Below are 56,083 nucleotides of genomic sequence, written 5' to 3'. Positions count from 1 at the left end.
TCTACTTGAGGCAACGAATCAACCTTCCCGGAGGTATTGACATGAGGCAACAGGTACCCCAGTTCCGGCGTACCCTCAAGTCATGACGCATCCATACCTGCCGCACCTTGATTCCTTCGGCTCCGTTGAGCTGCATTATGCCGAGTTGAACGACTTCGAGAACAACTGCTATGTCATCGTTGACACCACGACCGGTTCTGCGCTCATTGTTGATGCTGCCGATGCCGCGCCCTATGTGCTGCGGCTGCTCGACACCGCGAATGAAGCCGCGCTCGCCGCTAGCCGACCCGAGGTTCAGCCGGTCGGCATCCTCACCACCCACAAGCATCCCGACCACTGGCAGGCACTTGCCGAGGTCAAGGAGTCGCTCGGGGTGCCCACGATTGCGGGCGCCGCGGATGCGCCCGAGATTCCGGTGGCCACCGATACCTTGGTGGCGCACGGGGACACGATTTCGGTCGGCGAATTGCGCCTCGACGTGATCGGGCTACGCGGACACACCGACGGTTCGGTGGCGCTCGCAATTACGGTGCCCGGCCAGGCACCGCGCCTCATTACCGGCGACTCGCTGTTTCCCGGAGGTATCGGCAATACCTGGGACGATTCGGAGCGCTACGAACAGCTGCTCACCGACTGCGTCGAGCGACTCTTTCGCCGCTATCCGGATGAGACCGTGTTCTATCCGGGGCACGGCTTGCCTTCGACGCTGGGCAAGGAGCGCGGGTTCCTCAACCGCTGGCGACTGCTGGGCGGGCTGGCGGCCGAGAACCCGGCGAAGGATGCGTACTCGCCGAGCTAGCACGTTCCGCGGGTTCCGGCCGGGTCACACAGCTCTGTCAGGCCCGCTCAGGCCCACTTCTTGAGCGCGCGATTCTCGAAGAAGGCGAACAGGGTGTCGCAGAGCTTGCCAATCACCGCGAGCAGGATGATCGCGAGAATCATGCGATCCACTCGCCCGTTGTTCTGGGAATCGACGAGCAAGAATCCGAGGCCTTGCGAGGACGCGAGCAGCTCGGCGGCGACCACGAAGAGCCACGACTGTGCCAGTGCCATCCGCAGCCCCGAAAGAATCGAAGGCAGGGAAGCCGGGATCCGCACCGAGAGCAGCAGCGATACCCCCTGGAGCCCGAAGGCTTTGCCGGCTTCGATCAGGTGCGGGTCGACGTGGCGGAGTGCCGAAGCCACCGTGGTGTAGACGGGGAAGAACGCGCCAATCGCGACGAGGGTGACCTTCGCATCCTCACCAATACCGATCCAGAGTGCGAGCAGCGGCACCCAAGCGAGCCCCGTCACGGCACGGAAGGCGCCGACGGTCGGGGCGAACAGCAGGTGCGACACGCGCGAGAGCCCGATGACCGAGCCGACGATGACGCCCAGCAGTGAGCCGATGAGGAAGCCAAGCAGTACGCGCTGCAGTGAAATCCCAATGTGCCCGAAGAGCTGTCCGCGGTCAATGAGATCGACCGCGGCGTCATACACGCGGATCGGTGCGGGAAGCTGCACCGGAGTGAAGAGTCCCACGCTCGTGGACCACTGCCAGAGCGCGAAAAGAATCACCGGTACGATCGCGCCGATTGCCCAGCCGAAGGTGCGGCGGCGACGCTTGGTTGTTGCGTCTGTCGCGGGTGCGTCCACCTTGGGGTCGGCTGCCGACGGTTCTTCCGTGACGACCGCGACCTGTGGCTTTGGGTCGAGGGTGGAGACCATGCTTCTCTCGTTTCTTTGTGCGCGTTTCTTTGTGCGCGTGGTGTGTGGTTCGGCGTTTCGCGGCGGGCTGCTACTGCCCTCGGCGTTTCGCGGCCGGCTGCTATTCGGCTGGTTCCGTCTCCGACGTGCCGGACGCCGCGTTCTGCGCGAACTGCGGGTCAAAAATCGTCTCGAGCGCGTCGTTGAAGTCTTCTTCACTCGCGACATCGCCGCCCTCGACCATGAAGCCACCAATGGTCTCGAGTGTCGGAGCGAGCTCCTCAAGTTCCGGCACCGGGTTGACACTGAAGTCGAAGCGGCTCAGCGCAAGCTCTGCGACCTCGGCTTCCAGGCCCGCTTCGTCCATGTAAATCTGCAGCGCGTCTTCGGGGTTGGCAGCAACCCATTCACGGGCCTGCTCATAGGCGTCAATCACGAGTTGCACCGTGTCCGGGTGCTGCTCAATGAACGACTCATTCGCATTGAGGAAAATCGGGCTGACCAGCGCAGCGTCGGTGTAGAGAATTCGCTGGCCGGCAATCTCGCCATCCGCCATGATCGGATCAAGCCCCGACCACGCATCCACGGTGCCGTTCTCGAGCGCCGCGCGACCATCCGGGTGCTGCAAGTTCTCGAGTGTCACATCGTCGGCGCTGAGGCCGTGCTGTTCGAGTGCCTGCAGTGCGAAAAAGTACGGGTCCGTGCCGCGGGTTACCGCAATCGTGCTGCCCGCAAGGTCTTCGACCGATTCGTACTCCGAATCACCGGCAACGACGAATCCGAAGCCCTCGGATGCGTGGGTGATGAGGATCGTCTTGATCTGCGCACCGTTCGCGCGAGCCTGCACCGCGGGGCCGCCGCCCGTGGTGGCGATGTCGGCGGTCTCGGCGCGCAGTGCTTCATTGGCCTTATTCGATCCGGCCGAGAAGATCCAATTCACATCCACGCCCTCCAGCTCGTCTTCGAGCCAGCCCTGGTCCTTGATCACCAGGCTCAGGATGTTGTAGGTCGCGTAGTCGATATTCAGCTCGGTGAGCTCTTCCTCCGCGGCTGCCGAGGAGCATCCCGCGAGCGCAGATGCGGCGATGGATGCGGTGGCGAGCGTTGCGAGCACGCGCTTCAATTTCTGGTGCATGGCTGGTTTTCCTTGACTGTAATGGTGGCTGAGAGCTTGTGAGTGGCGGCGTGCGGTGAGCGGTGCCTGTGGTGGTCGTGCGGTGCTGCCGGCGCTGGCGGCGCTGCCGGTGCGTGCCGACGGTGTGTGCCGCGGCCTACGCTTCGGAGGACAGCTGTACGCCGAGCTTGTCGAGAAGTCGGTGACGCAGTGCGCCGAACTCCTCGGAAGTGGTGCTGCGGGGGCGCGCTTCTTCGGGTTGAACCACGTCGATAACCGTGGCGCCGGGAACCCGCCCACCGGACTGCTCCTGAGCGCCGAGCACGATGACGGTGTCGGCGAGCTTAAGTGCCTCATCAACGTCATGTGTCACGAAGAGGACCGTGGTGGGCGAAGCCGCGTGCACGTCGAGCAGCAGGTCGTGCATTCGCAACCGTGTGAGTGCATCCAGGGCGCCGAAGGGTTCGTCGAGCAGCAGCACTTCCGGATCGCGAGCCAGCGCTCGAGCGAGGGAGGTGCGCTGCGCCATCCCTCCTGAGATTTCGCGCGGTCGGTGGTCGGTGAATTTCTCTAGCCCAACGAGCTCGATGAGTTCGCGCACCCGTGCCGCTCCCGCATCCTTGTCGATGCCTTTGGGAAGGCCAAGGGCGACGTTCTCGAACACCGAGCGCCAGGGAAGCAAGCGAGCTTCCTGGAAGGCGACACCGCAGCGGCGATCGTATGACTGCACCGGAGTGCCGTCGATCGTGGCGTCGCCTGTGGTGGGACCGTCGCCGAGGCCCGCAGCGAGGCGAAGTAGCGTGGATTTCCCGGATCCACTCGCACCGATGATGGCAACAATGTGACGTGGCGGGACCGAAATATTAATGTCGCGAAGCACGAGGTGCTCACCATCGTTCGATGGGAAGGACTTCGTAACATTCCGGAACTCCACCGTGCCCGCACTTGCGGAGACCTTCTGTGCCGCCGGGATTCGGGGGCTCGTTTTTGTTGCCATGCTCGCTCACTTCGCCGCACTGCCTAGCGCCGAATTTCGGCAATCTCGCGCGGTTTCGCCCAGCGTAATCCGCGTGCAATATCGGATTCGACTCAGACGTAATAAAGCGATCGATCCTGAAATGCTTCGTCATATACCGACAAATCGACCCCCGTGAGTTCGTCACGGGGGTCGATTTGTGTTAGGTCGGCGAGAGGGTGACTCTCAGAGCGGGGGATCAGCCCGGGCTCAGTTGACGAGTTGCTTGTCCTCGTCGCTGCCCATACCTGGGACGGAGTCGCCGCCAGCATTTTCAAGGACGCGCTGCTGGATGCGCTCACCGATGGTCTGGTCAACGTTCTTCCAGTACTGGAATGCGTTCGAGAGCACCGGCTCGATCACGCCGTCGAGGGCACCGGCAACGGTTTCCACGAACTGGTCGCGCTGTGCGTCGTTGAAGACCTCGCGCACGAGTGTGCCGGGCTGACCGAAGTCGTCGTCTTCCGCGTGCAGAGCGTAGGCGCTGCGGACGAGCTCGCCATCCGAAGTCCAGGTGTTCTCGACCGGGCCGGTCTCGTCAGCGTGCGGACGACCGAAGGAGTTCGGTGCGTACACCGGGGCGTTGCCCGAGTGGTCGAAGCGCATGTTGCCGTCGAAGGTGTAGCTGTTGGTCTTGTTGATCGGACGGTTCACCGGCAGCTGCGCGAAGTTCGTGCCGATGCGGGCGCGCTGTGCATCCGCGTATCCGTACATACGACCCATGAGCATCTTGTCGGGTGAGATACCGGTACCCGGTACGTAGTTCGACGGAGCGAAGGCTGCCTGCTCGATCTCAGCGAAGAAGTTGGTGGGGTTCTCGTTGAGGGTGAGCTTGCCAACTTCGTGCAGTGGGTAGTCCTTGTGCGACCAGGTCTTGGTGAGGTCGAAGGGGTTGAAGCGGTAGTTCTTCGCGTCGTCGTAGGGCATGACCTGCACCTTGAGCGTCCACGAGGGGTGGTTGCCCGCTTCGATGTTGTCGAAGAGGTCGCGGCGGTGGAATTCCGCATCCGACCCGGCGAGTTCCTCTGCCTTTTCATTCGACAGCGTGTGAACGCCCTGGTCGGACATCCAGTGGTACTTCACCCAAACGATCTCGCCGTCCTTGTTGATCCACGAGTACGTGTGCGAGGAGTAGCCGTTCATCTCGCGCCAGCTGCGGGGAAGGCCGCGCTCACCCATGAGATAGGTGACCTGGTGTGCGGTCTCGGGGTTCTGCGTCCAGAAGTCCCACTGCATGGTGCCGCTGCGCAGACCCGAGTCAGGCAGGCGCTTCTGCGAGCGGATGAAGTGGGGGAACTTCATCGGGTCGCGAAGGAAGAACACGGGGGTGTTGTTACCGACGATGTCGAGGTTGCCCTCTTCTGTGTAGAACTTGAGCGAGAAACCGCGCACGTCACGCCAGGTGTCGGGCGAGCCCTGCTCACCGGCAACGGTCGAGAAGCGTGCGAGCGAACGGGTCTTGTTGCCCTTTTGGAAGATGTGCGCGTGAGTCCACTGCGACACATCTTCGGTGGCCTCGAAGACACCGAAGGCACCGGCACCCTTGGCGTGCGGGTTGCGCTCGGGCACACGCTCACGGTTGAACGCCGAAAGCGTCTCAACCAGCTGCACGTCGTGCAGAACGATCGGACCGTTGGTGCCCACGGAAAGCGAGTTGCGGTCGCTCTCTGCGGGTGCGCCGTTCTGGCGCGTCGACGGCAGCGTCGGGTCAATGTTGGATTCGAACTGGGTCACAGTCACTCCTCGATATTGGATTGGCGGAATGTGGGTTGCGATTCAAGTATTTAGTTGGCGGCAGCAGCGCATTCGGTACGGTCTAGCTCGCTGCGGCGGCGCATTCGGTGCAGAGCCCGCGATACGTCACCTCAGCCAGACGCACGGTGACGCCATCCGCATGAGGGAACATGCAGGGTGCTTCACCAACGGCGCAGTCAATGTCGACGATTTTTGCGCACTCATCACAGATCAGGTGATGGTGGTTGTCGTCGGTGCGGGTCTCATACCTGGCCGGAGAGCCGGGTGGATCAAGCCTGCGAACCAGACCGCTCGCGAGGAAGTCATCCAAACTCACATACACGGCCTGCTTCGTGAGACTCGGCACAACGGCAGCGGTGTGCGTATAGATCTCGTCGACGGAAGCGTGCGGATGCGCATCAAGCACATCCAGCAGCGCGAGACGACGTGAAGTCACACGCAAACCTGCCGCGCGAAGGCGGTGAGTCCAGGTGTGGGATTCGGTCGTCGTCATGCATCCCAGTGTAGCGCTCTTTTGACCAATTCAAAAGATTAATTTGATTGATTCAAAAGATTAGGGTCCCCTAACTTCGCCCCGCTGCGCTGCGTCGCGCCCGCCCAATCTGCGCGGGAGGTCTAGGTGAGCGTCGCTCTGCGCGGCAGGCGGGTTCTGCGCGGCAGGCGGGTTCTGCGCGGCAGGCGGGATCTGCGCGGGTGGTGGGAGGGCGCGAGCACTCGATGCGGGAAGTGGGAGGATGGGAGGCATGGCACGGAAGCGGCGAGACACGAACTTCACGGCGACGCTCGCATCCGGGCGCAAGGCGGAAGCGCACAAGGACGGCGACTACATCACCCTCTTTGTGGATGGCACCCCGCAGTCCAGCATCAACCTCAGCGACCCGAGTGAACTGAGCTTTGGCTACGTGCGCCACATGGGGCACGTGCTCGATCTCGCATTCCCACCAAGTCAACCGCTCACGGCACTGCACCTCGGCGCCGGAGCACTCACAATCCCCCGCTTTCTCGAACACACGCGCCCCGGGTCGCGACAGCAAGTCATCGAACTCGAGCAGGATCTCGTTGATTTTGTGCGTGAGATTGCGCCGCTGCCGAGCCACGCATCCATCCGTATCCGCTATGGCGACGCGCGAGCACAACTACTCAAACTCCCGCGCGGATTACACGGCTCGGTCGACGCATTGATCGTGGATGTGTTTTCTGGCGCGCAGACTCCCGCGCACGTCACGAGTCTCGAGTTTTTTCAGGAGATCAAATCGTTCCTCGCGCCGGAAGCCATCTTGCTCGTCAATATTTCAGACGGCTACGACCTTTCCTTCGCCCGCGGCGAGGTCGCGACCATCCGAGAGGCGATTGGGCCGACGCAGCTCATTGCCGACCCGGCGGTATTCAAGGGACGACGATTCGGCAATATTGTCGCGGTCGCGTCTCTCGAACATCGCGAGTTCCCGGGCCTCGCGAGGCTCGCCGCAAGTGGGTTTCCGCCGGCGACAGTGCACAGCGGCAGTCAGACTCACAGTTGGTTGCGCGGTGCGGCGCCGGTCCGGGATGCGGAGGCCAGTGCGTCTCCCGCGCCCGGCGGCAGCGTTTTCGGCGTGCGTTCGTAAGCCGAGCGTCCAGTCGTGGGCTGAACGTGCAGTCGTTTACCCAGCGTCCGACCCTAAAGCCAGCGTCCTGTCGTAGGCCCGGAGTATCCTGAACCCGGAAAAGGCACCGCCGCCTGAGGAGGCATCCGTGAGCACATCATCCAACCCAAGCCCACTTCCGAAACGACTCCACCTCAAGCCCGACGCAACCGTGGCGTTTTGGCCAGAGGTCAACGATCTCCCGTCGGCAGTCCAGGATTTCGCATCCGACCACACCACAGTCGCAACCATCGACGAAGCCGACTTCGTTGCGGTGAACGCACCCGATCACGCCACCGCAACGAAGTTCCTCGATAGCCAACTCACAAACCTCGCCGAAACTCCGGCGGTGTGGCTGATCTACCCGAAGGGCAATCGCACCGATATCAATCGCGACTCGCTGTGGACGCTCCTTGCCGAATACGGTTGGCGAGCCGTGTCGAATATTTCGATCGACGATACAAACTCGTCGATCCGCATCCGACCGCTGAAGCCCGGCGAAGAACCGCGAACGCTCGAGAAATAGGCCCCGTGCTGAAATAACCGCAAAAATCCGGCACCCCGGCGGTGCCTACCTACTTCCCAAACTCAAACCGCTAACCTCGTTGGCGTGTCTGACTCCCCGATTATCCTTGGCTACGATCCCGAGACGCTGCGCGAACGCATCGACGCGGATGCTGCTGCCTCGCGCCTCGAGGAAATCGAACGATTCCGTTCCCTCGCCGCGTTGAACGAGCAGGTCGCGTTACTGCGGATGCTCGGAAGGCTCGATGAGGCATTTGAGAAAGCGCAGGCGGCGCTGCGCCAATCGCGCTTCACCGGCTCCCGTGAGGACTCCCTCGCGGCACGCGTTCGCCGCGCGCAAGTAGAGCAGTATCAGGGCAAACTCGATACTGCGCTCAATGAGCTGACGAGCTGCGTTGAGGAAGCGGTCGCCCACGAGTGGGGTGAGCTCGCCGGATTCTCGCTGCAGCATCGCGGCAAAGTGCTCGCGGAACTCGATCGTCTCGATGAGGCGCTGGAAGACTTTGAGCGCGCCTTGAAATATCGCGAATCGGACGGGATCCCGGCGGACGCCACCAACTCGACGAAGTTCGCGATTCGTGCGGTGCGGGCGAAGCTCGAAGGCACTTCCACCGAGGAAATTGACGAGCCGATCACCACGATCGACAACTGACTTGGCCGACCTCGGGGACGTACGTCAGTGGGCAAACGAGCTCATTGCGCAATATTTGGATGACTCATGGTCGTTCGTGTTCGACCGCGCAAAAACCCGCGCCGGCAAATGCAATTTTGACCGTCGCGAAATCTCCGTCTCGCGCTACCTCGCCGAGAAACACACCGATGAGCAGGTTCGGCAGACGCTGCTGCACGAAATTGCTCACGCCAAGGTAGGCGCCCACGAAGGGCACGGATTGGTGTGGCAGCTCTACGCGGCCGAAATCGGCTACGTCGGCGGCCGCACCCACCAGGCCGAAATCGCCGACGAGTTCGCGAAATGGGTCGGGGTGTGCCCCAACGGGCACGAAATCTATCGCTTCCGGAAGCCGAAGGAACGCGACGTCTCCTGCGCAAAGTGCTCGAAGCGATTCGACCGCCGCTACCTGGTGACTTGGAGTCCGCGCACACCAGATTCGAACGCAAAGACGGCATAGTCGCTGCAGTCGACCTCGTTTCTGGAGCCCGCGCACAGCGCCATAGCCACAAGGAGAAGCACCGTGACGGAATCGCTGCACAATCCCGAGAGCATCCACTTCGGGTCCGATAACTACGCGGGCGCGCACCCTCACGTCATTGACGCGATCGCCACCGCGAACGGCGGCCATGTCCCCGGCTACGGCGACGACCCCTACACCGCGCGGCTCGGCGAAGTCGCTCGGGAGCTCTTCGGCGCACGGGCGGAAATCTATCCGGTGTTCAACGGCACCGGAGCGAACCTCGTCGCGCTCCAGGCGATGACCCCACGCTGGGGCACCGTATTAACCGCCGCCAGCGCCCACATCAACACCGATGAACAGGCCGCCCCCGAGCGCATCGCGGGGATCAAACTCCTCACCGCGGCCGAACCAGACGGCCGGCTCACCCCGGCCGATATCGCACGGGCTGCGAGCGCCACCTCGCCACAGGATCCACACCGGGCCTATCCCACCGTGCTGTCCTTTTCGAACTCCACCGAGCTCGGCACGGTCTATTCCCGCGACCAGACTCGGGAACTCGTCACCGCCGCACGCAAGGCGGGGATGCGCATCCACCTCGACGGCTCGCGGCTCGCGAATGCGGCCGCAGCCTCGGGCGCGACACTCGCCGAAATGAGCGAGGGCGTCGATGTGGTTTCACTCGGCGGCACCAAGATTGGTGGGATGATCGCCGAAGCGATTGTGGTTCGCGAACCGGATGCGGTGGGCGGGATCGAGATTATCCGCAAGTTTTCGATGCAGCTCGCATCCAAGCAGCGTTTCGTTGCCGCGCAGCTGCTCGCACTGTTTGAAGGTGACCTGTGGCTGGAAAACGCCAGCCACGCGAATGCCCAGGCCCGGTCGCTCGCCGCGAAACTCCGCGAGGCTGAGGGCTGTGAAGTGCCACTCCCGGTCGAGGCGAACGCCGTTTTCGCGAAGCTCCAACCGGGTGTTGCCAATGCCGTCCGTGCCCGCGGCATTAGTTTTTATGATTGGCCCGCGCTACCCGGCGTAGTACGGCTGATGACCGCGTGGGATACCCCCGACACCGCAATTGATCGACTCATTCAAGCAATTCGCACGGCCACGCAGCAGATGGCAGGCTCCGACCAGCGTTGACCAGTTAGCATTTGGGAAACGTTCGTCCTCCGGTCGAAAGCGCGGCATGGTCGCCACCAGCACACCGTTCGTCCGGCAGGATCAATAGAGGCACGCTCAGGACGCACACGAAGGGCCAATAGTGACGATTCCGCACATCACCACCCAGCACATCCGTAAGCACGTGACGTATCGGAACGCGATCGATTCGCTCAAGGATGCGCTCCTCAACGGCGTCGAACCGGCTGAGGATTTCGCTCGGGAAATTTTGCCCCTAGCCGACGAAAAACAGTTACTGTTCATGCCCTCGCAGACCTCTCGCTGGGTGGGTGCCAAGCTCATTTCCGTGAACCCGGGGAACTTCGGCCGCAATAAAGACCGCGTCCAAGGCCTGTATTTGCTCATGGATGCAGAAACCACCACCCCGCGCGCCATCATCGACGGCGCCGAGCTCACTTCAATCCGCGGCGCTTCGGTCTCGATGGTGGTCGCCGACCAGCTGCTGCCCCGGGACCCGGTGCGGATGCTCATGTACGGCTACGGTTCGCAGGCGCGCTCGCACACGCTGGCGATCAAATCGATCCGCCCCACGATGGAGCGCATGGTGGTCACCGGCCGCAATCCGGAGAAGGCCGAGATGTTCGCGGCGAATGCATCCGAGCACGGATGGTTCGCGCGCACCGGACTTTCCATCGACCCGAACAGCATCATCAAGGACAGCGAAGTCATCGTCTGCGCGACCGGAGCATCCGACCCGCTCTTCGATTCCGATGAGGTGAAGCCGGGCACGCTCGTTATCGCCGTGGGTTCGCACAATCACGACCAGCGAGAGTTGGATGCGAAGCTCATCGCCCGCTCGAACGTCATCGTCGAGGATGTCGAGACCGCGATGCGCGAGGCTGGCGACATTGTGCTCGCGGCGAAGGAAGGTGCCATCGACGCGGACTCGCTGATTCCGATGCGTGACTTCGTGCGCGGCGAGCGGAAGATCGATCCGTCAAAGCCGACCGTGTTGAAGACGGTGGGTATGTCCTGGCAGGACCTCGTCGTTGCGGGCGAGATCTACGAACGCGTCCCGAAGACCGAACTGCGCTAACCCCGCTGCCGCGCGGATAGAATTCGCGCAACGAGACTTGAGGGGTGCACGATTGGCGATCCGGTATTGGCTGATGGTGCATCCCCTCGATCGTGCACGGGAGTTGATCGAGGGTGGCTACGCGCAGGTTGCCTGGGGCGGCCCGGAGCCGCTTGATCGGATGCGGGTCGCCGATGGTGTGATTCTCTACTGTCCGCGGGAGTCGAATCCAGACGGTGAGCCCTTGCGCGCGGCCGTGCAGGCGGGCCGGGTCACCTCCGAGGCGCCCTATCAGCCCGGGACTGCGGGCAGGTCGCCCTGGCGCGTGAACGTCGAGTGGCTCCCGGATGCGCGCTTCGCGTTTATCCGCCCGCTTCGCGATCTGCTTGAACTCACCCGGGATTCAAAATTCTGGGGCGAGAAGCTACGCCCGGGCTGGGTCGAGATTAGTCGCCGCGATTTCGAGATTTTTGAGGACGCGGTGCGTCGCCCCTCGCCGAACCCGAGCGCGTTCATGCTTCGGGCACTTCGCGATGGGGATGCGGCTGGCGGGGCGGGGTTGGCGGGAGACGATCCGGATGGGCTGGATCGAGATCGTCCGCGGTTGATTCGCTAGCGGCGACTCACGACGCGCCGGGGTTCACCAGGCGCAGGTGCTTACCAAGCGCCGAGGTACCCCAACGCGGTCCGCAGAATCTTCCCGCGACCACCCTCGAGTTCCTCAAGCAGGTCCGGGTCTTTTGCTTCCTCCGGGGTGACCCAGGTGACCTCGAGCGCATCCTGTCGCGGCGCGCACTCCCCCGTGACCGGCACAATGTACTCGAGCGCCACTGCGTGCTGCCGTTCGTCGTAGAGATCGGTCATGGGCAGCGGCGAAAACTCGCCGATCGTAAACGGCGAAAGGTCAATTGGCACCTGTGGGAAGGCCATCGAGCCGAGATCCTTCTCAAGGTGGCGCATGAGCGCACCGCGAACCGTTTCGCCATAGTGCACGCGACCCGAAACGAAGCTGCGGGTAATCATCCCGTCGTTGGTCGCTCGCAACAGCAGGCCGATGTGTTCAACTCGGCCAGCTTCATCCACACGAACCGGGATTGCTTCGACATAGATAATTGGTATTCGTCGTCGAATCAATTCCAGATCGTCTTCACTCATCCAGCCGGAGGATTCGGGGTCTGGTGTGCGTACGTCCATACTGCCAATTGTGCACCATTGAAGTTGCACGCGGCATGCGCGAGCGGTGGCGGCTGGCTTGCCGGCTCGGGCTTCCTACTCGGGCTTTGCTCCTATGGGGTGCCCCGGCTTTGCGCTAGTCCTCTCGAATGAGCGACAGTGCCCGATCCCGGACCTCCACCATCAGCGCATCCGACGCCGCCTCGACATTGAGCCGCAAGAGCGGCTCGGTATTCGAGGGGCGGATATTCGCCCACCACCACTGTTCGCCACCGGCGGCGAAGGTGAGACCATCCAACTCGTCAATCGAGGCGCCCACCCCTGCCGGGCCGAGGTCCGTGACCAGGCGTTCATAGGCGGCAGGAACATCCGCAACGGTGGAGTTGATCTCACCCGAGGCGAAATACGGTGTGTGACGAGCGGCAAGCGTCGAGACTGGCTCCGCGGACGCCCCGACGGTTGCGAGCACGTGCATGGCCGCGAGCATCCCGTTATCGGCACCCCAAAAATCGCGGAAGTAGTAGTGCGCCGAGTGCTCCCCGCCAAATACCGCGCCGCTGCGCGCCATTTCAGCCTTAATGAGCGAGTGGCCCACACGGGTGCGAAGCGGGGTGGCGCCGGTGGCGCGGATGGTTTCGGCGACGTGACGGCTCGTGAGCAGATTGTGAATCACGTGGATGTTCTGCTCACCTTCCTGCCCGGCTCGCGCAATCTCGCGGGCCGCGACAATCGCGCACACGGCGGAGGGCGAGACCGGCTGCCCCTGCTCGTCGACCACGAAGCAGCGGTCCGCATCCCCATCGAAGGCGAGACCGAGATCCGCCTGTTCTTCGACCACGCGCCGCTGCAGGTCGACAAGATTTTTCGGATCCAGCGGATTCGCTTCGTGATTCGGGAAGTTGCCGTCCAGCTCAAAGTACATCGGTACGATCTCGAGCGGCAGCCTCGGCAGGCCCGCGGCTGTGCTGAGAACCGCCGGGACGGTGTAACCGCCCATGCCGTTGCCCGCATCCACCACAATCTTCAGCGGTCTGATGGCCGAGAGATTCACGAGCTCGCGAAGGTAGCTGGCATAGTCTGCGAGCACCTCGGTCTCGGCTGCGGTGCCGGGGTTGGGGGCTTCCGGGATGCCCTGCTCGAGGTATTCGGTGGCGCGATCACGAATTGCGCGCAGCCCGGTATCGAAGGAAATGCCCTTGGCCCCGGCTCGGGAAATTTTGATGCCGTTATAGGCGGCGGGGTTGTGCGAGGCGGTGAACATTGCCGCTGCGGCGTTGCGATCCCCCGAGGCGTAATAGTTCATGTCCGTCGAACACAGGCCAATGTGCACGGGGTTGGCGCCGCGCAGCCGCGCACCTTCCGCAAAAGCCTGGGCATACGCGGGACTCGAGTCGCGCATGTCGTGGCCGATGACGAGCTCTTCGCCGGCGAGTTCCAGCTCATCGGCGGTGGCAGCGCCGAGTGCCCTGGTGAGCGGTTCGGTGAGGGTGTCGCCCACGAGGCCGCGGATGTCATAGTTCTTCACCACTTGCTGCAGGTCGCCGTGCTCGGTAGACGCTGCGCGCTGAGTCCCAATATGCATGGTCGATAACCTACCCCGACCAAACGACATTGTGGTGCAGAGTGGGGTTTCGCGCGAAGCTAGCGCCAATCCTGCGTGATCGGTGCGGGCTTGATGAGATTCCAGCCTTCGGGCACCGTCGTGCGGGAGGCGTGGAGGCCGCAGAGGTCATAGCTGTGTGGCTCGGCGCGGAACGCGAGGGGTCCGATCGCGGCCATTTTGTCGTCGTAGTCGAAAGTGAGCGTGAACTCCGCCCGGCGGGAGCACGCTACCCGACAGCAGGGGCGGGAATGCATAGGCTAACGATAGCGGCAACGAGCGAATCCGGAGATATGCACAGCCGAGCGTTCCGAGATCCGCACTGTAGGCTGATGGGTATGGCAAGTTCGAGGCGAAGCGTTGGCAGCCGGCGCAACCGCGGCTCGCGTTCACGGCACGGACGGGCGTTACGCTCGAGTGTCGCGGGTCCGCACCTGCCGCAACTCACCGGCCGCATCCCTCGCTTTCACCAGGTGGTTGGCGAGACCGTCGGATTCCTACGTGCGGTCGCACCGGAGGCGATGAAGGATGTCAAGGTCGGCATCGCATCCATGCCCGCTTCCAATGAGCAGGGCCACAATAATTCGAACCGGTGGCACGTCGCATCAGCGGACCGTGTCGTGCTCTTCCGCGTCCCGATTGAACGGCTCGTGAATATTTCGCTCTCCGAGCCGCGCGACCAGGTGCGGTATCGCGAATACGTCGAGCACACGGTCATGCTCGCAGTCAATGACCTCCTCGGCGGCGGGCTCGAGGACATTCTCCACCGGCACTAGCCGCTCGCCTACGCCACCTTGCGCGAGGCCAGCCCGAGCATCCGCGTTACTTGACCACCCGGATGGGCTCCGCATCCGCATTGCCAGGAACTACCGGTGCGCTCGCGAGCTGACCCGGTGCGGAGAAGTGTACGGCCGCGGTGAGCCCGGTACCGCCCTCGATCTCGACCGCGTCGCCGCCGGTGACGGCCACCGTGTGGGTTGCGAGCGGTTCAATCGTCACCGCCTGGCCGTCGATCTGCACTTCGGTGGCTTCCTCGCTCGCGTTGAAGATCGCGAGTCGCGGGCTGGGGCCTTCGGGAATGGGCACGAGCTCGCTGCCGACCAACGTCGAGGATGAGGGTACCCACGCGAATTCATTGCCGTCCAGCGGCGAGACGCGGCCCGACAGGAGCACTGGGAGGTCGGAATCGAGCGTGATCGTGTACTCGCCCTCGGGTACATCCGCATAGGGCAGCTCGACAATTCGAGTCGCCGCCAATTCGATTTCCTGCGTGTGCGCAACTTCACCGTTCGCGTCAATCGCGCTGAGGGTTGCCGTCGCCACTTCCTCGTTGGGGTTGAGGATGCGCAGGGTCGTGCCGATCTCTGCCGGTGCGGTTACTTCCGCATCCGGCCTGCCGTACACGAATATGCCGGGCAAGGACTGCTGCGTTGCGGGCAGTGCTGTGGCTCCGACGATCTCGGACCCCATCGGGGTGAGGGTGTCAGTGATCGTCTCGTGGAGGAACGCCGAAACACCCGAGCCGGTAGAAGACACCTTCATCGCGAATGCCGAGGCGTCCGGATTCACGCCACCGAGGCTGAGCGAGTAGCGCTCGCCCGGGCCCACGACGACCTCGGCGGGCCCCGGCACCACGACGCCCTCGATGCTGTACACCTCAAAGTTCACGCGGGCATCGGTGTTTCCGGGGTTAATCACGTCGAGCACGAGCGTGTGCCCGATCGTGGTTGCGCCACCCATAAGCCACTGCGTTGCGCTCGGCTGGGTGCAGTTCGTCACGGACAGTCCCGTCGTGTTCGCCGTACCGATGGTGAGCGACTGCGAGGGGCTCAACACGGTGCTTTGGCCGTCGATCTCACCCGGCGCTTCCACACTGATCGGATCGGTGCCTTCTTCACCGAGCTGCACGATCTCGACTTCGCTTCCGGACACTGCCGAATTCACAGTGCTCTCGCCCACGGAGACCGCTTCATTCGCATCGCTCGCGAGCCCAAGCTGCTGCAGGGAACCCGCGCAGACCCGCTGCTGATCGCCCGCGGCGGGCGCAAGTTGGATGGATTCCGCAACGGCGGTGTGCTCCGGCAGCGGCATCCAGCCAAGCGCCCAGGCGCTGGTGGCCACGATGCCGAGCGCCGCAATCGCGCCGAAAGTCTGGGCGACCGCGCCGACGACGCTGCGGCGACGGGCAATTGCCTTGCGTCCCCGCCTGCGACGGCGCGCTTTGCGCACGCGCCGAGCCATAGTGGAGCCGCCAGCACTCGTTACGGTTGCCGCGGATGCGGTGGTCGACGGCGCGGTCTTGTCGATCTCGAGCGCCTCGTCTTCGTATTCCGCGGCTTCAGTCTCGGCCACGGCTTCCGGATCGGGGACCGCGTAGGGGTCGAACTCCGGCGGGTTGAGCAGCTCCTGGTCGATGTCCGGGCGGTCAGTGCCCGGGCGGTCAGTGTCTTCAGCCACGAAGTCCTCCTCGTGATCCCGCGTCAATGTGATCGCCGGTTGCGTCGGAATACACGCGAACCGTGTCATCGGCGAGCGAACCGTATTGATCAAAGTCTTGCTTTGCGACTTCGTCGAGCTGCTCCCAGCTTCGCGTGCCGTAGGTCGCTCGGGAGCGCACGCGGGCAGCCAGGCCACCGGTCGGCAACGACAGCAGCACCACGAAGACGAGCACCGCGGCCTGCACAATCAACATCAGTCGACCCAGTTCGTTCTGCAGGTTGGTGAGGTCGAGTCGCTGTGCGAGTTCAGGGTCGGTGGGCTGTTCGGCGGCGTTCACGACCTGGAAGAGCATGCCGTACTCCCCGGTGTCACCGGCGGCTTCGAGCGCCTCGTTCGTGGACAGTGCCGTAACGAGCCGCTCCTCCAGTGCACCACCGCTGGTGGGTGCATCCACAATCAGAACAAAGGCGATACCGAGTTCGTGCAGCTGCGCCGTGGGGTTCGTGGCACCGGCCGAGAGGAATCCGACCGCGATCTCCGCAAGCCGCTCATCGGTGTCGCTCGGTTCCATACTCGTCGTGGACAGGGTGGAGATCTCATTGAGCTTCCAGCCCGAGCCACGCTCGAGGTGGACGTGCAGCTCATTCTGGGCAAGCGGCGTAACCACAAGGGTGCCGAGTTGGTTGGCCGACTGGCCCTGCGCATCCACGAGGGCGGGCAACGTCCGAGCATCCGAGGCTTCGACCTTCGCATTACCCAGCAGGTGCACGGGCGCGAGCGGCACGATCAGCAGCAGCACCCCGACGAGTGCGAGTGCCGAGACCGGGATACGCACCGGGCCAAGGTAGGCGGCTCCCGCGAGTGCGGCACCGATGAGACCGAGGTAGCCAAGGGACTGGGCCGGGCCAACCCACAGGTAGACGGGCTCGCCCGCGAACTGCGTGAGCGCGATGCCTCCGGCGAGTCCGGCGGTCACCAATCCGAGCGCTGCAACGCCGATTCCCGCGAGCGAAACGCGCCAGCCGCGGGTGATGAGCGCGTACAACGCGAGCAGCGCCATCGGGGCGAGGACAATGGCGAATGCGAGCCAGAGGTTGATCTCGAGCCCGAAGCCCTCGAGGAATTGTGGCCAGCCGCCGAGCGACTGTTCGGGGAAGAGCAGTGCCGATTCCCAGCCTCGCGTCGGTTCGGTAGCGACCGGCAGTCCCGGATCAGCGAATACCGCCTCGAGACGGCCGCGGTTGAATTGCGACACGACCAGCGGCAGGAACATCGCAATCGCCGGGATGGGGAGAAAAATCTGGCGCACCCAGCCGCGGCCGGCGATGACCACCGACACGATCCAAATCAGGATCAGCGCCGGCATGAGCATTGGTGAGGATGCGGCGATCACGAGAGCGAGCAGTGAGCAGCCCGCCGCGGCAGCCCAGCTGCGGCCAGCGGCGAATCCGGTGAAGAACAGCCAGGGCAACGCAATGTGCACGAGCACCGCGCCGAGGCGCCCTTCGGCGAGCGCGACAAAGAGGGTTGGGGAGGCCATCCACGCAATTGCCCCGACTGCGCGCAGCCACGCGCGCTGAGTGATTCGGGCGAAGAGGTACCAGGCTCCGACCGCAGAGAGTGGGATGGCGATGATCCAGACCACCACGATGATGAGGCTCGGATGCCAGAAGGTGATCGTGCCGAGGATGGCGAGGAGGAAGGTGAAGGGATCGGCGACGCCAACCCCGCCACCGGCATCCCGCAGACCATAACCGGTATTACCCCACAGCTCACCAACGTTGGTCGACAGCGGCAGGAGCGCCCCGCCCGCGATGGTCGCGCTACGAAGAAGCGGGAAGAGCAGCACTATCGCCGCAACGACGCCGAGCAGCACCACCCATCCGCCACCGCCGGTAATGAAGTTGAATCGGTCGCGGCCCTGCTGCATGATCGCGCGATACTCGTCGCGCCGGTTCGCGCCCATGCGTCGCCACTCGTGCGATGAAATCAGCAGTTGGTCGAGGCTCGAGAAGGGATGCTTGCTCGTCGCATTAAATTTGCGACGAGCGGCACCGATTCGGGTGCGGCCGAAGAGCACGGTGAGGGCGGCGCGAAAATCGGGCAGGATGCGGCCGGGCTGTTTCCGCAGCAGGTGCAGCACCGCGCGGCCGAAGGCACCGGGGATCAGCAGCAGCCAGCGGAAGAAGAATTCGATCCGGTTTGACCACACGAGTTGTCGGTGGAGCATCGCGGTGCGTTGGATGCGATATCGCTGCAAGGGTCGGGTTTTGCGGCCGTAGCGCGCGGTACCGGAGGCTTTTTCAGCCTGCGATTCGACCCGCGCCCCGGGACTCAGCAGGACGCGACCGTTGCTCAGCCAGGTGCGGACACAAAAGTCGAGGGCGTCGTCAACAGCATCGAGCCCGGGATCGAAGCCACCGAGTCGATCCCAGGTGTCGCGACGAACGAGCATCCCCGCGGAGGCAACCGCGAGCACGTCAGAAAGGTGCTCGAACTGGCCCTGATCCAGCGCATCCTCGTGCAGCAACACCGACTCACCGTTTGGCGCGACCGACTCACCGTATTCAACGAGCACTGCGGGATCGTCACTGCGGACCACCTTTGGTCCGGTGATCTCGAGTGAGGGGTTACGTTCAGTCGTGTCGAGGAGCTCTTCGAGCGCGTCCGGGTCGGGAACATTGTCTGCCGAGAGGAACCAGAGCCAGTCGTTCGGGTCTTCGCCAGCGGCACCGAATTCTTGGATGCGCGCCAGGTCGCCCTCGTCGATCTCGCTCAGTTCGCGCACCGCAGCCTGCAGCGCTTCCCCGAAGGATGCTCGTTCATCGACCGACACCAGCAGGTCGGGCTCGTAATCGGCCATGATCTCGCCGGTGTTATCGCGTGACTTAATGTCCACGAGCACGGTGCGATTGGGTCGCCAAGTTTGCGCCCCCAAGGCCTCCAGGGTGCGCCCGAGGGGATTCGCCGCATTGTGCGCGACGACGATGGCAGTAACTCTTGGTCGCATTATCCGAATGCTAGTTTCGGCGTTCGCGGCGACGGGTATTGATTAACGGCAAGCCGGAAACTGTTTGAGACCGCGGCCACGTGGGGTGGCGCCGCGGTCTCAAAGCGTGCTCTCCTCGCGTCACACGCGTGACGCTCCAGCTGCAATCGATCCTGCCCGTGTCTATGCCTGCTTGCGTAGCTTCCGGCGCTCTCGCTCGGAGAGACCGCCCCAGATGCCGAATCGCTCGTCATTTTCGAGCGCGTATTCGAGGCACTGGCTGCGCACCTCGCAGGACTGGCAAATTTGCTTCGCGTCGCGCGTCGAGCCGCCCTTTTCGGGGAAGAAAGCTTCGGGGTCGGTCTGCGCACAGAGTGCGTCTGCCTGCCACGACAACGGATTGTCGTCACCGACGTACCCTTCGGTACCCGGAACTCCCAGTTCAAGCGGGTCAACGTACCAGTTGTCTGGTACTGACCTGATTAGCTTTGCCATTAGCACACCCCCACGTTTTCGGTCGAACGACTTGCCCAACCAACGATACTAATTACATCGCTGTAGTTCACCTCCCGTCAAGCCGAAGGGGGCGGAAGTCTAAACTAGGGCTTTAAAGTTCCGTGGAACTCACAGATACGACGCGCCGATGGAACTCAGTTATTTAATTCGGTAGCCGATCTGGCCCGCTCGCGACTGTGAATTCGCGGCGAAACCTATATCGGAAGTGGAACGTCGGCACTGAGCGCTGCGGAACCGATGACGAGATCATCCGCAATCACTTCGAGCCGCTGCTCGTCTGCCGTAATGTACACGCACTGCCCGCGGCTGAGATCAATAACGGTGCCGCTGCCGCCGCGAAGCTGCGCGCGATCCCCGAGGCACAGCGCGATACCGGGTCCAGCCACCGGCACCGTGGCGGTCGCCGCGGTGAATCGCTGCAACTTGAAGTCGGGCTCCACTCCAGAGAAGAGGGTGTGGCCTTCGGCAATGGTTTTTGCTTCGAGCCTCGGCGGCGGCGTTGGCGAGCAGTTCAGCACGCGTAACAACTCCGGTACGTCCACGTGCTTCTTGGTCAGGCCGCCGCGGAGAACGTTGTCGCTTGCGGCCATGATCTCGACGCCGACCCCGCTCAGGTAGGCGTGGATCGTCCCGCTTTTCACGTAGATGGATTCCCCCGCCCGAAGCAGGATGTGGTTCATGAGTAGCACGATGAGCGCCCCCGCGTCGTCGGGGAACTCCTCACGCACTTGGCGGAGGTTGTCACGCTCGAGAGCGTAGCGGTCGGAGTCTTGCCCCTCGGCGTCTTGCCCCTCACCCTCCAACCCGAGCCACGCATCCACTGCCCTTGCCGCTTCGAGGGCTGCCGGTGCCCCCGACAGGACCCACTCGACGACGCATCCAAGCGACTCGGAGCCGTCAACGCGCATCACGCGATCCGCGAACTCGCCGAAGGCATCCCCCGCGACCCTCGCGATCGTTTCGACAAGACCGCGCACCTCGGTGAAGTCACGGAAACCGGCAACAGCCGACATTTGCGGGCTGAGCGCCACGAGCAGTTCGGGCTTGTGGAACGGGTCGCGGTAGTTTCGGTTGGGCGCGGTGCGAGGGATGCCAGCTGCCTCTTCACGCGCGAATCCCTGGCGGGCACCCTGGAGCGATGGATGCACCTGGAGCGAAAGCGGCTTCCCCGCGGCCAGTACCTTTAAAAGGAATGGCAAACGGACCGGATCGCCCTCGCGGAAGCCCTGGGCGTAGCGACCGAGCGCCGTGTCCGGGTCGGTATTGATCCATTCCGCAAGGTCACGTGCGCCCGAAGTCTGTTCGGGGTTGAGGATGCGCGAGGGCGAGCCGTAGTGCGCGCCGAACCAGATCTCGGCCTGGATGGGTGTGTCGTCGCCAGAGTTGTGGTCGGGGTCGACCAGTGCGCCTTGCGTTCCGAGGTATTGGGTCAATGCACCCTTCGCACCCCAGGCATAGCGAAGCGGCGTGTTTTCGATTGCGACAAACATTCCTGCGAGCGTATCCCCTTGAGTTAACAATTTTCCCGAGGTTGGTGGGAAAAATACAACCGGGCCCAAGGTATCGACCTCGAGCCCGGTTGTACTATATGGCGCGCTTAGCGCTGGTGGAACCCTTAGGTTCGGCTTCGGCGTGCCGTCAGCGCCGTTGCGCCGAGGACACCGAGCGAGGCGATCACACCGAGCATGATGAGCAGTTGCGCGGCACCCGTCTGGGCGAGCACCTCATCATCGCTTGCGGACGCTTCCGCGCTGTTCGAAGGAACCACGGTGAGCGAATCATCCTTCGCCGATACTTCCGAGTCATCGCCACTGGTCGAACCACCATCCGTCTGGTCGCTCGGTGGGATCACCGTGAGTGTCTGGTTCTCGTCGGGATCGGTGTCGTCGCTGCCGCCGGTCGAGCCGTCGTTTGCCGCAGTGTCGTCGGATGCTGCGTCGTTTGCCGCAGTGTCGTCGGATGCTGCGCCGTTGGTTGCGGTGTTGTCCGCAGCTCCGGCCTCGGTCACGGTGTCGTTCGATGAGCTTCCATCGGTGCTCCCCGAGTTGTCCGTGGTGCCGGAATCGCTCGTGGTGCCGGAATCGCTCGACGAACTGTCGTCATCCGAGACGCTGTCGTCTTTGGAACTCTGCGAGCCGCCGGTGCTCGGCGAAGCTCCGAGTGAGCTGCCGCCCTCAGTGCTGTCAGTGTTTGAGCTGTCCGGCTTCGAAGACTCGGTCGGCTTCGAAGTCTCTGTGGGTTTCGAAGTCTCTGTGGGCTTCGAAGACTCTGTCGGCGCCGTCGTTTGGGTCGGCTTGGAGGTCTGCGTCGGTTCCGTGGTCTTGGTGGGCTGAGGCGTCGTCGTCTGCGTTGGGGCCGTGGTCGGCTTAGGCGCCGTGGTTGGCGTCGGAGTCGCAGTGGGCTCCGGGGTTTTGGTCGCAGTCGGCGTCGGCGTCGCGGTGGTGCTCGGCTGGGTTGCCGGCTTCTCCGGCGCATTCGCCTTGGTCGAACCGAACCAGTCGGTGTACAGGCGCCAGAAGTTGCGGTTACCGTACGAGGAGCAGCCGTCACCGGTGCCGTACAGGTTGTTCAGCGCAGCCGAATTCGGCGTGTAGGGCGTGTAAATGTAGAGCGAGGCAGTTGCCTGGTTCTCGATGTACACGCTCTTCGTGCCGCAGGACTTCTTGGGGTTGTAGAGAATCTTGTTGGTTTTGCCCTTGGCATACCCGTAGCTGTTCGGGTTCTGGTGGTAGCGCTGCAGCTGCGAAGACGCGTTGTAGATCTGGTTGAACAGACCCGCGTGGTCGGGGTGGCACCAACCTGGACGGCTGGGGTCATCCGGGCAGTAGTAGCCCATCGCACGGTCGTAGCGCCATCCCTGTGGCGCCTTCATGGTGACCAGCGAGGTCTCTTTCTCGAGCATCACGAGCAGGACCTTGGGAGAAATTCCACAGGATTCGGCGACATTCGTGATCACCTGCGCGGCAGTTTCGTTCTTGCGTCCCGTGTATCCGTCACAGCGAGCGGTGGCGGGCTCAGAGGTGGTGTTGAGCTTGTGGTCCTTGAGACAGTTCGAAGTACAGTTCTTACCTTTTTCATTAAGGAAGTCCTGCACCTGTGCGGCAGTCATCGCATCCGAGTCATAGAAGAGCGAGTCGGTGATTATCATGCCGGCGTCGAATTTGGATGCGTCAGCAGCTTCCGCGGCAGGCGCGGCTACCACTCCGCTGTAGCCGAGGCCCGCAGCCAGTGCGACGACGCCGCCGATCCCGAGCGTTTTCTTGAGCCAGGTCTTCATTAGAGTGCCTCCGCCGGTGTCGATTCTGATTCACCGGCTGCCTCATCGCTCTCAAACGAGACGACCACGCTCCAGTCACCAGCATCCAACCCCTCTACAAGTGTCGTGGGGCAGACGGTGCTTTGCGCATCCGGCAGTGCTTCGGCGGTAGCAGTCTCGGTGGCTCCATCGGTCGAGGTCGCGGTGATCGTGCAGGTTCCCTCGCCGATGTGGTCGGTGACGATCGAGCGCACCTCGATGGTTCCCGCGCCCTCGTTGTACTCGGCGGCGAGCACGACGACCGACACTGATTGTCGATCGTCGGGGGCGGCCGTGGGTTCAGAGACTTGCGTTTCGGGTGCGGTGGTCGTTTCGGTTTCGGTGCCTGGACCGGTGCCGGCACATCCGGAAAGGATGAGCGCGGTCGCCATGGCTGCGGCGACTCCCCCGGCGGCTGGCTTCGTGCGCCTGAGCAGCGCAGCGAGACTTGTCATCATTTTCCCCTTTAACGGCGTGTCGCCACTTCAAACAACATAAATCACACTAGTAACAACCGTCCCAAATGTCACGCCAACATCATCGTTCACTCCAGATTCCCCTGGCATCATCGGCGTGTCGCGTTGACTTAATTTTCCTCCTCGCTTGCCTACGAGTTGATTGAGGCTGTGCATCAAGTCACATTCAAGTTTCGATATCGATCTCGCTTCGTGACATTGATCACCGATCAGTCACAATGAAGTTCATGTCTTTGCCCGAACCACGATCAGCCGCGCCTGCAAATGGCGACAAGGCGAAGTGGGCAAGGAATGCCGAAATTGCGACCGGCTTTTCGCCGAAGATGATTCTGCTCGTAGCCACGCTCATCCTCGTATTTGCCGGCGATCTCTTTCGCTATACGGTCGGCTGGGTTGGCTACGGCATCCTCGCTGCGGCCATCATTACGCTCACGGTGATTCAGCTCATCCGCGCGCGACCGCCCCTGCGCTTGGCCCATTTCCCTTCGGGGCTGATCGCATTTGTCGCGTGGTGCGCTATTTCCGTGCTGTGGTCACAATATCGCCTCGAAACCGCCGCGGGTAGCGTCGTACAAATTGCAACAGCCGTGGTGGCCCTGTCAGTAGCCGTCACGTTGACTCGAATGCAGTTCATTCGAGCACTCGGATTCGCAATGCGACTGCTCGTGCTGGCCTCGCTCCTTTTCGAGTTGGCCGCAGCGATATTCGCGCCGCGCGGTGTCATCCCACCAACGTATCTGCGTCCGGGAGTCCTCGAGACCCTGCTCGCGACCGAAAACATCCCAGACCCGCTGCCGATTGGCTACTTCTGGACCCGAAGTGACCTCTTCGACGGCGGACCACTCCAGGGCATTATGGGGAACCGCAATCTCCTCGCCATGGTCGCCCTCATTGCGCTGATCGTCACCGCGGCGCAGCTGTTTGACCGGCTCATCGGACGAGTCCGCGGCATCTTTTCGATCGCGCTGGCAACGATCGCGATTCTGCTCACCAATTCCGCGACGGTGTATGTGGCACTCGCATTCGTAGTATTTGCCGCAGTGCTTGTGGTGCTGGGGCGACGATTGCGGCGACGATGGCGCTGGGTGATGTATTCGGTAGTCGGCGTTGGGCTGGTTGTCGGCAGCTATATCGCGGTGGCGTTCAACGAGCAGATATTTGCGCTCATGAATCGCTCCCCGGACCTCACCGGTCGCGCCGATATTTGGCGCGCGGTGTTCCGCCTCGGCGCGGAGTCGCCCGTGGTCGGTATTGGCTGGATCAGTTACTGGGCACCGTGGCTCCCGCAGTTTGACGATCTCGCGGTCATCGACGGACTCCCCTATCACCAGGCGCACAACGCGTTTTTCGATGTCTGGATGCAGGTGGGATTCATCGGACTAGCGTTATTTATCGGACTGGTATTTACGACGTTTATTCGCACCTGGTGGATCGCAATCAACCGGCCGGACACCCCCATGGTTACCTCACCGCGGAACCCGAGCCACAGCCATTTGGCTGGCGTGACGGCCGTTCCTTTCTTCCTCATGGTGGCGCTTGTGGTGCAAGGGATGACCGAGTCTCGCCTACTCATCGAGGGTGGATGGCTCTTGTTGTCCTATTTCGCGATCTACTCGAAACTGCGCGTGCAGGATGTTTCCGTACTGCCGCGTCAGACGGTTCCGGCTCGTACCGGGCCAATCTCGGTCATTGTCGACCCGAGACGCGACCCATAGGATTGCTGGGGCTACTTCGCCGACCCGCCGTCGCATCCAGCGCAGCCAGCGCGACCGACGCAGCCAGCGAATCCCTCTCAGCCGACGCAGCCAGCGCATCCAACGAGACCGACGCGAAACCACCAGGAAGTAGCGCCGCCCGGACAACTTTGCCACTAGTTCACTCGCGCGTCACCAAACTCTACTGATTTGTGCAGGATATTCACCAGATAGTTGTGCGTAGAATCGTCTAGCCGTGTTTTACGGCTCCACGATCAACTACGTTTTCCTGGAGTCACTCCGTTGTCGCCCAAGCATGTCGCTTCACCTTCCCTAGGGGCGCTTAAACGGCGCAAAATTGCACGCCTCACCGGCGCAACGGTGTTGGTCGCAGCCCTGACCACGACGGCGGGCGCGTATCTTGCCAATCCGTCAACGGACCCACTCGCGATCGAAACCATCCCAACCGCTGCACCCGCTCCAAACCAGCCCTCGTATTCATCCGCCGCACCGGAGACCGTTGAAGGTGGTCAAGGTGGCGGAAACACACCTGACTCGGCGCTCGGTGACGGCGCGATCGGTGACGGCGCGTTCAGCCCGGGAACTCCGGGGCAGGGCGGGAGCGCCAATAACTCCGCAACCTCAGGGCAGGGACAGAGCCCGGTTGCGCAACAGGCGGTCCAGTGGCCACTGCCGACTGGTGACAAGAACATCACCTCAGGTTTCGGCCCCCGCAAGTCGCCGTGTGCGGGCTGCTCGTCGAACCACCGCGGACTTGACTTTGCAGGACCGGTCGGGATGCCCGTCGGCTCGATTTCTGCCGGCATCGTGATTGATGTGTCCTTTGTCGACAACGGCGGCCTCGGGGTCTACGTCGTCGTGGAGCACCGGATCGATGGCAAGTCCACTCGTTCGGTCTATGCCCACCTGCAGACTGGCTCGCCGACCGTCCAAGTTGGCGACATGGTGCTCGCTGGCGAGCGCATTGGCTCGCTTGGAAACACGGGCTCGTCCACCGGTCCGCACCTGCATTTGGAGATCATTGTGCAGGGCACGCACGTTGACCCGTACACATTCCTGAAGCGCCATGCAGATGGCGAAGACGTCGAGATCATCGACCGACCTTCGATCGAATGGGAACCAGACCAAGACCCAGACTCCGAGGGTGAAGGCTGGAACCCAGACGAGGACACGCTCGAAATCGATCCGGAATCCCTTCCCGACGTGCAGCCCGACGCGGAGGCGCCGAAGCCAACACAGACGACTGCACCCACCCCAACGCCCGGGCCCACCACGAAACCGACGCCCACGGAGCCCGTCACGCCGACACCAACCAAGCCTGGCGGCGATAATCCCGGCACGGATCCGAAACCTACCGACCCAGATTCAGGGACGGATGAAGACCCGGCCACAACGCCGACACCTACCCCGACACCGACTGGGACAGAGACGCCTAAGGCGACGCCTTAGTTTTTGATGTCGGGACTCGGTTGTGGGTTCTTTGTTGCGCCCGAAGTTATGCTGCTCGAGGCTTGGCGGTGGGCGCTTCCTTGCACGTTCACACATTGCATTTGACTTCGTGGCGGGGCTGATTGAGCCTCGCACCAACACACGATCGAGCCTGTTGTGGTGTAAGGCGTGGTTGCGCTTTCGCCTGTGAGGACATCCGAATCGTCAACGGGTTCGCTATCGCCCACCCGCGCTCCCCATTCGCAATGCTGTTTTCTCGCTACCGGTCCTCACATGGGGAGTCGACACAGTCAATGCTCGGGTAGCTGGTGCCCGCGACGTGAATCTCTCGTGGCCCGCACCGGGCACTGGGCGGGTAGACAGGCACAGTCGAATCTTTTCTGTGTTTATCCACATCGAACCTTTTCACTATGATATTTCCTTGAGTTATCCACAGGTCTAGAAATTATGTTTGATGCCTGAGTAACCTCTTCGGGAAAGCCGCTCCAGGAGGTGAACCACCATGGCCTTGTCTGACCCCAATATGCTCCCAGCCACCGACAACGATGCGTTCAAGGGTGATCGTGTTCGACTCGCCGAGTCGTTTCGCGAGTTGAATGAGGTCTGGTCCAGCCTCGGGATATTTCCCGAAGCTGCGAGCGAAGACAGTGGCGGTGCGGATTCCAACTGGGCCGAATCGGTGGCCTCGAGTCCGAGGCTTGAAGACGAGCTTGAGGCTCTATCTGAATCTTCGTTGCTTGAGTTTGTTGACTCGCTCGCGCGCCACTACCGCCAGTTGGGTGCGGTGCTCGCGATCACGACCCGTGAGCTGCGCGACCGGTCGCGCGCTTCGTTGGGTGAGGAACGGCTCGCGTTCCGGCACGGTTACCGGTCTGCGGAGCAGTTTGTGGCGGAACGCCTCGGCACCGATACCCGTGTGAGTAATACCCTCGCCCGTGTGGGTACCGCGATCGTTGGCGAGCGCGGCCTCACCGGGGACCGCGTCCCCGCCCGTACCGAGCACGTGGCCAGTGCGTTGCGCTCCGGGGAACTCGGGCTCGCGTACGCGAACGAGATCGTCACGTCCACGAACCGTCTGGCAACCAGGCCGCATCTTGATCCGGTCGAGCTCCGGCACGGGGAGCGGGAACTGGTCAACACGGCCGTGATGGGCATGCCGCTGCGTGATTTCGAACAAGTCGTCGCGCGGTTGGAAGCACATCTCGATCCGGACGGAGTTGCGCCGTCGATCGAGGCTCAACGCCGCAAACGCGGGCTGTCGTTCCGCACCGATACGAGCAGTGGCATGGTGTACGTGCGTGGCCAGTTCGATGGCGAGTCCGGGGCGTACATCACCCACGCGCTGCAGTCCTACGCCACCGGCGTGCTGCGCAGCTCCCGCGGGCTGAACCATCCCGAGGACCCGAACGCCCCGGACACCGCGAATACCCCGGATACCTCGGGCAGGCCGGACCATCAGGGTCGCTCGGCGCATCAGTCAGTGCATCGACCAGGGGCAGCCGCGACGGAAGCCGGCGAAAGCACAAGCGCAGACACCGCAACGGCAGAAGCAGGATCGGAAACCGCCACCGCAGGCACCAGTCCCGACACAGGCGCCGGCGCGGGCGTAGTTGTCGGTGCTGCTGCGACCACGGTTGCACTGGCCACCGTGGCCTCGCCCGGCGTTGTTTCCGGGGCTGGTCGGGTGTCGAGTGTCTCGTTCCGGCCGGTGGATCCCGCACCGCGTGATGCGGTCGATGCGGAACGCCGCACCATCAGCCAGATCCACGCCGACGCACTCGTTGACTTCGCCAAGCACGTCATCGGCTGCGACCACGAGAAACTCCCCGGCCCGTCCACCACCCTGGTCGTGCGCATCGACCAACACGACCTTCTGCCACCGGCCTCGAGTGCACACGACACCGAGTCCGATACCGACGCTCGTGGCACGACAGATCCCGCACCCTCGAACGACGCCGGGCCGGCAGCGGAGCCCAAGCTGAGGACTGAGTCCGAGTCGAGGACTGAGCCCAAGCCGAAGACTGAGCCCGAGCCGAAGTCCAAGCCCGGGCCCGAGCTGAAGTCCGTGACCGATCCCGATCCCGAGCCGAAGCTGGAGTCCGCGTCCGAGCCGGGCTCGACACCCAGCCTGGCCGGGCCTGCGCGCACCGGGCTCGCGTCAATCGATGGGAACACGCTCATCGATATTGCTACCGCCCGGAAACTCGCCGCCGCCGCGAACATCATCCCCGCCGTACTCGGCACCGACGGTGCCGTGCTCGACCTCGGCCGCGACGCCCGCCACTTCTCCCGCGCACAACGACTCGCGCTGGTCGAACGTGACGGTGGCTGCGCGTTCTGCGGCCTGCCACCGAGCATGACCGAGGCCCACCACATCCGCTGGTGGAAAGCCCACGACGGCACCACGAACCTCGACAACGGGATCCTGCTGTGCACCACCTGCCACCACCGGGTCCACGCCGGCTGGGACATCCGAATCGTCCACAATCCCGAGGCGCCACCTGGCGCGCGTCGCAGCGGCGGGACGGTGTGGTTCATCCCGCCCGCAACGATCGACCCGCGCCAAGAACCACGACTCGGCGGCCGAAAACGCTTCGACATCACCTACCGAAAAGCAAACCCACCAAAGCCGATACCCGAACACACCAACACGAGCTGGATCTCACCCACCGACAAACTCGCCGGGTAGCAGTCGCCTGCGCGGCTTAGCGCCGCCCCATCCCGACGTACTGCCAGCCTGCCTCTCGCCACTCTTCGGGGTCCAGGCAGTTTCGACCGTCAAGCACGAAGCGGTTCGCCACTAGCTTGCCGACCTTTTTCGGGTTCAGCTTTTTGTATTCCTTCCATTCGGTGAGCACCACCACCGCGTCGGCGCCGTCCACGGCCTCGGCGACCGTGTCGACAACGATGCGGCCGGGCTGGCGGGCCCGCACCGCATCCGCCGCCTGCGGGTCAGTGATGCGTACCGTCGCGCCCAGCTCGGCAATCTTCGCCGCGATGTCCAGTGCGGGCGAGTCTCGAATGTCATCGCTGTCCGGTTTGAACGCGGCACCGAGTACCGCGATCGTGGCACCCTCCAATGGACGTTCAAGGTGCTGCTGCAGAATTTCCACTGCCCGCGAGCGCTGCCGCGTATTTACCGCGTCCACGTCGCGAAGGAAGCTCAACGACTCACCGCTACCCAACTCATCCGCCCGGGCCATGAATGCACGAATGTCCTTGGGCAGGCATCCACCACCGAAGCCAACGCCCGCGCGCAAGAACTTCTTACCGATCCGATCATCGTGGCCGATCGCCTTCGCGAGCGTGGTGACGTCAGCGCCCGTCGCATCGCAAAGCTCGGCCATCGCATTAATGAACGAGATCTTTGTCGCAAGAAATGCGTTCGCGGAGGTCTTCACAAGCTCAGCGGTCGCATAGTCGGTGACAACCTTGGGCGTCTTGTCCTCGAGCAGTTGGCGATACACCGAGTCGAGCAGCTTCTCGGCGAACTTCGCGTCGGATTTCGTGCCCGGCAGACCATACACAATACGATCAGGGCTCAGCGTGTCCTTCACCGCAAACCCCTCGCGAAGAAACTCGGGATTCCAGACAAGCACCGCACCACGATCAGCAAACTTCTCGCTCAAACGAGCCGCAGTGCCGACCGGGACGGTCGATTTACCAGCGATGAGCAGGCGCTTCTTCTTCCCAGCATCCGAATCATTAGTCACCGCCTCGTCCGGGCCAGACCCACCCGAGCCAGACCCACCCGAGCCAGACCCACCCGAGTTCGCCCCCTCTGAGTCCGAGCCGCCAGGCAAAATCTCGAGCAGCGCATCCGTCGCAGCATCGATAAACCGCATGTCAGCGCCCTCACCTCCCGCAATCTGCGGGGTTCCGACGGCAAGAAAATGCACGTCCGCTTTCGCTGCATCTTGATAGTTCGTGCTGAAACTCAATCGGCCGGCCGCAACGTTTCGTTCGAGCAGCTCATTCAGCCCCGGCTCAAAAAAGGGTGCCCGTCCCGCCGCCAAGTCAGAAATCTTCGCTTCGTCGGTATCAATCCCGACCACAGTGTGGCCCAACTCGGCCATGCACGCTGCATGCACGGCACCGAGATATCCGCAGCCAATGACTGAGATTCGCTTCATGTTGTCGCTTTCATATGGAACTCCACCCGTCAGATCGACGAATGCGTCCTAACAGGCAACCCCACCTTCTTGAACGCAAACCAAACTTCGCGCCCTCGAGCACAGCAAGCAATCAGTACATTGGAGGGCATGAGTGTTGGGCAGGGAGCGCAAAAAGCAGCGCCTAGCCGAAACACGCTCGGATATATTCCCGAGGTTCAAGGCCTCAGAACTGTCGCCCTCATCCTCGTCGCGGTCTTTCATATTTGGCTCGGTCGGGTGTCGGGCGGCGTGGATGTGTTCCTCGTCATTTCGACGTATCTCATGACCCGCTCGCTCACCTCGCGCGCGGAAGCTGGCGCCATCACGCGACCCATCAGCCATCTCATTGGCAAGTTCGCGAGGCTCCTGCCCGCCGCGACGACCGCCATCATTCTGATTCTGCTTGCGGTGGTAGTGATCTACCCCGCGCCGCTGTGGGAGAGCGCGCTCGAGTCGGCCCGCGCATCCCTGTTCTATTTCGAAAACAATCACCTGCAGGACCAGTCGGTCAACTACCTCGACCCGAGCAGCGAGGGCCCGAGCCCGTTCCAGCATTTCTGGTCGCTGTCCGTACAAGGACAGGCTTTTATTCTCTGGGCAGCGCTGCACTGCATCGGTGATCTCCTGGCGCGGTTCCTCAAACTGCCGCCGCGAGCGGTGCTGCTGGTCATTTTCGCCGCGGTCGCGGGCCTCTCCTTCGGCTACGCGTTGCAACTCACCGCCACGGACCAGCCACGCGCATACTTCGACACCGGCGCACGACTCTGGGAGTTCGCGGCGGGCTCGCTCATTGCGCTGATCCAGCCGTGGCTGCGCATCCTCGAGTGGTTCCGGCCGTGGTTCAGCTGGATCGGGCTACTCGGCGTCCTCACTTGCGGACTGCTGCTCCCGGTCGAAGCGAGCTTCCCCGGATGGGCAGCGCTGTGGCCGGTGATTTCGACCGCACTGGTGATTCTCGCTTCCGGACCCCCAACCCGCACCGGCGCCGATCGGCTACTCGCGCATCCCGCTCTCGAATCAGCCGGACGATACACCTACGCGCTCTACCTCGTGCACTGGCCCGTGCTCGTGCTGTTCCTCGCGGTTTCGGGCCTGGATGCGGCGAACTGGTGGCAAGGCGCGCTCGTCTTGGCAGTCTCGGTCACCATCTCGTATCTGGTCGCGCGGCTCGTCGAGCAGCCACTGCTCGCCTGGTTGCGGAGATCGAAGCGGGCCGCCGGGGCGCGCGCAAGCTCGGACGCGACCGCCATCCGACGCTGGTGGCGCGAGAACTGGCGGCCCGGCCTCACCGCAGTCCTGCTGCTCGCAATCGGTACGGGCGTCATCACCGGTGCGTCCTGGAGCCGCGATGGACAAATTCTCGACGCCCGCGAACACCATGCGAGCCTCGACATCCCGAATCTCGGCGCGAATGCGGAAGACCGAACCCTCGAGCCGCCGCAGGAGCTCATCGACTTTGTCCGCCAAGACACCTCCGTTCCCGGCGAGCTCTGCGATCCGGATGCGCCGCTTGCGACCGAGCTCTGTTACGACATGCCGCACACCACCGGCACCGAACCGGAACGAAAGGTACTCGCGCTGGGGAACTCCCACAGCATCCAGTTCAATGGTGCGCTGCTGGAAGCGGTGGAGCGACAGCCGACCTGGTCGCTGCACACGCGCGGTGCCTGGGCGTGCACGATCGAGCAGGCGGCGGAGCGCGGCGAGTACTGCGAGGCGCTCTGGCCCACGGTGCTCGAATGGATCGAGCAGGAACAGCCCGACGTGGTTGTGCTCTTTGGCACGCAGTCGACGCTCACGCGCGAGCTCTCGCAGTGGGCGCTGCTCGACTGGATCGCCGAGGCCCGCGAGCGATCACCGGACACCGAGATTGTGGCGGTGCGCGACAACCCACGATTCGACCGCGACCTGGTCGAATGTGCGGCAGAGTTCGGTACGGATGCGCCGGAGTGTCGCGAGGGGGTCGCGGCCGACCTCGACCCGGCTTTCGTCGATGCGCTCGTTGCTGAGGGCGTAATTTGGGTTGATTTGCACAGTCAGATTTGTCCGGGCGGGTTCTGTGCGCCCTCGCAGGGCGGCCTGTGGGTATTCCAGGATGACAATCACCTCACCGACACGTACACGCGCTCGCTCGCGCAGCATTTCGCGGATATTCTGCATCCGCAGCTCGACTGGTGGCCCGCGGATGTGTACGGCAGCGGTGAGCTGGTGGACCGCAGCCCGCCGGGCGACATCCTGACCACCACCGGCGAGGAAGAATAGCCCGGGCACGGCGCCCAGCTCGGCTCAGCTCAGCTCAGCTCAGCCCAGCTCAGGCGAGGGTCGCAGTCCTGCGAAGGTGCATCACCCGGTTGAGGCTGAGTTGCGCTGCCGCGGGAGCATTGCCCGGACGAGGCCGATGCGCGCTGCCGAGGACGATTTGCACCGACGGTCAGTGAGAGTTCACCACGAGACAGTCGCGGTTTTGCGCGGTCGTTTTAGACTGGGCGCGTCCATCGACCGAGTGAGAAAGGCGCTGACCGTTGAGCTCTGCCTCGTCCGCACGCGCCGGATCAGTGCGCGTCAGCCGCCCCGAAGCTGCTAGCCAACCGTCAAAAGACAGCCTTGGATTCATCCCCGAGGTACAGGGGCTGCGCACACTCGCGCTCGTGCTCGTCGTCGTCTTCCACATCTGGTTCGGGCGCGTGTCGGGCGGGGTGGATGTGTTCCTCCTCGTTTCGGCGTTCCTCATGACCCGCTCGCTCACCGTGCGGTCGGAGCATTGGCACAGGCCGCGACCGCTGCACACCATCCTCGGGCGGTTCGCACGATTGCTCCCGTTGGCCGCGGCGGTCATTCTGCTCACGGTGCTCGCAGCGTGGTTGCTCCTGCCACGTCACGAGTGGCAGGCGGTGAACTGGGATGCACTCGCCTCCCTGTTCTACGTGGAAAACTGGCGGCTCATCTCCACCCAGGCCGACTACTACGCGGCCGATGCCGCCGGGACGAGCCTCTTCCAGCACTTCTGGTCGCTGTCGATCCAGGGGCAAATTTTCATTGTGTGGCCGCTGCTGCACCTACTCGGTTACTGGCTCGCATGCCGCTTCGCGGCCCCGGTCCGACAGACGCTCTTTGCCCTCTTCGGCGTGGTGTTCGCCGCCTCCTTCATCTGGTCGGTCGTGCTCACCGGACTCAACCAGCAGGTGGCCTACTTCGATACCCTCGCCCGCACCTGGGAGTTCGCGGCCGGGTCCCTCCTCGCACTCGCGCTACCGTGGATCCGCCTCAGCACACGCTGGCGAAGCATCACCGGGTGGTTGGGCGTGCTGCTACTCGTGACCTGCGGGATGCTCCTGCCTGTGGATTCAACCTTCCCCGGGTTTGCAGCGCTGTGGCCCGTGACGGCCGCCGCGCTGGTGATCCTCGCGGCCGGTGCACCGACCACTGCGGGTGCCGACCGGTTACTCGCGCGAAAGTGGATGGGCGTGATCGGCGGCTACACCTACGCGCTCTATCTTGTGCACTGGCCCGTGCTGTTGCTCTACCGAAACGGGGTCGGATCGCCCACCCTGACCCTCGCGGACGGAATCATCGTGATGGCGATTTCGGCCGCGATCAGTGTCGCGTTGGTCCACCTCGTAGAGCGGCCCGCAGCCAGGATGCTGAAAAAGTCGACAGCGGCAGGTGCGGCTGGGCCCACGCCCGACGCTGCCCACCCCACCCCGCGCATCCGCACGAGCCCCGCGTTCGTAATCGTCGCGTGCCTCTTCCTCGGAACCGTGCTCGCGGGCGGCGGGGAATACGTGCGCGCCCAATCCGCGAACGCAGAAGAAGAGCAAGAGGAACAGGCACTCACCGGCGAAACCGTGGCGCCGCCACCAACGCCCACCCCAACCGAACTCGACCTAAGCCCCGGTTGGGACCCGGTGGTGCTCGAGTTGGGTGCAGAAGCACCGGACCTCGCCACAACCTCGAACCCGCTGCCCGGCGCCGACACCATCGAGCACCAGTGGGTCGGCGAAGGCAGCAACTGCGAGGAGCACACGACGCCCCCGGGCACCGACGGGATCTGCATCGAAACCGAACTCAATCCGGAACAGCCCACCGCACTCTTCGTCGGCAACTCACACACGCAGCAGTTCACGGCCCTCGGCTACGCGAGCGCCTCGGTTGCGAACTTTCCCAATGTACGGTTACAGGCCGGGCCCGGCTGCCCGTTCTTGGAGGGTGATGACCTCAAGGAAGACGCCTGCGGTCAGACCTGGAATGCCGCCCTCGACTACGTGGCCGCCGAACAACCCGAAGTCGTCGTACTGCTCGGCACCATGTCGCAATATGGCGAGGCAGATAAGCCGATGACCGGCGTCCCCGGCTGGATCGACAAGGTCCGCGAAGCATCCCCCGAGACCTCGGTCGTGGTGCTTCGCGACAGTCCGCGTTTCGCCGTATCACCCTACGAATGCGCCGTGGCGAACGGTTGGGATGCGCCGAGTTGCGTGAATGAGGTCGCACCCCCGGTCGATGCGACGTTCATCACCGAAATCGAGACGGCCGGCGCCACCTGGGTGGATCTCACCGAACACATCTGTCCGGGCGGCGAGTGCCGCCCGCAGGTTGGTCAGGTCGTGGTCTGGTTCGACGACAATCACCTCACGGGCGCATTCGTCCGCACCCTCGCGCAGCACTTTGCGGATGCGGTTGCCGAAGATGTCCCCGATTGGCCGAAGGAAATCTACGCGCGGCCCTGAGTCCGGCCACCACGGCTAAGCCGATATGGATGCGTCATTGGGTAGTGTGGACGGCGTTCAATTGCGCAGGATCGCGTCGTCAAGGAGTTCCATGAATCGTCTCGCTACCCGCGGCATCGCCGCGGTCTCGGGGGTGTGCACCGCAGCATGGTGACCCTGAACTTTTTTCTCGACGAACTCATCGAACCGACCCTAAACGCCAGTAGCCGCTACGCGGAGAATCTCGCGCGCGAGGTAATCCGGCGCGCTCCCGCAAACTGCGAGGTCGCCGGCGTCGTGTCGCTCGTGGATGCTGAGCAGGTGCAGCAGCTTTACGACCGGCTCAACGGCATCGTCGAGATCCAGGTGTCGAAGCTAAGCCACAAGGCGCTCGCAAAGTCCTGGCAGCACGGAATGTTCACCAATACGTTCGGCGACGGACTCTTCCACGCCCCGAGCCTCTACGCGCCGCTGCGCGCATCCGATGGCGGTAGTGACCACCAGACCGTGGTGACCGTGACCGATACCCGCGCGTGGACGCATCCGGTGGGCCTTGCTTCGGCCGATATTCGCTGGCAAAAGGCGCAGCTCAAGCGCGCCTGGCAGTATGCGGATGCGCTCGTCACCCCGACGCATGCCGTCGCCGAGCAGATCGGCGAGATTTACGACTTCGGGGACCGCTTGCGGGTCATCCCCGGTGCGCCGGCGCTGGGCATACGGATTCCGCAAGACCAGCAGCGTCGCGAAGAACTCGAAATGCGACTCAATTTGCCGAGCGACTTTATCCTCACAGTCGGTTCGCTCGAACCGCACCGCGGCATCGACCACCTCATTCGCGCGCTCGCACTGCCGCAGCTCGCGAATGCCGTACTCGTGCACGTCGGTCCTGAGGAGCACTGCGAGACGACGCTCGATTCACTGTGTGCCGAGGCGGGCGTCGCGCGACACCGCGTACGCAGCCTCGGGGAGCTGACGGATGCGGAGCTCGCGATTGTGTTGAATCGCGCGACGGTCTTTTGCCTACCCGCACTGCATGAGGGTATTGGGCTGGCGGTGCTCGAGGCGTTCCGTGCGGGGACGCCGGTCGTGCACACGGATCTGCCAGCACTCGTCGAGGTCTCCCAGGGAGCCTCGCTGCAGGTATCGCTGCAGAACCCCGAGAGCTTTGAGCAGCGACTCGCGATTGCACTGTCCAATGTGCTGCACGATGTCGAATTGCAGCAGACACTCACCACCGCGGGCTACGACCGCGCGCCGGTGTACTCGTGGAGCTACTCGGCCGACCTCGTGTGGCGACTGCACGCGGACCTATAGGGCTGCCCCGCCCAGTCCGGGCTACCCCTCCGTCTCCTCCGGCGGCGCATCGCCACTGATCGCCTCCTCAACGAGTTCCCACACGCGCTCATAGTTCGGCGCGTCCGGATCAACGTTCGGTGGCGCGAGTTCGAGGCGGATGCCGTCATCCCGACCGCGCGATTTCAGTACGAGATCCGCGATCAAGCCAGACTCACCCTTGGGCATGTCCGTCTGCACAACCTCGTCCAGCACCGACAGAATCGGGCCGCTATGCGAGAGCATCGCTGCGGGTAGCTGCGAAATAATCGCATCCTGCAACTCCCGCTGGCGCTCCATCCGCGCATAGTCGGTGGTGCCATACCGCGAGCGCGCGTACCAGAGCGCGGTATAACCATCCATCGTCTGCACGCCGGTCTCGATCGTGCCAACCGGGGGCTTCCATCCTTCTTGCCCCTCGTCATTCGCGCCCATGACGACCTCTTCTTGCACGTCGATCGTCACGCCGCCCATCGCGTCGATCAGCTCGGAGAAACCGTCCATATTGATGAACACGTAGTAGTGGACATCGAGGCCGGTGATCCACTCGACGGCATCCTTGGTGGCTTCGATGCCTTTGTCCGAGCCGCGTTCTTCGGCCTCGGGATACATGTCGTAATCGTGGTACGTGACCTCGGTATAGACCGAGTTGAGGTAGCAGGCCGAGACATTGCAGCTGTGATAACCATCCGGATATCGGTCCGCCATGGGCCCCTCGGAGAATCCGAAGCCGGCGGTCGTCCGCGGAATACCCACGGTGGTGAGCTGCCCGCTGAGGACGTTGAAGCTCATCAGACTGATCGAGTCGGGCCGCATTCCCTCGCGAGTATCCCCCGCATCCCCACCGAGTAGCAGGATATTCAGCCGGCCATCGCTCGGGAACTTGATGCCGCCATTCGGCGGCCCAAACATTGCCTGCACCGCCGATTGCACCTGCAGCACGTTGGAGGCGCCGAACCCACCGATAAATACCGGGATCACGGCGAGGACCACCGCGACCACCGTCACCAAGCCGCGCGCGAACGCATCCACTCTAAGCAGCCGCACCTGCCGCAGCGTCTCGAACATCGTGAGCATCATCCAGATGCCGTAGCCGAGAATGACCGCGGCAATGATCCCCAGTCCCCACCAAGTAGTGAGCAAAAAGAACAGCGGCCCGCGGAACACGAAGAACAACAGCACCGCAACGAGAATTGCGATGATTACGAACAGCCACAGGCGCAATCCGAGTCGGCCAAAGCGACGGTTGCCTGCGAGCAGCGGACCCGCGCCAGGGATGAGGAGGTTTGCTCCGATCAGCCACCACGCGCGTCGAGTCATGAGCTCGGGCGAGGTGGTATCCGGATTGCGCAGCGGTAGCGAATTGTTCATAGCTCGGTCAAGGGTAGGTCAAGTGCTTGGATGCTGTCCCCGGACACACGAAATTGTGTGTCCTATCTCATCGGCCGGTTCGCCGTCTCGCGCGCTTCAAATGAATACAGTTCGTTTACGTTCTCGTAAGTCGCGCGAAACCTGAAGTATTCCGCAGCGACGCGCCGTGCTGGGAAAGTGCGCAGTGGATGCGCGCGATAGTCGCGTTCGTTCTTGCACCCCGTGATCATCGCTGTCGAAGGGAAGCTTCCGTTGTCTACCACTCCCAAATCTCGGCCCGCACGTAAGGCTGCTGTGCTCGGGCTCCTCGGCGCCGTCGTTACGACGACCGCCCTGTTTATCCCGAACTCCGCCGCTCTCGCCGACGACCCCGTCATCCCCGCAGACCCCTCGATGTCCGAGCTCGGCTCGCGCTTCACGCTCGGTGTCATTCCGGACACGCAGTTCTATTCGCGCTATGCGACCGAGGAGACCGGTAACCAGTACATGGCGACGTACGGTTCTGAACCCTACGCCTCGCAAACGCAGTGGCTGGCCGACAACTCCGACGAGTACGGCATCGAAATGAGCATGCACCTCGGGGACATCGTCGACCAGTACAACCGGCCCGAACAGTGGGCCGTCGCTGACTCCGCGATGAGCACTCTCGAGGAAGCAAACCACCCCTACTCGATTCTTGCGGGGAACCACGATGTCGGTGCTGGCGCATCCGACACCGACCCGGTTGCGTATGGCACCTACCTCGAGCACTTCTCGGCAGAGCGTGCCGCACTCAACTCCACCTTCGGCGGCCGTGACGAAACCGGTGCGCACGAGTATCACATCTTCAATGTCGACGGCCAGGACTTCCTCGTTTTGAGCCTGTCATGGCAGGCAACGGATGCATCCCTCGCCTGGGCATCAGACGTCCTCGACGCCCACCCGACGACACCTACGATCGTGAACTCGCACCAGCTCATCAATGTGGATGCGGATGGTTCCACGCCGATTTCCACCGAGTTCGGCGAGCGCGTGTGGGAGCAGGTCATTTCGAACCATGACCAGGTCTTCCTCACCTTCAACGGCCACCACCACGGTGCGACGCAGTGGCAGCGCACCAACGACTTCGGCAACCCGGTCCACCAAGTGCTGATGGACTACCAAATGGCGTACATGGGCGGCAATGGCTACATGGGACTGCTCGAGATCGACCTCACGCACAACAAGATCCACCAGACCTCGTTCTCGCCGTGGGTGCTTGAAAAGCCCGCGAACACGCTCGTGCCCGACGATCAGGCTCTGCTGACCGGCGCGGGCCAGTCATTCACGATCGACTTCGATTTCGAGACGCGATTCCCCGAGCTCATCGTCGGTGAAGCCAACGACACCTCGGCCACCGCGGCACTGCGTGACTACCTCGTCGACAACTTCGATGCCCCAGAACGTCCGGAACCGGCACTCCCGGCCAACGACAATGACTACCCGACCGTTGAAAACACGGTCGCACACTGGAAGATCCCGACCGACAACACCGACGGCGAAATCGCTCCGGTTGGTTCGGTCATCCGGGATATCGCTGCCGGCAATGACTTCACTCGCGCACCGCTCAACGAAGGCGCAGTCAATGGCGCACAAGAGTCTGACGTCACGTGGTCGACCGATCACCACCCGCTCTCGGCAAACGCTGCCTCCGTATGTTTCGACAACGCTAGCCGCGTAAACAATGTCGCGAACTACTTCCTCACCGACACGGATGCGCCAGTAAACTCGGAGACTTTCGCAACCGGCTTCACCCTCGAGGCATTTGTGAAGATCGACCCTGAATACTCGACAACCGACAACGCCTGGATGCAGTGGCTCACGCGAGACGGTCTGCGCGGCAACATCGAGGGCTACACGAATTCCGAAGGCGATGAGCCACCGTTTGCGTGGGCCTTCTCGAACCTCAGTGAAGTGCAGTTCTCATTCGTTGACTCGCAGAACCCACCGGTTGAGTCTTCCAACTGGTCGGGGGAGATTGTGAACCTCGGCGAATGGCTGCACCTCGCTGCTGTCAATGACCCCGCGACCGGGCAGACCACCCTTTACGTGGACGGCGTACCCGTGCTGCGCAATGCACCCGGAACACTTGGAATCGGCCACGACGCTGCTGCCCAGTGGGTCCTCGGCGCCGGCTCTTACGCGGGTGACCGCCAGTCGGGCTACCTCGGCTGCCTCGGTGAGGTTCGCATGGTGACCGAACCGCTCACTGCCGATCAGTGGCTCACGGCCCGCGCGGATGTCGAACCGACACCGACGCCGACCGACACGACCGAGCCAACCGACACGACCGAGCCGACCGGCACGACTGAGCCGACCGACAGCACCGGCCCGACCGACACCACGGTTCCGACCTCGACCGATGGCACCGATAGCGATGCTGGTGCGAACGGCAACGACGGGGCCGCGGACGCCAACGGCACAGGTGGCGACGACGCTGGTGCCGACGACAGCAACGGCAACGGCGACGCCAAGGACGATGACGGCAACCTCGCGCAAACAGGTGCGTCGCTGTCCTGGCCGATCGCAGTCGTGATTCTCGCGCTGATTGGAGCGGGCATTGCGCTCACCTACCGCAACCGCCAGCTACAGAAATAATCACGCGGTAGTGCGCTAGCACTCGCAACCAACAAGCACAGAGCAGAACGGGGTATCCGCATCAACGTGCGGATGCCCCGTACTGCTGTCATCCGGCGCTGGCTGTGTGCCGTGCCCCTGCGCGCCGTACCTCTGCGTGCCGCGCCTCAAAGCAGCAGGCCGCAATTCAGTCGCTGATGCCCTCACTGATCGCAGTCCGAACACTCCGCCATCCGCAAGCGCAGCGCTACAGCGCATCCCAGGTAATGAACACCGATTCCGCATCCACCATGGCGCCCGTCGACCGATAGGTCGCGAGCGCCGGACCGTTCTCGCCCTCGGTCCCCGTCCACATCCCGACGCATCCGCGAATTCGAGCCTCATCCCGAAGCGCGAGAACGAGCGCCTTCGCCACACCTCGCCGCCGCCATTCCTCGGCGACACCGAGCTCATAGAGAAACATCTCGGGCGCTTTGTCCGGATGCCGCATCTCCACGCCCGACACGAACCCGATCCCCTTGCCCGCGGGGTCCAGCGCAAGAAACAACACGTGACCGGGCCGTGCAAGAAAATCTGCGGCGCTCGCTTCCAAGACGGGTTCATCGAACAACGCCGAATTCTCCACGAGCTCGGCGGGAGACTCGGCGACCACGATTCGGATGTCGTGGACCGCATCCCTAGCTGGCCGTTGCTTCTTCGGCATCTTCTCGACCACGAGCTCGTAGGAATTGAGCACGAGATCGCGCAGCAGGTCCTCGGTGATGGATGAACCGCCACCGATCGAGATCCAGTGGCGCTTGTTGAGGTGATAACCGGGGATGATCGAGTCGTGCTCCTGACGAAGCGCCGTCCCGTACTCGGGTTCGCATTTGAGCGAGATCACGGGCCCGATGTCGATCTCGGAGGTGAGCATGAACACTTTGTCCACCACTTTGAAGACCTCATAGTCCGGACCAAAAGGATTCGATTGCGTCACCTCAGGCAGCTCGAGCGCAAGCCGCATCGCGAACTGCTGAATTTCTTGGCCGTCCATCGTGGGTGCCTCGTTCTCGCTCGCAGCTCGGCGGGTTATTCCCCGAGTGAGTTCCGCACTGTCTCCTGCAGTGCCGCGTTCTTCTCCGCCACCATCGCGGTGAGTCCGTCCGCGTAGTCCTCGAGGCGTGCCGCGATGGTCGCATCCGTCGAACCGAGGATTCTGGCCGCGAGAATGCCCGCGTTCTTCGCCCCGCCGATCGACACGGTCGCGACCGGAATTCCGCCCGGCATCTGCACGATCGACAGCAGCGAGTCCATCCCGTCGAGATACTTCAGCGGCACCGGCACCCCGATCACCGGCAGGGTGGTCATGGATGCGACCATGCCCGGCAGGTGCGCAGCCCCACCCGCGCCCGCGATGATCACTTCGAGACCGCGCTCACGCGCCGAACGCGCGTAGTCGACCATTTTCTCGGGAGTGCGGTGCGCCGAGACAACTTCGACCTCGATCTCCACACCGAATTCCCGGAGAGCCGCCGCGGCGTCGCCCATGACCGGCCAGTCCGAGTCGGATCCCATAATGATGCCCACGCGGGCGGATGCGTTACTCACCGTTTGCTCCTATTTTGCTGCCTGAGTAGTCGAATCGGTTCTATGTCGAATCGGATCTATTCCGTGCTGTCTTCGAAGTAACTTGCCGCCATGCGCGCGCGATAGGTCACTTCATCCAGGTCTTCACCGCTGACCGTGATGTGTCCGACCTTACGTCCGGGTCGTGCGGATTTTCCGTAGGTGTGCAGCTTGGCGTCGGGCACGCGTGCCATGACTGCCGCGAAGCGATCCGTGATTGCTTCTTCTTGCGGCCCGCCGAGGATGTTCACCATGACCGAGTGTCGGTCGATTGGTGAGGCGTCGCCGAGCGGAAGATCCAATACCGCGCGCAGGTGCTGTTCAAACTGGCTGGTGCGCGAACCGTCGATGGTCCAGTGACCCGAATTATGCGGTCGCATCGCCAATTCGTTCACGAGTACTCGCTGATCTGTGGTTTCAAAGAGTTCAACGGCGAGCACCCCGGTCACGCCGAGTTCCTCCGCAATCGTTTCGGCAATGCTCGTGGTGACTTCCGCGAGGCGGTCATTGCCGCTGTTCACACCCGGCGCCGGCGCGAAGACTTCGTGGCAGACCCCATCCCGCTGCACGCTCTCGACAACCGGCCACGCGACTATTTCGCCGTTCGGTCGGCGAGCCACAACTTGCGCGAGTTCGCGTCGAAAGTCCACGAGTTCCTCCACGAGCAAGGCCTCGAAATTCTCGAACCAGTCCCCCGCATCCGTCCCGGCACGCACGATCCGCACGCCGTGACCGTCGTAGCCACCGCGCGGCGTCTTGAGCACCGCAGCTCCGCCGTGCTCGGAAATGAACTGCTGAAGTTCCTCGGGGTTGGATACTGCTGCCCAATCCGGTACCGGCGCGCCGAGCTCGCTGAGTCGCTGCCGCATGCGCAGCTTGTCCTGCGCAAACTCGAGCGCATCCGGTCCAGGCTGGACCGAGATTTCCGCATCCAGGAGCGCACGCAGCACTGCTTGCGGGACGTGCTCGTGATCAAAAGTGACGACGTCCACGTCCTTCGCGAAGGCCATCACGGTGTCGAGGTCGCGGTAGTCGCCGACCTGCGTGGCCGCGAGCCGGGCCGAGGATCCCTCCGCTTCTGCGAGCACGCGGATCTCCACTCCGAGTTCCACCGCCGCGGGAATCATCATCCGCGCGAGCTGTCCCCCACCTATTACCCCTACGATCGGCACACCCATGCGCACTCGCCTTCCTTCGTCCAGCACTACCGTTGATCCGCGTCCGCAAGCGCCAAAATCGCCCGCGCCTCTCGCGTAAAACTACGCGAGCATCCTCGCTATTGTCGCATCCGGGTTACTTTATTCGGCTGCTCGTGTAACAATCGTCGGGCGTCTAGGCGACGTGACTACTTTCGAGAGAGCGCATTGACGAACAACATTGAGCACAGTAAGTGGCAGGATTCGCCCCACCCCCGCTCGGGTGCGCTGGCGGTAATTGCCGCTTCGCACTCCGAGTCTGAGTCACGTACCGGCACGCGCCCGCGACGCGGTTCGTGGCCGTGGATCAAAAACTTCGTCGCTCAACTCATGAAGTTCGGGCTTGTCGGCGGCCTCGGCGTCGTCGTTGACCTCGGTATTTATACGCTGCTTCGCACCTCGGTATTGTCGCCAGACGTGCATGAAGCTGGCCCGATTGTCGCGAAAATCATTGCGACACTCGTCGCCATCGCCTGGACTTGGATCGGTAATCGGTTCTGGACGTTCCGGCACGACCGCGCGACCGGCCAACACGCCACTCGTGAAGGACTCGAGTTTCTGGGCGTCAGCCTCGCGGGGATGCTTATCGGTCTTTTGCCGTTGTGGCTCGCGCACTATGTCTTCGGCTGGAACTCGCTCGTCGTTGAGAACGTCGCGAACCTTGTCGGCATTGGTCTCGGTTCCATCTTCCGCTTCGCGCTCTATCGCTGGTGGGTGTACTCACCGCGCCGTCTGCACTTGCAGGAGGCTCGTGCGGCAGCGGATGCTCAGGGCAGCTCGGCCGCGCAGCCCGTCGGTGAGCGCGCTGCCGCAGCTCGCACGGGCGCGTCCGGCACGCCCGCGCCCGCAATGCAGGCCGTCGGGGTCTCGCAGCGGCGCGACCGTTACTAACGAGCGCTACTCCGCTTCACCAGCACGATTAACGTTGCCGGTGAGTTCCCGCAACGCTTGCGCCACGGTCACCGAGTTCGGTACGTCGCGCATCTCAAACACGCGCCCATTCACCGCCGTCAACTCGATATTGCCCGAGCCGAACAGCGCTTGCCACCAGTTGCGCCGCATCACGACTTTCGTTACCTGATGATGTGCAATTTCGCGCTTCGCCGCTTTGAACAGGCCACGGCGCGACACGGTGCGCACCGTCGTGACCTGATAGCGATGACGCAGCCAGGCGATGATTGGCGCGACGCCAAAAACGAGCGCCACCGCACCCGCAATAATCGCCCACGTCGTCCAGTCACCCGGTTCACGCAGTCCGCGGAAGCTGTAGCCGATGACGGCGCCCGCCGCGATCAGGATGAGCGAGGGAATAATCGTGCGTCGGGCATGCTGGCGGATCGCGGCGATCCGAAATTCGGGCCGGGCAGGATGCGTCGGTAGCTCGGGTGCGGCAGGCTGCGGTTGTTGCTGGTCCGAGATCGGTGGCTGGCCCGGCATCGGTGGCTGGCTCGGGTCAAGGTGCTGGCCCGGAGCCTGCCCGGGAAACTGTCCCGGAGCCGATTGCCCGTCCTGCATCCACTGCCCCGGACCCTGCTGCGGGTTCGACACTCCTGCCGGCCCACCACCTGCGGGCCCGGGCGCCTGCAGGTGCGGCAGGTGATGCGGCGGCTGATTCAGCGGCCGGTCCATCCACGTCTCGCCGGCCCCGCGGGGTCGCTGCGGCATGGGCTGCCCGAATCCGGGTGGTGGAAATTGCGTCACTCACCCTCCTGCGAGTTGTCGGCCGGGCGGACGTGCTCTACATCGCCCGCGTTTACGGAATGAGCTTGACCGAGATCGTCGCGAACCTCAAGTGTTCCGTCCGCACCGATACCAATCGCAATACCAACGAGATCAGCGTCATCCGGCAACGTCACGCGCACCCGCGCGCCAATCGTATTGCAATGCAACACGAGATCATCACGCAGCCCGGATGCATCCGCATTCCCCTGCGTCCTCGACAGCTCGGTCACCCGCGCCGCGAGCGCCCGCACAAATGCTTCGGCAAGACTCTGCGGAGACACCGAGACACCCACCTCATCGAGGGCAATGGCGTTCGGGAACGGCAAACCACCTTGGGGGGTCGCAAGGTTTACGCCAACGCCAACCACACAGGCAAATCGCGCACCGCCGTCGACCACCCCGAGCAGCTCACCAAGAATCCCCGAGACCTTTCGGCCGTCGATCTGGACATCATTCGGCCATTTAATGCCCACGCGCGAGGCCACTTCCGGCGCGAGCCCGACCAGCGCATCCCGCAGTGCCACACCGGCGGCCAAGGTAACCCAACCGATCGACTGGCGCGCCGCATCCGCCGGGAACTCGACATAGGTCGAAATCGCCACCGAGGTGCCCGCGGGAGCGAGCCACTCGCGCTCGAAGCGGCCGCGACCGCTGGTCTGCGAACCCGTGGCGATGGACGCGAAGGGAGCGAAGTCTTCATCCTCGTCGGTGAATCGGCGGCGCATGAGGTCGTTCGTGGAGTCCACCTCATCGTGCCATTCGATTGTCGCGACGGACTGGCCCTCGAGTGGCACGTCGATGAGTTCTGGCATTCGTAATCTCCGGATTCCTTCGCCGACTCAGCGGGCGATAGTGGGTTCAACGGTATCGGGTCGCGGCTTGAAGGATGCGTGGGATCCGAGATTGGAGGTTCCCACAGTCTTTCGCGTGGATCATTCGCGGTTCCATCCACATCAGAAGCCACTCGCGCGTATAAGGTGGGGAGGATGAATGACAACGCTGCTGCGAGCGACCAGCCAGATCTGACGACTGCTGGCCGTATCCAAGATCTCAAGCGCCGCTACGCCGAGGCCGTCACTGACGCTGAAGAACGCGCTGCCACCAAGCAACACGCGAAGGGCAAGAATACCGCCCGCGAGCGCATTAAGGCATTGCTCGACCCCGGCTCGTTCGTGGAGATGGACGAGTATGTCCGCCATCGCACGACCGCGTTTGGGATGGACAAGAATCGGCCCTACGGCGACTCGGTTGTGATCGGCACCGGCACGATCCACGGCCGCAATGTTGCGGTGTACTCGCAGAACTTCACGGTCTTTGGTGGTTCGCTCGGCGAAGTCGCCGGTGAAAAAATCATCAAGATCATGGAGTACGCGCTCAAGGCTGGCGTGCCGATCTTTGGCATTCTCGACTCGGGCGGGGCGCGCATCCAGGAGGGTGTGATTGCGCTCGGGAAGTACGGTGAAATCTTCAAGCTCAACACGATGGCTTCAGGCGTCATCCCACAGATCTCCATCGTGATGGGTCCCGCCGCCGGCGGTGCGGTGTATTCGCCCGCGCTCACCGACGTGGTAATCATGGTCGATAAGAAGAGCCACATGTTCGTCACCGGGCCGGACGTCATCAAGACCGTGACCGGTGAAGACGTGGAGATGGAGGACCTCGGCGGCGCGCTTTCGCACAGCCGCACCACGGGTGTCTCGCACTATCTCGCGGCTGATGAAGAGGATGCGCTCGACTTCGCGCGTAACCTCATCAGCTACCTCCCCGACAACAACCTCGCGGAGCTTCCCCGTTATGACTCCACGCCGGAACTTGAGATCACCGACCGGGACCGCGTGCTCAACGAGATCATCCCCGACTCGCCTTCGCAGCCCTACGACGTGCTGAAAGTCATCGAGACGATCGTTGACGATGGTGAATTTCTCGAATTGCAGGAGCTCTTTGCGCCGAATATCGTGGTCGGTTTCGCGCGCATCGACGGCTCACCGATCGGCATTATCGCGAACCAGCCAAACCAAATGGCTGGCACGCTGAATATTGATGCGGGTGAGAAAGCCGCTCGGTTCGTGCGGATGTGCGACTCGTTTTCGATTCCAATTCTGACGCTGGTGGATGTGCCGGGCTACCTCCCCGGGACCGACCAGGAGTGGTCCGGAGTCATCCGTCGCGGTGCGAAGCTGCTGTACGCATACGCTGAGGCGACTGTGCCGCTGGTGACCGTGATCCTGCGCAAGGCCTATGGTGGTGCGTACATCGTCATGGGTTCGAAGCAGCTCGGTGCCGACTTCAACGTGGCCTGGCCGACCGCCGAGATTGCCGTGATGGGTGGATCGGGTGCCGTGAACATCCTGTACCGTCGCGATATCGCTGCCGCCGTCGAGAACGGTGAGGATTCCGCTGCCCTCGGCAAGAAGCTCGCCGACGAGTACACCTACAGCGTTGCCTCGCCGTACCTTGCGGCAGAGCGCGGTGAGCTCGACTCGATCATAGAGCCCGCCTCGACCCGCCTGACCGTGACGAAGGCGCTGCGGTCGCTGGCGTCGAAGCGCGCATCCATTCCACCCAAGAAGCACGGGAACATTCCGCTCTAATGGCTGAGCAATACGGGGCCAAATCACCCAAGGTCAATATCCCCGACCTCGATATCACCGACTCCCTCGAGCCGGGCAATGCGGCGCTGGTTCGCGGCAACCCAACCGAGGAGGAGCTCGGCGCGGTTGCCGCGACACTCGCGGTGCTCTTCGAAGGTGGCGTCGCCGCCGACCGTCCCCGCGACATTCCGGAGCGTTTGTCGCCCTGGACGCGCTCGCAGCGCTACCTGCAGGGCGGGATGCGCGCCGGCGACCCACTCTTTGGTCGGTATCGGTAGTCTCCGCGGAGACACCCCTCGGCCAAGTCTTTACCTGCGCCTGCCCCTGCCAAGTACCACTCCCCGCCCCGCAAAGTACCCACTCCGCTTCCCCGCAAAGTGGTCAATACTTGTTGGAATTCGCACGAATGACCCCAACCAGTGACCACTCTGCAAAGCGTTAGATATCTCCTCCTTACAGAGTGGTCAATACTTGGGGTTATCCGAAGCAATAACACCAACGAGTGACCACTCTGCAGAGGCGGAGGCGGGCGGCGAGGCGCTGCGACGGCGGCCAGGCGCTGCGACGGCGGCCAGGCGCTGCGACGGCGGCTACGCGCTCAAGAAGGTTGCGACGGCTTCGACGTGGTGCGTGTTAGGGAAGAGATCGAAGGCGCGAAGTCGCGTGAGTTCGTAGCCGCGTTCACGCAGCAGCGCGGTATCACGGCCAAGTGCCACCGGATCGCAGGCCACGTAGACGATCTGCTGCGGCGCAAGTTGAGTGAGCGGCTCGATCACATCCAGTTTGGCACCGGCACGCGGCGGGTCGAGCACGACGGTGCCAGCCCGCGCAGCCGAAAGCGCATCCGCGCTTCCCGCAAGAACATCCTGCAGATAGCGATCAACGCGTCCGGTCTTCGCCGTTGCCCCGGACCATTCCGAAAGGTTTTCGGTTGCAAGTTCGGTCACGGCCGCGGCCGCTTCCACGGTCTCGAGTCGCGCATCCTTACCGGCCAGTTCGGCAACTGCAGCACCGAGCAGCCCCACCCCACCAAACAGATCGAAGTGCTGCGCCGATACGTCAAAGCGATCGCGATCGATCGCATCCTTCACCGCGGAGTAAAGCGTCTCGGCCGCGAGCCGGTGTACCTGCCAGAACCCATCTTCGGAAACGACGAACTCTCGTTTACCCACCCGCTCGCGCAGCAATTCGGGCTTGCGAGTAGAGGCACCCTTCACCCGCGGGCGCATCCGCACCTCAAAATCGGCCGGGGCAACAAAATCGATGCGCCCGGGGCCCATGTATCCTTTCGCGATGATCTGCAGCGCCAGCTCTTCGATGTCGGGAAAGACAAGCGGCAGGCTATGCACGTCAACCACCTGGTGGGAACGCGCCGCGAAGGGCCCCACCCGTCCGGCTTCATCGACGTGCAGCGTCGCGCGGGTGCGCCAGCCGGTGCCCCGCGTTTCGTCGTCCCCGGAAAGGCCGTTGACCTCGACGGGGAGATCGACGCCGCCAAAACGCGAAAGCGCATCCTGCAATACGCGTCGTTTGAGCTCGCGGCCGAATGCCGGCAACATGTGGCCAAATTCTGCGCCACCTGGACGTAGTTCCGGCGCACGATCAACCGCCGCCTCAGCCCATACGTGTGTTTGTCGCTGTGAGGCAGCGTCGAGGACTTCGAGAGTTTCTGCGCGAGCAAAGCGCTTTTTCACTTCCGTGACGCGCGCACGCACCCGCTCGCCCGGAAGGGTATCCGACACGAACACCACCCGCCCGGAATCGTGGCGGGCAACGAAAATGCCGCCGTGGGCGACTTCACCGACGACGAGTTCAACAACGTCGCCTTCGGCGAGTTCTGGGCTGGATGCGATTGGTTCAGTCACGTGCTCAAGCCTACGTTGGTCGCGTCCGGAAGCGCGCAGGCTGATGGTAAGTCGGCGGCGCAGGCTGCAGGTAGGTCGGCGACACTGCTGCGGACGGGTCGGCGGCGCAGGCTGCTGGCAGGTGCGCGAGGTGCCAATCGGCGGTGCCAACCGCAGGCGCCATACAGAATGCCAACCCCGGATGCACCGCCACGTGGGAAAGTTCCCAACCGCGAGCATCCACACAATCTTTTGTGCGCCCGGTCAGCAGCGTCTTTTACGGTCGAACAAATCCTCCGCCAAGCACATCGACCGCAACATTGGAGCAATCGTGAATGCTAACCGGAAATCCATCACACTCGCCGCAGCAGCCCTGACCGGCCTCGTGCTCGCAGGGTGCTCAACTTCGACCGGCACCGACGAATTCGGTGCGGTCGAAGACACCGGCAGCCCGGCCGAATCGCAAGCAGGCGGCTCCGCATCCGACACATCCGAAACCGATCAACAGACTGCCGACGAAGGTACGGGAGACGAAGCCGCGTCCAACGGCGAACTCAACTGTGCCTCCATCCTGCCCAACGACGAGCTGCTCGCCATGGCCGGCCCCGACCTCGGCCTCACCGAACAGGTTGCCGTCACCGATCGCGCATATGAAATCTCCCTCCCTGACACCAGCGTGACGATCACCGCCGATCGCGGCCTTTCCTGCGAAATCTTAGACTCGGCCTCCGACACGATTACGACCTTCGAGTACGTCGAGTTCTCGCCGGAAGATGGCGAGTCAATCGATAACGTCGGCCAGACCCTGTCTGAGCCCACCACGACCGAGGCCGGTGCCGAACTTTTCCACCGGGAATTTGAGGCTCCGGATGCGTCAAGCCAGTCGCTCATTAAGGGCGACGGCTGGCTACTGATTATCACCGGCGACCTCAGCGCAGACGACGCAACACTGCAGGATTTTAATGCGCAGTTGCGTGAAGAGGATGCGAATGACCACGTCGCCAACACCACCGCATCCTGCTCAATGTTCTTCGAACCGCTCGAAAGCGGGCAGGAACCCGCATTCGGCGTCGAGCGAAGCGGTTTCGACGGCCTCTACCAGCTTGATCAGCCGCTCGCGACCGGCGCTGCCGAGGGCGACTACACCCATGCCTGCGACGGTATCGAGTGGCAGCCAGGAGAACCTACTGAAGATGCCGTCCCCGACGGCGAACCGATCGCATCCAATGAGCGCTGCGAGGTCTACGAGGTCGCCTCACAGGGCAGTGATGCCGAATCTGAATATGTTTCGGTCTGCGACACCGGCACCGCAACGATCAGCGGCGTCGTGTCATCCGAGGTCGCGTCGCAGGTTTTGCCGCCGGAGTTCCGCGGCATTGCGTAGCTGATCCGCGCAACCTGGCTAACGCCCCGTGGGCTGCGCCGCGTCCCAAAGTTCTTGGACACGCATCGCAGCCCGCGGCAGTTTCAGCGTGATCCGACCCGACCCGGTCAATTCGGTTGCCAGGAGATCCCACGAAGAGATCGACACACCCTCAGGCACCACTTCGATCTCATCCTCGAGCCCGGCTTCGGCCAAGGCCCAGGCGAGCCGCGACGCGACCACCTTCCCTCGACTATTCTGCAGATCATTCTGCGACACCGACGTGTCGAGGTTGAATTCTCGAATCTCACCCAGGTGATTCACCAATCGAACGCGCGACGCGACGCGCCGTTGCCCATACTGACGCCCCGTGGGGAGCGAGTCACCGCGATTCCACGGCAGCAGCTTCCGGAACACGAGCAACCCGGCGGCAACAATGAGAAAAACCCCGACGAGGATCATGATGTACGGGGTCGGTGGCTCGGGAGTGCCGCGCTGCAGCGCTTCAATACCGAACCAAATAGTGCCAACGGCGAGCCACGCGACCCCAATCGGCATGAGCACGAGGTTGATTCGAGTCACCCAGCGGCCGAAGCGTTCGGGCGTATAGGCAGACAGCACAAACAGCCACCCGCACAGAAAAAGCATCCCGAAGGCCGGGAAAAGCACCATTTGGGCGATCGTCAACTCACCGTAGTCGTCGAATATCCCAACCACGAGCGCCACCAATATCAAGGGCGTCGTGATCAACGCCACGACCCCGCGGCAACTACGGGGGTTAAACACCAGCGCCCTCAGACACGAGCGCGAGCGCGTACAGAAAAATCGGCATGCCCACAATCGTAAGTGTCGCTCAGCGCAGGCCGAATATGCTGGTCCCCATGCGTTTGATTCTCGCCTCGACCTCGCCCGCCCGCCTCGAAGTGCTGCGGAACGCCGGTATCGAACCGGTCGTTCGACCTTCAGCGGTCGATGAGGATGCGGTGCTCGCCTCGAATGGTCCGCTCACGCCCGCCGAGACGGTCCTGACGCTTGCGCGCGCGAAGGCACTCGCCGTGGCCGACGGCGAAGAGCGGGATGCGCACGACGGTCTCGTACTCGGCGGCGACTCGATGTTCGAGGTGGATGGCAAAATCTACGGCAAACCCGGATCCGCCGAAGTTGCCCGGGAACGCTGGGAAATGCAGCGCGGCCGCACCGGGACGCTCTGGTCGGGGCACTGGCTCGTTGACCGCACGGCAGGGTCGACTGGTGCCACCGCAAATGGCACGCCCGGCGCAGTCAGCGAAGGCGTCGGCGCCGTCAAGTCCGCAGAAGTGACCTTCGTTGGTGACCTCAGCGACGAAGAGATTGAGGCGTATATTGCCTCGCAAGAACCCCTGTGGGTGGCCGGTGCCTTCACCATCGACTCTCTCGGTGGCGCCTTCATCGAGCGAATCTCGGGCGACCCTTCGACCGTGATCGGCATTTCCTTGCCGGTGGTCCGAAACCTCACCAAACAGCTCGGCTACGAGTGGCCGAGCCTGTGGAACCGGCCGGGCGCCGCATCCTGAGATGCCGGTGGCGCTCTGCGGCGCAACCGCACCGTCGGTGTAGTGGCGTGGTTTGGCGGCGCACGCAAGGCACGACCTACGTAAGCATGGTTGGTAGCGCTGATCATGGTTGAAGTACGAACCATGATGAGCGCTAGGTGCCCGGGTAAGAGCCGAGCTCCGCGTGACGGCGGCGCAACCGCACCGTCGGTGTCGTGGCGTGGTTTGGCGGCGCACGCAAGGCACGGCCTACGTAAGCATGGTTGGTAGCGCTGATCATGGTTGAAGTACGGACCATGATGAGCGCTAGGTGCCCGGGTGAGAGCAGGGCTCCGCGTAACGGCGGCGTACGTCATGGCTTCCGGCGTCCCACCGGAGCTGGCGTCCCGTCAGCACCAGCGTCCCGTCAGTGCCAGGCCCCGTCAGAGCCGGCACCCAGCCGCGTCACCTCGGCTGATCACGGCTCCGCCCGCCCCGATAAGCGTCAGTGCCGGGGATGCGCCTACGAAACAGGAACAAGAGCGGTATCGCCATAATCAGGATCCCGAAAACGATGAACATGACGTTCTCGCCTGCATCCCCCTCAGCGGTGACGAGTCGCTCAACAGCCATCCAGAGAAAACCGACACCTATCAGCGCGAACCCGCCGAAGAGCATGACAAGACTCGGCAGCGTGAGCAACCGCGTGACGCGCTCAGGGAACACGGGCGTAAGCAACAGCAACCAAACCGCAGTCAGCAGCAGCGCGAGGCCGAGCATGATGACCCGCAGTTGCGGACTCGCGGGTTCCTCGGCCGAGGGTGTGCCTACGAACACGATGCTCCAACACGCGATCGCCGGCACCGGGATGGCCAGCAATGCCAGGACACCCGGCCAGCCGAGCCGACCGCGATTTGCGTCACGGCCGGCTCGGTTTCCTGTCCATCTCATTTGGAATCGGTGGTCGGAATCGGACCAGTCGTCGGTGGATTAGCGCCCGGCACAGTCGGTACCGGTCCCGTCGACGCGGCACCCGTCGATACAGATCCAGTCGCAACCGAACCCGATCCCGCTGCCACCGGAACCGAGCCCGTCAGTGCCTCTTCCTCCGCATCCAGATCAACCGCCGCACCCGAGAACTGCGACTGGTACAGGCGCCAGTACGCACCTTCCGCGGCGAGCAGCGAGTCGTGATTGCCCTTTTCGACAATGCGACCGTTTTCCATCACGAGGATGAGGTCGGCATCGCGGATCGTCGACAGACGGTGCGCGATCACGAAGCTCGTGCGGCCCTCACGCAGTGCGTTCATCGCGTGCTGGAGCAGCAGTTCGGTGCGGGTATCCACCGAGCTCGTGGCCTCATCCAGGATGAGCACGGCAGGGTCCGCGACAAAGGCGCGCGCAATCGTAATGAGCTGTTTCTCGCCCGCAGACACGTTCGACGCTTCCTCATCGAGGACGGTCTCGTAGCCATCCGGTAACGCGCGCGCGAAGCGGTCGACGAAGGTCGCTTCTGCGGCGGCGATGACCTCTGCATCCGACGCGTCCTGGCGCCCGTAGCGGATGTTCTCGAGAATCGAACCCTGGAAAAGCCACGGATCCTGCAGCACCATGCCGGTGCGAGCACGCACGTCGTGACGGCGAAGATCGCCGGTGACCTGACCATCCAGCTCGATCGAGCCGCCATTGAGTTCGTAGAACCGCATAATCAGGTTCACGAGCGTGGTCTTCCCCGCACCCGTAGGACCAACAATCGCCACGGTCTGTCCCGGCTCCACCGAGAACGTCAGATCGCGAATGAGTTCGCGCTCCGGGTCGTAAGAGAACTGCACGTCCTTGAACTCGATCCGGCCGGGACCAGGCTCTAGTGCCGGCGCGTCAGCCGCATCCGGATCTTCTTCTTCCGCATCCAGAAGCTCGAAGACGCGTTCTGCCGAAGCGGTGGCCGACTGCACGGTCGTCGCCATCCCGCCAAGCTGCGCGAGCGGCTGCGTGAACTGCTGCGAATACTGAATGAACGCCTGAATATCGCCAAGTCGCAGCTGCCCGCTCGCAACCTGCAGCCCGCCAAGCACGGCAATGCCCACGTAGGAGAGGTTGCCGGCGAACATCATCAGCGGCATCATCATGCCCGAGAGGAACTGCGCCTTGAAGGATGCTTCGAAGAGGTCTTCGTTTTCGGCGGCAAACTGCTTGCGCATGTCCTCTTCGCGACCGTATACCCGTACGAGTGCGTGACCTGCGAAGGACTCTTCAACGCGGCTATTGAGTTTGCCGGTGCTCCGCCACTGCTTCGCGAAGCTGCGCTGGGAGCGCGGCCCAATGACGGCAAAAATTCCACCGGTAATGGGGAGCACCACGAGTGCGACGAGTGCGAGCTGCCAGGAGATCGAGAACATCATCACGAGCACGCCGATCACCGTCAGGATCGAGGTGAGTGCGTAGATCAGGGATTGCTGCAGTGCGTTGGTGATGTTGTCCACGTCGTTGGTGACGCGGCTAAGGAGCTCACCGCGGCGAACCCGGTCGAAGTAGCTCAGCGGCAGGCGGTGAATCTTCTCCTCCACGCTGCGACGCAGGCCGTACATTGCCTTCACGACAACACCGTTAAGAAGGTACCCCGAAGCCCAGTCGAGGATGTTCGCCAGGGCATAGATTCCGAGCACCCAGAGCAGCGTCTGCGAGAGTCGGTAGAAATCCACTCCCTCGCCGGGAACGAAGCCGACCATGGCCTCGACCATGCTCGCGAATTCTTCCTCGCCGCTTGCACGGAGGGTGTCAGCGACTTCTTGCTGCGTGGTACCCACCGGCATCTGCGAGGAAATCACACCCTCGAAGATGATGTTCGTGGCTTCACCGAGGATCTTCGGCGCGGTCACCGTGAGAATCACCCAGAACACACCGAGGAGCGAGGCCGCCCCAAACACCCACGCCCAGGGCTTCAGCAGCCCAAGTAGTCGCTTGAAGCTCGGCCAGAAATGCTCTGCCGGGCGCGTATCGGCGCCCTCCGCGCCCATTGCGGCTGCCGCGGCGATCGCCTGCTCGTCGAATTCATCCTCAGACTCGGCGGCGTTATCGACTTGCTGATTCTTCAATTCACTCATGACTGTGCCTCCGCGGAAAGCTGTGAGGACACGATCTCTTGATAGGTCTGGTTCGTGTCCACGAGTTCGTCGTGCGTTCCGGTGCCGACGATGCGGCCGTTATCGAGCACCACAATCCGGTCGGCGTCGATGATGGTGGACACGCGCTGCGCGACCACGAGTTTCGTGACCTCGCGCAGTTCGCGCCAAAGCGCGGCACGCAGCCGCGCGTCGGTGGTGAGGTCGAGCGCTGAGAAGGAGTCGTCGAAGACGAGCAACTCGGGTTCGTGAATGATCGCTCGCGCAATCGAAAGCCG

The 56,083-nt window shown here is 63.1% G+C and carries 47 protein-coding genes (1 of these 47 cut by a window edge); 21 read left to right on the top strand and 26 right to left on the bottom strand.

From position 1 onward, the window contains the following. Positions 1 to 82 precede the first annotated feature (82 nt). Positions 83 to 799 (top strand): MBL fold metallo-hydrolase, encoded by a 717-nt coding sequence (locus ACTHXA_RS10205; RefSeq protein WP_441671994.1) that lies wholly within the window; start codon positions 83 to 85, stop codon positions 797 to 799. 47 nt (positions 800 to 846) lie between these two features. Here the strand turns inward: ACTHXA_RS10205 and ACTHXA_RS10200 are convergent, their stop codons facing one another. The 5 genes from ACTHXA_RS10200 to ACTHXA_RS10180 all read right to left on the bottom strand — a co-directional run bounded on the left by ACTHXA_RS10200 (position 847) and on the right by ACTHXA_RS10180 (position 6,063). Continuing rightward, positions 847 to 1,707, bottom strand: a complete 861-nt coding sequence (locus ACTHXA_RS10200; RefSeq protein WP_441671992.1) for an ABC transporter permease — start codon at positions 1,705 to 1,707, stop codon at positions 847 to 849. 100 nt (positions 1,708 to 1,807) lie between these two features. Continuing rightward, positions 1,808 to 2,821: an aliphatic sulfonate ABC transporter substrate-binding protein gene (locus tag ACTHXA_RS10195; protein WP_441671990.1), complete on the bottom strand. Its 1,014-nt coding sequence runs from the start codon at positions 2,819 to 2,821 to the stop codon at positions 1,808 to 1,810. Between the two features lie 136 nt (positions 2,822 to 2,957). After that, positions 2,958 to 3,797 (bottom strand): ABC transporter ATP-binding protein, encoded by an 840-nt coding sequence (locus ACTHXA_RS10190; RefSeq protein ID WP_441671988.1) that lies wholly within the window; start codon positions 3,795 to 3,797, stop codon positions 2,958 to 2,960. Positions 3,798 to 4,025: 228 nt separating this feature from the next. Continuing rightward, positions 4,026 to 5,549 (bottom strand): catalase, encoded by a 1,524-nt coding sequence (locus ACTHXA_RS10185; RefSeq protein ID WP_441671986.1) that lies wholly within the window; start codon positions 5,547 to 5,549, stop codon positions 4,026 to 4,028. An 82-nt stretch (positions 5,550 to 5,631) separates the two neighbouring features. Then, the gene (locus ACTHXA_RS10180; protein WP_441671984.1) at positions 5,632 to 6,063 is read right to left on the bottom strand and encodes a Fur family transcriptional regulator; all 432 of its coding nucleotides are present in this window, start codon (positions 6,061 to 6,063) and stop codon (positions 5,632 to 5,634) included. Positions 6,064 to 6,313: 250 nt separating this feature from the next. Here ACTHXA_RS10180 and ACTHXA_RS10175 point away from each other — a divergent pair, with 250 nt between their 5' ends. From ACTHXA_RS10175 to ACTHXA_RS10145, 7 genes are all read left to right on the top strand, one after another. Further along, positions 6,314 to 7,174 (top strand): spermidine synthase, encoded by an 861-nt coding sequence (locus tag ACTHXA_RS10175; RefSeq protein WP_441671982.1) that lies wholly within the window; start codon positions 6,314 to 6,316, stop codon positions 7,172 to 7,174. A 127-nt stretch (positions 7,175 to 7,301) separates the two neighbouring features. After that, positions 7,302 to 7,718 carry a hypothetical protein gene (locus tag ACTHXA_RS10170; protein WP_441671980.1) on the top strand — a complete coding sequence of 139 codons (417 nt, stop codon included), beginning with the start codon at positions 7,302 to 7,304 and terminating at the stop codon, positions 7,716 to 7,718. 84 nt (positions 7,719 to 7,802) lie between these two features. Next, positions 7,803 to 8,369, top strand: coding sequence for a hypothetical protein (locus ACTHXA_RS10165; RefSeq protein ID WP_441671978.1), 567 nt, complete (start codon positions 7,803 to 7,805; stop codon positions 8,367 to 8,369). 1 nt (position 8,370) lies between these two features. Continuing rightward, the gene (locus ACTHXA_RS10160) at positions 8,371 to 8,847 is read left to right on the top strand and encodes a SprT-like domain-containing protein (RefSeq protein ID WP_441671976.1); all 477 of its coding nucleotides are present in this window, start codon (positions 8,371 to 8,373) and stop codon (positions 8,845 to 8,847) included. Positions 8,848 to 8,910: 63 nt separating this feature from the next. Beyond that, complete coding sequence (locus ACTHXA_RS10155) at positions 8,911 to 9,987, top strand: threonine aldolase family protein (protein WP_441671974.1); 1,077 nt, start codon at positions 8,911 to 8,913, stop codon at positions 9,985 to 9,987. A 121-nt stretch (positions 9,988 to 10,108) separates the two neighbouring features. Continuing rightward, a complete protein-coding gene (locus tag ACTHXA_RS10150; RefSeq protein ID WP_441671972.1) occupies positions 10,109 to 11,062 on the top strand; it encodes an ornithine cyclodeaminase family protein in 954 nt (317 codons plus the stop codon). A 52-nt stretch (positions 11,063 to 11,114) separates the two neighbouring features. Then, a complete protein-coding gene (locus ACTHXA_RS10145) occupies positions 11,115 to 11,657 on the top strand; it encodes an EVE domain-containing protein (RefSeq protein WP_441671970.1) in 543 nt (180 codons plus the stop codon). Positions 11,658 to 11,698: 41 nt separating this feature from the next. Here the strand turns inward: ACTHXA_RS10145 and ACTHXA_RS10140 are convergent, their stop codons facing one another. The 3 genes from ACTHXA_RS10140 to ACTHXA_RS10130 all read right to left on the bottom strand — a co-directional run bounded on the left by ACTHXA_RS10140 (position 11,699) and on the right by ACTHXA_RS10130 (position 14,071). Continuing rightward, positions 11,699 to 12,235, bottom strand: a complete 537-nt coding sequence (locus tag ACTHXA_RS10140) for a DUF4916 domain-containing protein (RefSeq protein WP_441671968.1) — start codon at positions 12,233 to 12,235, stop codon at positions 11,699 to 11,701. Positions 12,236 to 12,350: 115 nt separating this feature from the next. Beyond that, positions 12,351 to 13,796 (bottom strand): phosphomannomutase/phosphoglucomutase, encoded by a 1,446-nt coding sequence (locus ACTHXA_RS10135; protein WP_441671966.1) that lies wholly within the window; start codon positions 13,794 to 13,796, stop codon positions 12,351 to 12,353. A gap of 59 nt (positions 13,797 to 13,855) precedes the next feature. After that, complete coding sequence (locus tag ACTHXA_RS10130; RefSeq protein ID WP_441671964.1) at positions 13,856 to 14,071, bottom strand: DUF3499 family protein; 216 nt, start codon at positions 14,069 to 14,071, stop codon at positions 13,856 to 13,858. An 81-nt stretch (positions 14,072 to 14,152) separates the two neighbouring features. On the opposite strand from ACTHXA_RS10130, the gene ACTHXA_RS10125 reads away from it, so the two are divergent. Then, positions 14,153 to 14,590 (top strand): hypothetical protein, encoded by a 438-nt coding sequence (locus tag ACTHXA_RS10125; RefSeq protein ID WP_441671962.1) that lies wholly within the window; start codon positions 14,153 to 14,155, stop codon positions 14,588 to 14,590. Positions 14,591 to 14,636: 46 nt separating this feature from the next. On the opposite strand, the gene ACTHXA_RS10120 is transcribed toward ACTHXA_RS10125, so the two are convergent. From ACTHXA_RS10120 to ACTHXA_RS10095, 6 genes are all read right to left on the bottom strand, one after another. Further along, positions 14,637 to 16,271, bottom strand: coding sequence for a DUF5719 family protein (locus tag ACTHXA_RS10120; RefSeq protein WP_441671960.1), 1,635 nt, complete (start codon positions 16,269 to 16,271; stop codon positions 14,637 to 14,639). After that, on the bottom strand, positions 16,264 to 19,263 hold the full coding sequence (locus ACTHXA_RS10115; protein ID WP_441671958.1) for a glycosyltransferase family 2 protein: 3,000 nt from the start codon (positions 19,261 to 19,263) through the stop codon (positions 16,264 to 16,266). Before ACTHXA_RS10115 ends, ACTHXA_RS10120 begins: the two co-directional genes overlap by 8 nt. 162 nt (positions 19,264 to 19,425) lie before the next feature. Next, positions 19,426 to 19,737, bottom strand: a complete 312-nt coding sequence (locus ACTHXA_RS10110) for a WhiB family transcriptional regulator (RefSeq protein ID WP_441671956.1) — start codon at positions 19,735 to 19,737, stop codon at positions 19,426 to 19,428. Positions 19,738 to 19,952: 215 nt separating this feature from the next. Next, positions 19,953 to 21,248, bottom strand: a complete 1,296-nt coding sequence (gene manA, locus ACTHXA_RS10105) for a mannose-6-phosphate isomerase, class I (RefSeq protein WP_441671954.1) — start codon at positions 21,246 to 21,248, stop codon at positions 19,953 to 19,955. Positions 21,249 to 21,373: 125 nt separating this feature from the next. Continuing rightward, positions 21,374 to 23,035: a hypothetical protein gene (locus ACTHXA_RS10100; RefSeq protein WP_441671952.1), complete on the bottom strand. Its 1,662-nt coding sequence runs from the start codon at positions 23,033 to 23,035 to the stop codon at positions 21,374 to 21,376. Then, complete coding sequence (locus ACTHXA_RS10095; protein WP_441671950.1) at positions 23,035 to 23,508, bottom strand: hypothetical protein; 474 nt, start codon at positions 23,506 to 23,508, stop codon at positions 23,035 to 23,037. The genes ACTHXA_RS10100 and ACTHXA_RS10095 overlap by 1 nt, the downstream gene beginning before the upstream one ends. 248 nt (positions 23,509 to 23,756) lie before the next feature. Here ACTHXA_RS10095 and ACTHXA_RS10090 point away from each other — a divergent pair, with 248 nt between their 5' ends. The 3 genes from ACTHXA_RS10090 (at position 23,757) to ACTHXA_RS10080 (ending at position 29,382) form a co-directional block, all read left to right on the top strand. After that, positions 23,757 to 25,244, top strand: a complete 1,488-nt coding sequence (locus tag ACTHXA_RS10090) for an O-antigen ligase family protein (protein WP_441671948.1) — start codon at positions 23,757 to 23,759, stop codon at positions 25,242 to 25,244. 282 nt (positions 25,245 to 25,526) lie between these two features. Beyond that, positions 25,527 to 26,693, top strand: a complete 1,167-nt coding sequence (locus ACTHXA_RS10085) for a M23 family metallopeptidase (RefSeq protein ID WP_441671946.1) — start codon at positions 25,527 to 25,529, stop codon at positions 26,691 to 26,693. Between the two features lie 502 nt (positions 26,694 to 27,195). After that, positions 27,196 to 29,382 carry a DUF222 domain-containing protein gene (locus tag ACTHXA_RS10080; protein WP_441671944.1) on the top strand — a complete coding sequence of 729 codons (2,187 nt, stop codon included), beginning with the start codon at positions 27,196 to 27,198 and terminating at the stop codon, positions 29,380 to 29,382. A 16-nt stretch (positions 29,383 to 29,398) separates the two neighbouring features. Here the strand turns inward: ACTHXA_RS10080 and ACTHXA_RS10075 are convergent, their stop codons facing one another. Then, complete coding sequence (locus tag ACTHXA_RS10075) at positions 29,399 to 30,826, bottom strand: UDP-glucose dehydrogenase family protein (protein WP_441671942.1); 1,428 nt, start codon at positions 30,824 to 30,826, stop codon at positions 29,399 to 29,401. Positions 30,827 to 30,955: 129 nt separating this feature from the next. On the opposite strand from ACTHXA_RS10075, the gene ACTHXA_RS10070 reads away from it, so the two are divergent. The 3 genes from ACTHXA_RS10070 to ACTHXA_RS10060 all read left to right on the top strand — a co-directional run bounded on the left by ACTHXA_RS10070 (position 30,956) and on the right by ACTHXA_RS10060 (position 36,867). Next, entirely contained in the window at positions 30,956 to 33,109 is a 2,154-nt protein-coding gene (locus ACTHXA_RS10070) for an acyltransferase family protein (RefSeq protein WP_441671940.1), read from the top strand. Between the two features lie 260 nt (positions 33,110 to 33,369). After that, positions 33,370 to 35,574, top strand: a complete 2,205-nt coding sequence (locus ACTHXA_RS10065) for an acyltransferase family protein (RefSeq protein WP_441671938.1) — start codon at positions 33,370 to 33,372, stop codon at positions 35,572 to 35,574. Positions 35,575 to 35,721: 147 nt separating this feature from the next. Beyond that, positions 35,722 to 36,867 (top strand): glycosyltransferase, encoded by a 1,146-nt coding sequence (locus tag ACTHXA_RS10060; protein ID WP_441671936.1) that lies wholly within the window; start codon positions 35,722 to 35,724, stop codon positions 36,865 to 36,867. Between the two features lie 21 nt (positions 36,868 to 36,888). Here ACTHXA_RS10060 and ACTHXA_RS10055 read toward each other — a convergent pair whose 3' ends face one another. Next, on the bottom strand, positions 36,889 to 38,256 hold the full coding sequence (locus ACTHXA_RS10055) for an LCP family glycopolymer transferase (protein WP_441671934.1): 1,368 nt from the start codon (positions 38,254 to 38,256) through the stop codon (positions 36,889 to 36,891). 252 nt (positions 38,257 to 38,508) lie between these two features. On the opposite strand from ACTHXA_RS10055, the gene ACTHXA_RS10050 reads away from it, so the two are divergent. Further along, entirely contained in the window at positions 38,509 to 40,872 is a 2,364-nt protein-coding gene (locus ACTHXA_RS10050; protein ID WP_441671932.1) for a metallophosphoesterase, read from the top strand. A gap of 226 nt (positions 40,873 to 41,098) precedes the next feature. Here ACTHXA_RS10050 and ACTHXA_RS10045 read toward each other — a convergent pair whose 3' ends face one another. The 3 genes from ACTHXA_RS10045 to ACTHXA_RS10035 form a co-directional block, all read right to left on the bottom strand. After that, complete coding sequence (locus tag ACTHXA_RS10045; RefSeq protein WP_441671930.1) at positions 41,099 to 41,884, bottom strand: GNAT family N-acetyltransferase; 786 nt, start codon at positions 41,882 to 41,884, stop codon at positions 41,099 to 41,101. A gap of 35 nt (positions 41,885 to 41,919) precedes the next feature. After that, positions 41,920 to 42,405 (bottom strand): 5-(carboxyamino)imidazole ribonucleotide mutase, encoded by a 486-nt coding sequence (gene purE, locus ACTHXA_RS10040; protein WP_441671998.1) that lies wholly within the window; start codon positions 42,403 to 42,405, stop codon positions 41,920 to 41,922. Between the two features lie 89 nt (positions 42,406 to 42,494). Beyond that, entirely contained in the window at positions 42,495 to 43,634 is a 1,140-nt protein-coding gene (locus tag ACTHXA_RS10035; RefSeq protein ID WP_441671928.1) for a 5-(carboxyamino)imidazole ribonucleotide synthase, read from the bottom strand. A 186-nt stretch (positions 43,635 to 43,820) separates the two neighbouring features. Between ACTHXA_RS10035 and ACTHXA_RS10030 the strand changes: the two genes are divergently transcribed. Continuing rightward, complete coding sequence (locus ACTHXA_RS10030) at positions 43,821 to 44,543, top strand: GtrA family protein (protein ID WP_441671926.1); 723 nt, start codon at positions 43,821 to 43,823, stop codon at positions 44,541 to 44,543. A gap of 6 nt (positions 44,544 to 44,549) precedes the next feature. Here the strand turns inward: ACTHXA_RS10030 and ACTHXA_RS10025 are convergent, their stop codons facing one another. Both ACTHXA_RS10025 and ACTHXA_RS10020 read right to left on the bottom strand, forming a co-directional pair. Beyond that, entirely contained in the window at positions 44,550 to 45,353 is an 804-nt protein-coding gene (locus ACTHXA_RS10025) for a PH domain-containing protein (RefSeq protein WP_441671924.1), read from the bottom strand. Further along, complete coding sequence (locus tag ACTHXA_RS10020) at positions 45,350 to 46,186, bottom strand: biotin--[acetyl-CoA-carboxylase] ligase (RefSeq protein WP_441671922.1); 837 nt, start codon at positions 46,184 to 46,186, stop codon at positions 45,350 to 45,352. The genes ACTHXA_RS10025 and ACTHXA_RS10020 overlap by 4 nt, the downstream gene beginning before the upstream one ends. Positions 46,187 to 46,360: 174 nt before the next feature. Here ACTHXA_RS10020 and ACTHXA_RS10015 point away from each other — a divergent pair, with 174 nt between their 5' ends. Further along, positions 46,361 to 47,965: an acyl-CoA carboxylase subunit beta gene (locus ACTHXA_RS10015; protein ID WP_441671920.1), complete on the top strand. Its 1,605-nt coding sequence runs from the start codon at positions 46,361 to 46,363 to the stop codon at positions 47,963 to 47,965. Further along, on the top strand, positions 47,965 to 48,243 hold the full coding sequence (locus tag ACTHXA_RS10010) for an acyl-CoA carboxylase subunit epsilon (RefSeq protein WP_441671918.1): 279 nt from the start codon (positions 47,965 to 47,967) through the stop codon (positions 48,241 to 48,243). The genes ACTHXA_RS10015 and ACTHXA_RS10010 overlap by 1 nt, the downstream gene beginning before the upstream one ends. A 312-nt stretch (positions 48,244 to 48,555) precedes the next feature. On the opposite strand, the gene ACTHXA_RS10005 is transcribed toward ACTHXA_RS10010, so the two are convergent. Continuing rightward, positions 48,556 to 49,830, bottom strand: coding sequence for a class I SAM-dependent RNA methyltransferase (locus ACTHXA_RS10005; protein WP_441671916.1), 1,275 nt, complete (start codon positions 49,828 to 49,830; stop codon positions 48,556 to 48,558). A gap of 310 nt (positions 49,831 to 50,140) precedes the next feature. On the opposite strand from ACTHXA_RS10005, the gene ACTHXA_RS10000 reads away from it, so the two are divergent. Beyond that, positions 50,141 to 51,193, top strand: a complete 1,053-nt coding sequence (locus tag ACTHXA_RS10000; protein ID WP_441671914.1) for a hypothetical protein — start codon at positions 50,141 to 50,143, stop codon at positions 51,191 to 51,193. Positions 51,194 to 51,211: 18 nt separating this feature from the next. Here ACTHXA_RS10000 and ACTHXA_RS09995 read toward each other — a convergent pair whose 3' ends face one another. Further along, on the bottom strand, positions 51,212 to 51,928 hold the full coding sequence (locus tag ACTHXA_RS09995; protein ID WP_441671912.1) for a hypothetical protein: 717 nt from the start codon (positions 51,926 to 51,928) through the stop codon (positions 51,212 to 51,214). 125 nt (positions 51,929 to 52,053) lie between these two features. Between ACTHXA_RS09995 and ACTHXA_RS09990 the strand changes: the two genes are divergently transcribed. After that, positions 52,054 to 52,725: a Maf family protein gene (locus ACTHXA_RS09990; RefSeq protein ID WP_441671910.1), complete on the top strand. Its 672-nt coding sequence runs from the start codon at positions 52,054 to 52,056 to the stop codon at positions 52,723 to 52,725. Positions 52,726 to 53,148: 423 nt separating this feature from the next. Here ACTHXA_RS09990 and ACTHXA_RS09985 read toward each other — a convergent pair whose 3' ends face one another. The 3 genes in view from ACTHXA_RS09985 to ACTHXA_RS09975 are tightly spaced (each overlapping or abutting the next) and all read right to left on the bottom strand, a layout consistent with a single transcriptional unit that may run on beyond the window. Next, positions 53,149 to 53,634: a hypothetical protein gene (locus ACTHXA_RS09985; RefSeq protein ID WP_441671908.1), complete on the bottom strand. Its 486-nt coding sequence runs from the start codon at positions 53,632 to 53,634 to the stop codon at positions 53,149 to 53,151. Next, complete coding sequence (locus ACTHXA_RS09980) at positions 53,631 to 55,787, bottom strand: ABC transporter ATP-binding protein (protein WP_441671906.1); 2,157 nt, start codon at positions 55,785 to 55,787, stop codon at positions 53,631 to 53,633. Before ACTHXA_RS09980 ends, ACTHXA_RS09985 begins: the two co-directional genes overlap by 4 nt. Then, a protein-coding gene (locus tag ACTHXA_RS09975) for an ABC transporter ATP-binding protein (protein ID WP_441671904.1) crosses the window boundary here: on the bottom strand, positions 55,784 to 56,083 show its end. 1,434 nt of this gene lie beyond the right edge of the window; the window shows 300 of its 1,734 coding nt (coding positions 1,435-1,734); the start codon falls outside the window, past its right edge; it ends in the stop codon at positions 55,784 to 55,786. The genes ACTHXA_RS09980 and ACTHXA_RS09975 overlap by 4 nt, the downstream gene beginning before the upstream one ends.

The sequence above is a fragment of the Gulosibacter sp. genome (assembly GCF_052090685.1).
GTDB lineage: Bacteria > Actinomycetota > Actinomycetes > Actinomycetales > Microbacteriaceae > Gulosibacter.
Note: the sequence above shows the minus strand (reverse complement) of the source record. Positions and strands in the feature narration are given on the sequence as shown.

Coding starts and splice junctions, on each gene's coding strand:
- ACTHXA_RS10135 (WP_441671966.1), bottom strand. CDS start 13,796: ATGCATATTGGGACTCAGCGCGCAGCGTCTACCGAGCACGGCGACCTG.
- ACTHXA_RS10130 (WP_441671964.1), bottom strand. CDS start 14,071: ATGCATTCCCGCCCCTGCTGTCGGGTAGCGTGCTCCCGCCGGGCGGAG.
- ACTHXA_RS10190 (WP_441671988.1), bottom strand. CDS start 3,797: ATGGCAACAAAAACGAGCCCCCGAATCCCGGCGGCACAGAAGGTCTCC.
- ACTHXA_RS09985 (WP_441671908.1), bottom strand. CDS start 53,634: ATGAGATGGACAGGAAACCGAGCCGGCCGTGACGCAAATCGCGGTCGG.
- ACTHXA_RS10055 (WP_441671934.1), bottom strand. CDS start 38,256: ATGAACAATTCGCTACCGCTGCGCAATCCGGATACCACCTCGCCCGAG.
- purE (WP_441671998.1), bottom strand. CDS start 42,405: ATGGGATCCGACTCGGACTGGCCGGTCATGGGCGACGCCGCGGCGGCT.
- ACTHXA_RS10175 (WP_441671982.1), top strand. CDS start 6,314: ATGGCACGGAAGCGGCGAGACACGAACTTCACGGCGACGCTCGCATCC.
- ACTHXA_RS10110 (WP_441671956.1), bottom strand. CDS start 19,737: ATGGCAAAGCTAATCAGGTCAGTACCAGACAACTGGTACGTTGACCCG.
- ACTHXA_RS10180 (WP_441671984.1), bottom strand. CDS start 6,063: ATGACGACGACCGAATCCCACACCTGGACTCACCGCCTTCGCGCGGCA.
- ACTHXA_RS10080 (WP_441671944.1), top strand. CDS start 27,196: ATGGCCTTGTCTGACCCCAATATGCTCCCAGCCACCGACAACGATGCG.
- ACTHXA_RS10070 (WP_441671940.1), top strand. CDS start 30,956: ATGAGTGTTGGGCAGGGAGCGCAAAAAGCAGCGCCTAGCCGAAACACG.
- ACTHXA_RS10115 (WP_441671958.1), bottom strand. CDS start 19,263: ATGCGACCAAGAGTTACTGCCATCGTCGTCGCGCACAATGCGGCGAAT.
- ACTHXA_RS10205 (WP_441671994.1), top strand. CDS start 83: ATGACGCATCCATACCTGCCGCACCTTGATTCCTTCGGCTCCGTTGAG.
- ACTHXA_RS10035 (WP_441671928.1), bottom strand. CDS start 43,634: ATGGGTGTGCCGATCGTAGGGGTAATAGGTGGGGGACAGCTCGCGCGG.
- ACTHXA_RS10075 (WP_441671942.1), bottom strand. CDS start 30,826: ATGAAGCGAATCTCAGTCATTGGCTGCGGATATCTCGGTGCCGTGCAT.
- manA (WP_441671954.1), bottom strand. CDS start 21,248: ATGTTTGTCGCAATCGAAAACACGCCGCTTCGCTATGCCTGGGGTGCG.
- ACTHXA_RS10125 (WP_441671962.1), top strand. CDS start 14,153: ATGGCAAGTTCGAGGCGAAGCGTTGGCAGCCGGCGCAACCGCGGCTCG.
- ACTHXA_RS09990 (WP_441671910.1), top strand. CDS start 52,054: ATGCGTTTGATTCTCGCCTCGACCTCGCCCGCCCGCCTCGAAGTGCTG.
- ACTHXA_RS10010 (WP_441671918.1), top strand. CDS start 47,965: ATGGCTGAGCAATACGGGGCCAAATCACCCAAGGTCAATATCCCCGAC.
- ACTHXA_RS09980 (WP_441671906.1), bottom strand. CDS start 55,787: ATGAGTGAATTGAAGAATCAGCAAGTCGATAACGCCGCCGAGTCTGAG.
- ACTHXA_RS10100 (WP_441671952.1), bottom strand. CDS start 23,035: ATGAAGACCTGGCTCAAGAAAACGCTCGGGATCGGCGGCGTCGTCGCA.
- ACTHXA_RS10020 (WP_441671922.1), bottom strand. CDS start 46,186: ATGCCAGAACTCATCGACGTGCCACTCGAGGGCCAGTCCGTCGCGACA.
- ACTHXA_RS10200 (WP_441671992.1), bottom strand. CDS start 1,707: ATGGTCTCCACCCTCGACCCAAAGCCACAGGTCGCGGTCGTCACGGAA.
- ACTHXA_RS10045 (WP_441671930.1), bottom strand. CDS start 41,884: ATGGACGGCCAAGAAATTCAGCAGTTCGCGATGCGGCTTGCGCTCGAG.
- ACTHXA_RS10195 (WP_441671990.1), bottom strand. CDS start 2,821: ATGCACCAGAAATTGAAGCGCGTGCTCGCAACGCTCGCCACCGCATCC.
- ACTHXA_RS10140 (WP_441671968.1), bottom strand. CDS start 12,235: ATGGACGTACGCACACCAGACCCCGAATCCTCCGGCTGGATGAGTGAA.
- ACTHXA_RS10015 (WP_441671920.1), top strand. CDS start 46,361: ATGAATGACAACGCTGCTGCGAGCGACCAGCCAGATCTGACGACTGCT.
- ACTHXA_RS10090 (WP_441671948.1), top strand. CDS start 23,757: ATGTCTTTGCCCGAACCACGATCAGCCGCGCCTGCAAATGGCGACAAG.
- ACTHXA_RS10060 (WP_441671936.1), top strand. CDS start 35,722: ATGGTGACCCTGAACTTTTTTCTCGACGAACTCATCGAACCGACCCTA.
- ACTHXA_RS10095 (WP_441671950.1), bottom strand. CDS start 23,508: ATGACAAGTCTCGCTGCGCTGCTCAGGCGCACGAAGCCAGCCGCCGGG.